The 51,060-nt window shown below is 37.2% G+C and carries 49 protein-coding genes and 2 riboswitches; of the genes, 36 read left to right on the plus strand and 13 right to left on the minus strand.

Features of this window, described 5'->3' with window-relative positions; genetic code table 11:
* Window positions 1-208: 208 nt before the first annotated feature.
* The 4 genes from RST01_RS15260 to RST01_RS15275 all read left to right on the plus strand — a co-directional run bounded on the left by RST01_RS15260 (window position 209) and on the right by RST01_RS15275 (window position 4,853).
* On the plus strand, window positions 209-886 hold the full coding sequence (locus RST01_RS15260) for a response regulator transcription factor (protein WP_147198147.1): 678 nt from the start codon (window positions 209-211) through the stop codon (window positions 884-886).
* The gene (locus RST01_RS15265; RefSeq protein ID WP_147198149.1) at window positions 883-2,256 is read left to right on the plus strand and encodes a sensor histidine kinase; all 1,374 of its coding nucleotides are present in this window, start codon (window positions 883-885) and stop codon (window positions 2,254-2,256) included. The genes RST01_RS15260 and RST01_RS15265 overlap by 4 nt, the downstream gene beginning before the upstream one ends.
* A 70-nt stretch (window positions 2,257-2,326) precedes the next feature.
* Window positions 2,327-2,728, plus strand: a complete 402-nt coding sequence (locus RST01_RS15270; protein ID WP_147198151.1) for a hypothetical protein — start codon at window positions 2,327-2,329, stop codon at window positions 2,726-2,728.
* Between the two features lie 4 nt (window positions 2,729-2,732).
* On the plus strand, window positions 2,733-4,853 hold the full coding sequence (locus RST01_RS15275; RefSeq protein WP_147198153.1) for an MMPL family transporter: 2,121 nt from the start codon (window positions 2,733-2,735) through the stop codon (window positions 4,851-4,853).
* A 65-nt stretch (window positions 4,854-4,918) separates the two neighbouring features.
* Here RST01_RS15275 and RST01_RS15280 read toward each other — a convergent pair whose 3' ends face one another.
* The gene (locus RST01_RS15280; protein ID WP_147198155.1) at window positions 4,919-5,707 is read right to left on the minus strand and encodes a FixH family protein; all 789 of its coding nucleotides are present in this window, start codon (window positions 5,705-5,707) and stop codon (window positions 4,919-4,921) included.
* Between the two features lie 64 nt (window positions 5,708-5,771).
* Window positions 5,772-6,671 carry an EamA family transporter gene (locus RST01_RS15285; RefSeq protein ID WP_147198157.1) on the minus strand — a complete coding sequence of 300 codons (900 nt, stop codon included), beginning with the start codon at window positions 6,669-6,671 and terminating at the stop codon, window positions 5,772-5,774.
* Between the two features lie 121 nt (window positions 6,672-6,792).
* Between RST01_RS15285 and RST01_RS15290 the strand changes: the two genes are divergently transcribed.
* Window positions 6,793-7,485 (plus strand): Crp/Fnr family transcriptional regulator, encoded by a 693-nt coding sequence (locus RST01_RS15290; protein ID WP_147198160.1) that lies wholly within the window; start codon window positions 6,793-6,795, stop codon window positions 7,483-7,485.
* 55 nt (window positions 7,486-7,540) lie between these two features.
* Here RST01_RS15290 and RST01_RS15295 read toward each other — a convergent pair whose 3' ends face one another.
* On the minus strand, window positions 7,541-8,098 hold the full coding sequence (locus tag RST01_RS15295; protein WP_147198162.1) for a GNAT family N-acetyltransferase: 558 nt from the start codon (window positions 8,096-8,098) through the stop codon (window positions 7,541-7,543).
* A gap of 183 nt (window positions 8,099-8,281) precedes the next feature.
* Between RST01_RS15295 and RST01_RS15300 the strand changes: the two genes are divergently transcribed.
* Together RST01_RS15300 and RST01_RS15305 are read left to right on the plus strand one after the other, a co-directional pair.
* The gene (locus RST01_RS15300) at window positions 8,282-9,241 is read left to right on the plus strand and encodes a carbohydrate kinase family protein (protein WP_147198164.1); all 960 of its coding nucleotides are present in this window, start codon (window positions 8,282-8,284) and stop codon (window positions 9,239-9,241) included.
* Window positions 9,238-9,666, plus strand: a complete 429-nt coding sequence (locus RST01_RS15305) for a protein-tyrosine phosphatase family protein (RefSeq protein WP_147198167.1) — start codon at window positions 9,238-9,240, stop codon at window positions 9,664-9,666. Before RST01_RS15300 ends, RST01_RS15305 begins: the two co-directional genes overlap by 4 nt.
* Before the next feature lie 65 nt (window positions 9,667-9,731).
* On the opposite strand, the gene RST01_RS15310 is transcribed toward RST01_RS15305, so the two are convergent.
* Complete coding sequence (locus tag RST01_RS15310; RefSeq protein ID WP_244946737.1) at window positions 9,732-10,493, minus strand: DUF421 domain-containing protein; 762 nt, start codon at window positions 10,491-10,493, stop codon at window positions 9,732-9,734.
* A gap of 206 nt (window positions 10,494-10,699) precedes the next feature.
* On the opposite strand from RST01_RS15310, the gene RST01_RS15315 reads away from it, so the two are divergent.
* The 7 genes from RST01_RS15315 to RST01_RS15345 all read left to right on the plus strand — a co-directional run bounded on the left by RST01_RS15315 (window position 10,700) and on the right by RST01_RS15345 (window position 17,695).
* Complete coding sequence (locus tag RST01_RS15315) at window positions 10,700-11,908, plus strand: MFS transporter (protein WP_147198169.1); 1,209 nt, start codon at window positions 10,700-10,702, stop codon at window positions 11,906-11,908.
* 173 nt (window positions 11,909-12,081) lie between these two features.
* Complete coding sequence (locus RST01_RS15320; RefSeq protein ID WP_147198171.1) at window positions 12,082-12,726, plus strand: SIMPL domain-containing protein; 645 nt, start codon at window positions 12,082-12,084, stop codon at window positions 12,724-12,726.
* Window positions 12,727-12,838: 112 nt separating this feature from the next.
* Complete coding sequence (locus RST01_RS15325; protein WP_147198173.1) at window positions 12,839-14,119, plus strand: M48 family metallopeptidase; 1,281 nt, start codon at window positions 12,839-12,841, stop codon at window positions 14,117-14,119.
* Between the two features lie 122 nt (window positions 14,120-14,241).
* Entirely contained in the window at window positions 14,242-14,862 is a 621-nt protein-coding gene (locus tag RST01_RS15330; RefSeq protein WP_147198175.1) for an NAD(P)-dependent oxidoreductase, read from the plus strand.
* 23 nt (window positions 14,863-14,885) lie between these two features.
* On the plus strand, window positions 14,886-15,620 hold the full coding sequence (locus RST01_RS15335) for a hypothetical protein (protein ID WP_147198177.1): 735 nt from the start codon (window positions 14,886-14,888) through the stop codon (window positions 15,618-15,620).
* On the plus strand, window positions 15,620-16,315 hold the full coding sequence (locus RST01_RS15340; protein WP_147198179.1) for a hypothetical protein: 696 nt from the start codon (window positions 15,620-15,622) through the stop codon (window positions 16,313-16,315). The genes RST01_RS15335 and RST01_RS15340 overlap by 1 nt, the downstream gene beginning before the upstream one ends.
* A gap of 93 nt (window positions 16,316-16,408) precedes the next feature.
* Window positions 16,409-17,695: a hypothetical protein gene (locus RST01_RS15345; protein WP_147198180.1), complete on the plus strand. Its 1,287-nt coding sequence runs from the start codon at window positions 16,409-16,411 to the stop codon at window positions 17,693-17,695.
* Between the two features lie 26 nt (window positions 17,696-17,721).
* On the opposite strand, the gene RST01_RS15350 is transcribed toward RST01_RS15345, so the two are convergent.
* Window positions 17,722-18,918, minus strand: coding sequence for an alanyl-tRNA editing protein (locus RST01_RS15350; RefSeq protein ID WP_147198182.1), 1,197 nt, complete (start codon window positions 18,916-18,918; stop codon window positions 17,722-17,724).
* 80 nt (window positions 18,919-18,998) lie between these two features.
* Here RST01_RS15350 and RST01_RS15355 point away from each other — a divergent pair, with 80 nt between their 5' ends.
* From RST01_RS15355 to RST01_RS15365, 3 genes are all read left to right on the plus strand, one after another.
* On the plus strand, window positions 18,999-19,289 hold the full coding sequence (locus tag RST01_RS15355) for a DUF6509 family protein (RefSeq protein WP_184117619.1): 291 nt from the start codon (window positions 18,999-19,001) through the stop codon (window positions 19,287-19,289).
* Window positions 19,290-19,558: 269 nt separating this feature from the next.
* Window positions 19,559-20,206, plus strand: a complete 648-nt coding sequence (locus tag RST01_RS15360; protein ID WP_147198184.1) for a FusB/FusC family EF-G-binding protein — start codon at window positions 19,559-19,561, stop codon at window positions 20,204-20,206.
* A 36-nt stretch (window positions 20,207-20,242) separates the two neighbouring features.
* Complete coding sequence (locus tag RST01_RS15365) at window positions 20,243-20,857, plus strand: PH domain-containing protein (protein ID WP_147198186.1); 615 nt, start codon at window positions 20,243-20,245, stop codon at window positions 20,855-20,857.
* Window positions 20,858-21,045: 188 nt separating this feature from the next.
* Here the strand turns inward: RST01_RS15365 and RST01_RS15370 are convergent, their stop codons facing one another.
* Complete coding sequence (locus tag RST01_RS15370; protein WP_066791376.1) at window positions 21,046-21,528, minus strand: SepA family multidrug efflux transporter; 483 nt, start codon at window positions 21,526-21,528, stop codon at window positions 21,046-21,048.
* Window positions 21,529-21,942: 414 nt separating this feature from the next.
* Here RST01_RS15370 and RST01_RS15375 point away from each other — a divergent pair, with 414 nt between their 5' ends.
* The gene (locus RST01_RS15375) at window positions 21,943-22,212 is read left to right on the plus strand and encodes a hypothetical protein (RefSeq protein ID WP_147198188.1); all 270 of its coding nucleotides are present in this window, start codon (window positions 21,943-21,945) and stop codon (window positions 22,210-22,212) included.
* Window positions 22,213-22,305: 93 nt separating this feature from the next.
* Complete coding sequence (locus RST01_RS15380) at window positions 22,306-22,884, plus strand: biotin transporter BioY (protein WP_147198190.1); 579 nt, start codon at window positions 22,306-22,308, stop codon at window positions 22,882-22,884.
* Window positions 22,885-22,925: 41 nt separating this feature from the next.
* Here RST01_RS15380 and RST01_RS15385 read toward each other — a convergent pair whose 3' ends face one another.
* The gene (locus RST01_RS15385) at window positions 22,926-24,125 is read right to left on the minus strand and encodes a class I SAM-dependent rRNA methyltransferase (RefSeq protein ID WP_147198192.1); all 1,200 of its coding nucleotides are present in this window, start codon (window positions 24,123-24,125) and stop codon (window positions 22,926-22,928) included.
* A gap of 373 nt (window positions 24,126-24,498) precedes the next feature.
* On the opposite strand from RST01_RS15385, the gene RST01_RS15390 reads away from it, so the two are divergent.
* Window positions 24,499-25,254, plus strand: a complete 756-nt coding sequence (locus RST01_RS15390) for a C40 family peptidase (RefSeq protein ID WP_184117618.1) — start codon at window positions 24,499-24,501, stop codon at window positions 25,252-25,254.
* A 148-nt stretch (window positions 25,255-25,402) separates the two neighbouring features.
* Window positions 25,403-26,269: an SDR family oxidoreductase gene (locus RST01_RS15395; protein ID WP_147198196.1), complete on the plus strand. Its 867-nt coding sequence runs from the start codon at window positions 25,403-25,405 to the stop codon at window positions 26,267-26,269.
* Window positions 26,270-26,325: 56 nt separating this feature from the next.
* Here RST01_RS15395 and RST01_RS15400 read toward each other — a convergent pair whose 3' ends face one another.
* Window positions 26,326-26,664 carry a heme oxygenase gene (locus tag RST01_RS15400; protein WP_147198198.1) on the minus strand — a complete coding sequence of 113 codons (339 nt, stop codon included), beginning with the start codon at window positions 26,662-26,664 and terminating at the stop codon, window positions 26,326-26,328.
* A gap of 311 nt (window positions 26,665-26,975) precedes the next feature.
* Between RST01_RS15400 and RST01_RS15405 the strand changes: the two genes are divergently transcribed.
* The 7 genes from RST01_RS15405 (at window position 26,976) to RST01_RS15435 (ending at window position 34,328) form a co-directional block, all read left to right on the plus strand.
* On the plus strand, window positions 26,976-28,538 hold the full coding sequence (locus RST01_RS15405) for a sensor domain-containing diguanylate cyclase (protein ID WP_147198200.1): 1,563 nt from the start codon (window positions 26,976-26,978) through the stop codon (window positions 28,536-28,538).
* Between the two features lie 179 nt (window positions 28,539-28,717).
* On the plus strand, window positions 28,718-28,888 hold the full coding sequence (locus RST01_RS15410) for an asparagine synthase (RefSeq protein ID WP_066792051.1): 171 nt from the start codon (window positions 28,718-28,720) through the stop codon (window positions 28,886-28,888).
* Window positions 28,889-28,959: 71 nt separating this feature from the next.
* Entirely contained in the window at window positions 28,960-29,283 is a 324-nt protein-coding gene (locus RST01_RS15415; protein ID WP_066791389.1) for a DUF378 domain-containing protein, read from the plus strand.
* A gap of 144 nt (window positions 29,284-29,427) precedes the next feature.
* Window positions 29,428-30,123, plus strand: a complete 696-nt coding sequence (locus RST01_RS15420) for an ABC transporter ATP-binding protein (RefSeq protein ID WP_147198202.1) — start codon at window positions 29,428-29,430, stop codon at window positions 30,121-30,123.
* Window positions 30,113-31,417 (plus strand): ABC transporter permease, encoded by a 1,305-nt coding sequence (locus tag RST01_RS15425; protein WP_147198204.1) that lies wholly within the window; start codon window positions 30,113-30,115, stop codon window positions 31,415-31,417. Before RST01_RS15420 ends, RST01_RS15425 begins: the two co-directional genes overlap by 11 nt.
* A 322-nt stretch (window positions 31,418-31,739) precedes the next feature.
* A complete protein-coding gene (locus RST01_RS15430) occupies window positions 31,740-33,158 on the plus strand; it encodes a spore germination protein (RefSeq protein WP_147198205.1) in 1,419 nt (472 codons plus the stop codon).
* 78 nt (window positions 33,159-33,236) lie between these two features.
* Window positions 33,237-34,328, plus strand: a complete 1,092-nt coding sequence (locus RST01_RS15435) for a Ger(x)C family spore germination protein (RefSeq protein WP_147198207.1) — start codon at window positions 33,237-33,239, stop codon at window positions 34,326-34,328.
* Between the two features lie 47 nt (window positions 34,329-34,375).
* Here the strand turns inward: RST01_RS15435 and RST01_RS15440 are convergent, their stop codons facing one another.
* The gene (locus RST01_RS15440) at window positions 34,376-35,407 is read right to left on the minus strand and encodes an NAD(P)/FAD-dependent oxidoreductase (RefSeq protein WP_147198208.1); all 1,032 of its coding nucleotides are present in this window, start codon (window positions 35,405-35,407) and stop codon (window positions 34,376-34,378) included.
* 221 nt (window positions 35,408-35,628) lie between these two features.
* Between RST01_RS15440 and RST01_RS15445 the strand changes: the two genes are divergently transcribed.
* The 4 genes from RST01_RS15445 to RST01_RS15460 are packed head-to-tail and all read left to right on the plus strand — an operon-like array spanning window position 35,629 to window position 39,531.
* On the plus strand, window positions 35,629-36,672 hold the full coding sequence (locus RST01_RS15445) for an iron-siderophore ABC transporter substrate-binding protein (protein WP_147198210.1): 1,044 nt from the start codon (window positions 35,629-35,631) through the stop codon (window positions 36,670-36,672).
* Between the two features lie 2 nt (window positions 36,673-36,674).
* The gene (locus RST01_RS15450) at window positions 36,675-37,709 is read left to right on the plus strand and encodes a FecCD family ABC transporter permease (RefSeq protein ID WP_147198212.1); all 1,035 of its coding nucleotides are present in this window, start codon (window positions 36,675-36,677) and stop codon (window positions 37,707-37,709) included.
* Window positions 37,706-38,737 carry a FecCD family ABC transporter permease gene (locus RST01_RS15455; RefSeq protein WP_147198214.1) on the plus strand — a complete coding sequence of 344 codons (1,032 nt, stop codon included), beginning with the start codon at window positions 37,706-37,708 and terminating at the stop codon, window positions 38,735-38,737. The genes RST01_RS15450 and RST01_RS15455 overlap by 4 nt, the downstream gene beginning before the upstream one ends.
* Complete coding sequence (locus tag RST01_RS15460) at window positions 38,737-39,531, plus strand: ABC transporter ATP-binding protein (RefSeq protein ID WP_066791407.1); 795 nt, start codon at window positions 38,737-38,739, stop codon at window positions 39,529-39,531. The genes RST01_RS15455 and RST01_RS15460 overlap by 1 nt, the downstream gene beginning before the upstream one ends.
* Window positions 39,532-39,661: 130 nt before the next feature.
* On the opposite strand, the gene RST01_RS15465 is transcribed toward RST01_RS15460, so the two are convergent.
* Together RST01_RS15465 and RST01_RS15470 are read right to left on the minus strand one after the other, a co-directional pair.
* Window positions 39,662-40,528, minus strand: coding sequence for a helix-turn-helix domain-containing protein (locus RST01_RS15465; RefSeq protein ID WP_147198215.1), 867 nt, complete (start codon window positions 40,526-40,528; stop codon window positions 39,662-39,664).
* Window positions 40,529-41,127: 599 nt separating this feature from the next.
* Window positions 41,128-42,612, minus strand: coding sequence for a catalase (locus RST01_RS15470; RefSeq protein WP_147198217.1), 1,485 nt, complete (start codon window positions 42,610-42,612; stop codon window positions 41,128-41,130).
* A gap of 519 nt (window positions 42,613-43,131) precedes the next feature.
* Between RST01_RS15470 and RST01_RS15475 the strand changes: the two genes are divergently transcribed.
* Entirely contained in the window at window positions 43,132-44,229 is a 1,098-nt protein-coding gene (locus RST01_RS15475) for a nitric oxide synthase oxygenase (RefSeq protein WP_147198219.1), read from the plus strand.
* Window positions 44,230-44,272: 43 nt separating this feature from the next.
* Here the strand turns inward: RST01_RS15475 and RST01_RS15480 are convergent, their stop codons facing one another.
* Entirely contained in the window at window positions 44,273-45,487 is a 1,215-nt protein-coding gene (locus RST01_RS15480) for a CynX/NimT family MFS transporter (protein ID WP_244946738.1), read from the minus strand.
* A gap of 194 nt (window positions 45,488-45,681) precedes the next feature.
* A riboswitch (Lysine riboswitch) is annotated at window positions 45,682-45,861 on the plus strand.
* 140 nt (window positions 45,862-46,001) lie between these two features.
* Here RST01_RS15480 and RST01_RS15485 point away from each other — a divergent pair.
* The 3 genes from RST01_RS15485 to RST01_RS15495 all read left to right on the plus strand — a co-directional run bounded on the left by RST01_RS15485 (window position 46,002) and on the right by RST01_RS15495 (window position 49,925).
* Complete coding sequence (locus tag RST01_RS15485) at window positions 46,002-47,513, plus strand: amino acid permease (protein ID WP_147198223.1); 1,512 nt, start codon at window positions 46,002-46,004, stop codon at window positions 47,511-47,513.
* Window positions 47,514-47,717: 204 nt separating this feature from the next.
* Window positions 47,718-47,819, plus strand: a riboswitch (purine riboswitch).
* Window positions 47,820-47,947: 128 nt separating this feature from the next.
* Window positions 47,948-48,541 (plus strand): xanthine phosphoribosyltransferase, encoded by a 594-nt coding sequence (locus RST01_RS15490; RefSeq protein WP_370454704.1) that lies wholly within the window; start codon window positions 47,948-47,950, stop codon window positions 48,539-48,541.
* A 13-nt stretch (window positions 48,542-48,554) separates the two neighbouring features.
* A complete protein-coding gene (locus RST01_RS15495) occupies window positions 48,555-49,925 on the plus strand; it encodes a nucleobase:cation symporter-2 family protein (protein ID WP_147198225.1) in 1,371 nt (456 codons plus the stop codon).
* Between the two features lie 92 nt (window positions 49,926-50,017).
* Here RST01_RS15495 and RST01_RS15500 read toward each other — a convergent pair whose 3' ends face one another.
* On the minus strand, window positions 50,018-50,578 hold the full coding sequence (locus tag RST01_RS15500; protein ID WP_147198227.1) for an SLOG family protein: 561 nt from the start codon (window positions 50,576-50,578) through the stop codon (window positions 50,018-50,020).
* Window positions 50,579-51,060 lie beyond the last annotated feature (482 nt).

The following is a 51,060-nucleotide window of genomic DNA, read 5'->3' on the forward strand; positions in this document are numbered from 1 at the left end:
GGACGTTGCTAGGCAATCTAAACACAGCTGATTAATCAGTTGTGTTTTTTTGTATTTGAATAAAATAGAGAAATACCCATACTTAGAGATAATAAATACATTATATAAATTCTAATAACTTTTCAAAGGACAATAAATGAATCAACGGGGTACATCTTTCGATAATTAGCTATAATGAAAGAAAAATGATGAAATGGAGCACGCGAAGTTGGTAAAAATATTAGTTGTAGATGATGATCCATTTATTTTAGATCTTGTAAGCATTCATTTAGCACAGGCCCACTATACAACTTTAAAAGCGAGCGATGGTGTACAAGCGCTTGCTATATTAGAAAAAGAGACGCCAGATCTAGTTGTAGCTGATGTCATGATGCCTCAAATGGACGGTTACGAACTGACCAGAATCATAAGAGAACAATGGGATATCCCTGTTCTTTTGCTTACAGCAAGGGGAGAATTGAATGATAAAGAACATGGCTTTAATGCGGGCTCTGATGATTACTTGGTAAAGCCTTTCGAACCAAGAGAATTATTATTTCGGATTGCGGCTATATTGCGCCGTTATGATAAGCCTAATAATTCCATCAATCAAGTAGGTTCGTTAACGATTAACCGAAAGAGTTATGAGGTAACAGCAAACCATACCACGCTCCTATTGCCATTAAAGGAATTTGAAGTACTTGCGTTACTAGGTTCTCGGCAAAATCAAGTCTTTCAGCGCTCAGAGATTATGGAGAAAGTATGGGGGTTTGATTATGAAGGAGATGAACAAACGTTAAATACGCATATTAAGCGCATACGGGAACGATTGGCCAATATTGCACCAGATGTGCATATTAAGACGGTGCGGGGGATTGGCTATAAGCTAGAGGTGATTAAAGAATGAAGTCTTTATACAGCAAATTCTTGCTCGTCACTATACTTACTATGATTGCCAGTTCATTAATTGCCTTTTTACTTACGAACACATATTATCACCAAGTCACTAAGCCTAAAAATGATGCTAAGAATATTACGATTGCGAAGTCTATTGTGAAACCTATTAGCGAATCTACTTCCTTTAAGTTAAAGCAATACCTTCAAACAATGGGGAACGTAGGCTATCAAATCTATTTAGTGGATGAAGACTATAAGGAGTCTTTTTTTGGTGGTAAATATCGATTGAAAAATTTATCGCACAAACAAGTCGATCAAGTCTTAAATGGAGAAGTGTATCACGGCATGCGGAATCTTCCGCAAGAAACCTTTGTCACTGGCTTCTTTGCGAACGAATTATCAAATACGGTAGGTGTTCCGTTCCATTATCAAGGCAAAGCGTATGCGCTGTTTTTACGGCCAGACATTAAATTGCTATTTAGTGAAGTACATACGATTATGGGGGGCTGGTTTTTGTTTATGGTTATCATCAGCTTAATCGCTATGCTATTTTTTGCGAAGTTACTCATTAAGCCTATTACTGAATTGACTTTTGCTACAGGCCGTATTGCGGACGAACGATTTGATACTCCTTTATCAATTGAACGGCGAGACGAAATTGGTCAGCTTGCGGCAAGTTTCAATACTATGATGCAGCGCTTAGAAGAAAATAATCAGATGAGGAGAGAGTTTATCAGCAATGTTTCACATGATTTTCAATCACCATTGCTGAATATTCAAGGTTATGCGGGATTATTAGAGAATAAGAGCCTATCTCCCGAAGACCAGCAGAAATATCTTGAAATAATTCAATCAGAAACACATCGTTTATCGAATTTAACAAAGCAGTTACTATTACTTACTTCTTTAGATCAAACAAGCCAAAGGGCTAAGCGCGAAAATTATTTACTCGATCAGCAATTGAAGCGAGTGATTCAGAAATACAGATGGTTGCTTGATGAAAGACAGATTAACTTGTCTATGGCGTTAGAACCGGTTTCTTATAGAGGAGATGAAAGTCTGCTTGAAAATGTATGGGAAAACTTGCTGACAAATGCGATTAAATACAATCAGCCCAGTGGAGAAATTGATATTTCATTGGTTTCTTCTGAAAAAGGAATCACCATTATGATAAAAGATACAGGTATTGGAATGGATACTCAAACAATAAAGAAAGCATTTGACCGTTTTTATCGCGGGAATGAATCTCGCGGAAAGGATGGAACAGGGTTAGGGTTATCAATTGTTGAAAAGATAGTACATCTTCATAGCGGTCAGATTGAAATAGAGAGCAAATTAGCTAAAGGGACAGCCTTTAAGATATTTCTTCCCCATTTGTAATATGGAGTTCATATCACGTTCATTTACCTCCTTTATAGTAAAGGAAACAAAAAAGTTGGAGGTTATTGGAATGGAAAGAAAATGGGGCATGCGGCTTATACGGGTTGCCGCTATATTCGGTTTAATCGGTGCTATCCTAGGTTCACATATGGCTGGCTCTATGAGCTATCAATTTAAACCAATCCACGCTCATATACTTGTTGTAGGCTGGTTGTCTGTGTTTGCGTGGGGAATATTTTATAGTGTATTTACGCTGAAAAAGAAAGCGCTAGTCGCAATTCACGGGTGGACAGCAATGATTGGTTCAATTGGACTGACAATTGGAATGTGGTTGAATACATTAAAACCTTTTAATATAAACAGTACGGTTGCTTTGCTTATATATATAATCGGTGGTACTGTCCTTTTAATGAGCTTCGGGTTATTTATTCTCTCTACCTTTATGGTAGAAACCAAAAAGGAGAGAGAATAAAAATATGCATGTTTTAAAAGATAAAAAAAGATGGTTTACTATTCTGTTGGCGTGGGTGATTGTGGCCGCTCTTTTTACTTCATTCGCACCTCATGCAAAAGAAGTGACGTCACCTGGCAAAAACTCAGGGCTGCCGGAGACGGACGCATCGATCCAAGCAGAAAAGGCGCTGAAAAAGTACTTTCCCTCCTCAAAAGGGGTTCCACTTTTTGTCGTTGTTCACGATAAAAGCGGTTTGAAGGAAAAGGATGTTAACAAAGCCATGAAGAGTATCGAGCATGGCGTCCCAAATGTCGATAAAGAGTTTACCGTCGTTGCTTTATCTAAAATGCCAAAACAAGCGAGAGCTTCTTTCTTCTCTGAAGATGAAAAGACATTCTTTATGCCTGTTCTTTTACCGAATGGAATGGAAATTAAAGAAGTTAAGATGGCAATGGATAAATTAAAGAAAGAAATATTGAAAGAACAGCCAAGTAACTTGAAAATACATTTCACTGGCCCTGCTGGTATTGAAGCAGATACCTATGAAATGTTCTCGCGAGCAGATATAGTATTAATTTTAGGTACGGTTAGTTTAATCTTTGTGCTACTCATCATTATTTACAGATCACCCTTACTAGCTTTTATACCTCTTATTGGAGCAGGTATTGCCTACACGGTGGTGGATGGTTTGCTTGGATTAATGGGCGATGCCAAGTGGTTTGCAATTGACAGCCAATCATTGTCAATTATGATGATTTTACTGTTTGCTGTTATTACAGATTATTCTTTACTTCTTTTCTCTCGTTTCCGCGAAGAGCTTGAGAAGGGACTGGACATAAATGAGGCGATGAGGAATGCTTTACGCTATGTACGGGAACCTATAATATTCAGTGGTGGTACGGTGCTATTAAGTATGCTTACATTATTTGCGGCGGTATTTGAGACATATCGTGCGTTTGCACCTGTCTTTGCAGTGGCTGTAGCAGTGATGTTAATAGCAGGGCTAACCTTAATGCCCGCCTTATTTGCCATTGCTGGAAAAAAATCTTTTTGGCCTTCTAATCCGAGAAAACGAGCTGAAAAAAGGGTGGGCAAAAAAGGCTTTTGGCATAGACTAGGGCGATTTGTTACAGAGAAGCCATGGATTGCGTTGGCACCTATTGTCCTAGTGCTTGTATTCTTTGCATCTATGGTACAAAGAGTGCATTATACGTTTAATTTGCTGGATTCTTTTCCTAAAGAGATGTCATCTATCCAAGGCTATAATGTGCTTAATAAATCTTTTTCTGCTGGGGAAATTGCACCGAGCACAGTGATGGTCAAATCAAAGGATCCACTTACCTATAAGCAATTAACAGATCTGACAAAGGAATTGAATCAAAAAAGTAGCATTGACCAAGCAGAAATCCAAGGGAACCCTTTCCCGGAAGGGCATCAAAATGTCGCTAAAATTAATCTAGTATTAAAAGAAAATCCTTATTCTGAAAAAGCTTTTGATGATATTGAAAAGCTACGTGATAATTCTTCTAAGCTTTTAGAAAAAAGCCAAATAAAAGGAAAGCTACTAATTGCAGGCGAGTCGGCAAAAAATGCAGATATTCGAAGTGCCAGCAAGGGTGATGAAATCCGGATTATTTCGATTATGACGATTCTCATCATGATTATGCTAGGCATACAAACGCGTTCATTACTTGCTCCAGTCTATATGATGGCGACTATTTTGCTATCATTCGGAGCAGCATTAGGATTTACGGTGTTCTTCTTCCAAGATGTATTAGACTACAAGGGAATCAGTTACCGTATACCACTGTACACTTTTGTTTTTCTCGTAGCATTGGGTATTGATTATTCCATTATGTTGATTTCCCGCATTAGGGAAGAGAAAGAGCATATGCCAATAAAAGAGGCTGTCCTCGAGGGAGTAGCAAAAACAGGTGGTGTTATTTCTTCAGCTGGATTAATACTAGCAGCTACATTTGCCGTACTTATTACACAGCCAGTTATGGAATTGCGTGTCTTTGGTTTTGCTGTAGCTATTGGTGTATTGGTTGATACATTTATAGTAAGGCCAATTGTCATTCCAGCGCTTATTGTTATTTTAGGCAAATACAGCTTCTGGCCTAAAAAGCTGAAACATAATTAATTGGTTTCTTTTAAGTACATGTATAAAGAAAACCTGTATGGTCATCGCCATACAGGTTTTTTGTTTTATTTTACAATAAATCTTTTTGCATCATTAATATGAAGGTCTTCACCATTTCCATTTTCAGCATGAAGCTTTAATAAATAGGGACCAGCTTGTGTAAATGTATGCTTCGCTTCATATGTCCCTGATGATGTTTCCTGTAAATTTATCCAAATCGGTTTACTGCCATTAAACTGGGTAATTACCTGATAACGGACAGAGGCATTTGACAGTGCTTCACCTTTATATTTTAAAGAAACGCTTAAATTCACCTTATCATCTTTTTTAAACGAATTAGGGTTGTTATATATAATTGTTACGTTACCGTGTGTACGCTCATCGTGTTTTGTTACCTGTTTAGCTGATTTGGTAGCTGTGTTATCAGTCGCTTTTTCATTCTTTTGAGAGTTATTACCTGTTACAGCCATCTCTCTGCTCGGCATCACATGGCTTCCGTCTTCGGCAGTTACATGTGCTTTAATCACATAGTTACCTTCATCCTTTATTTTTAGCTTTGCCACATAGGTATCGTCTTTTAAAGTGGCAATCATCATTTGGTGCGTGTTGGCTTCTTCATTTTCCGCTTCAAATGCTACATCTTTTGCCTTTGTATAATTTTTGCCGTCTCTAGTGACAGTAACTTTCAATTCTACCTCATCGCCAACTGTTGCTTGTTTAGGAACAGTGAGGGCAGCGCTTAAATCGGTAGTTTTCTTTTTTGTTTCCGTTCTTTCCCCTTCTTTGCTATTATTGCAGGCAGCTAGAACGGCTATGGAAACCAAAGCAATAATAAGTAGTCCAAATCTTTTCATATAAAAAACTCCCTTCCATTTGCATTGTAGCAAATCGACTAAGGGAGTTTCAAAGTATGCATAGCTATTTAGTTTGTAGTCGCGTCTTTTTTTGTAAAAGGGTTGGAATCATCATGCCTGCGAGTACTAATAAAATGCCGCCGACTTGTAAGATAGAAAGCTTTTCATGGATGACTATTACAGAGGCAAGAATTGCTACGGGCAATTCCATCGCACTCAAAATAGAAGCTAAACCACCACCAACTTTTGGCACTGCTATAGTGAAGAGTAAGATTGGCAGAATAATACCAAAGAAACCTAGCAATAAACCAAAGATAAATAATTCACTACCGAAAAGTTTGCCATTTACGAGAACTTCTGGTGCTTGGAAAAGAAGAACAATAATCATAGCAAACAATGACATGATAGTCATACGGCCAATAGTGGAAATTCCTTCAACTGGGCGAGAGTTGAACTGCATAAAGCAAGCAAAGCTAAATGCAGCTGCAAAGCCAAATGCCCAACCACGCCAATCAAGGCCGCTTAAGTCTACATCTAAAATGCCAGCTGCCAAAATGGTACCGATCACTAAAAATACGAGTGAGAATAATTCAATACGTGATGGGCGTCTTCGATGGATAATACAATCTAAAAATAAACCAATCCACGTGAATTGGAACAACATAACGACCGCTAAAGAAGCAGGTAAATAATGAACGGCTTTTCCGTAAACTATACCTGTAGTGCCTGTCAGTAAGCCAGAAATCATAATAATTAAGAAACCCTTGCCTGTAATCTTTGGCAATGTACGCTGAGTAGCGACAAAAAGAATGAGGGCAAGCAAAAAGCCGACAACATATTGGCTAGTTACAGCTTCAGACGTCTCAAAACCGTGTTGCATCGCAACTTTAATCATGGTTGATAAAATGCCGTAGCAGCTGGAGCCAACAACAATCATTAATGGAAATATTAAATTTTTGTTCATTTTCGACACTCCTGTATATATTCAAACCTATATAGTATAAGACATTAACTGTTTTTGCTTATAATATCTTATCAAAACAGCTTATAATGAAATAGGACATATGTCTATAAAGGAGGCTTTTATGAAAGTAATACATGATTCCTGTAAGCTTCATGAAAAGATACATCAATATAAGCTTCAAGAAATCTTTCCTACTTTTTCTAGCAAGCCCTTTGCCCTTTACCATTATGCTGCTGGCGAAGTATTGCTTCATGAGGGAGAAGAAATGACAATGCTTCTTTATTTAGTAGAGGGAAAGATTAAAACGACATCGAGCGTAGGTACAGGAAAGTCATTGCTTTTGCGCTTTAGCCAGCCACTATCAATTATTGGAGATTTAGAATTGGTACGTCATGTACCCGTACAATCCCAAATCACATCTGTCACCGAGTGTTTATGTATTGCCCTGCCTTTTGATTATATTAACCAGCATGAAAAAAATAATCCTTTATTTTTACAGCATCTCATCAAACATCTTAGCTATAAGCTTCAAACTTGCACGACTGCGGCACGAGTCAATTTGCTGGCTTCTGTAGAGAATCGTTTTGCAAGCTATTTATTAAGCATTACTACACCTGATAATGAATTTGGCGTGGAACTACAAACCCAGAATATAGGTGAAATTGCCGATTTATTAGGTACGACCAGACGCCATTTGGATAGAGTTATCCATAAGTTAAGCGAGCAGGGGATCATCGAGAGAGGAAATAAATTCTTTCGAATATTATCGCATGATGCGCTAGAGGATTTATCGCAAGGCATACGTTATGAATAAGTAATGTTGAAATATAGAAAAACCGGCGAAGCGTAGGTTTCGCCGGTCGTATGCATTAAACTTTTTTAACCATGTGATCAAATTCTTCTCCAATGATTATCCAAGGTTCTGCATATACATAGCCCATTTTTTCATACAGTTTTCGTGCGCGTTCTTTTTCTTTTTCAACACTTAGAGAAAGTTTACTGTAGCCTTTTTCTTTGGCTAGGGTATCCACGTATTCTAAAAGTGCTGTACCAATGCCTTTTCCTCTAAATTTTGGCGAAGTACAAATGGTGTCAATGTAAAACTCATCAGGCCTTGCCTCTACCTCAATAGTCTGGATTTCAGCTCCCTTATCAGCTAGCCACTTTTCGAGGTTATGATCTAGCTCCTGTGCTTGATCACCTCCATAGACCACCATCATCCCCGCAACATTCCCATCAATCTCTGCAACATATGTATTTAGATAGGAATGGCGGTTGTCTTTACGTTTAAATAAAGCCTGCAATTCATTTAAAACAGTTTGAGGTTCTGTTTCTCCGGTTAGCCTATTAGCAATATCACCTATAGCATCTACAATAAGTGGTGCAATATAAGGTGCGTCTGCAATTTGTGCATGTCGTATATTCATTCTATCCCTCCTCTATTTAGTATACCAAAAATGACTAAACTTAATTTTAATAATTCTGTACCTTTAGGATACAATTATGTTGAAAAAAGAATGAGATTTTACCTAATTTTTTTCGTCAAATGCTTTTGTAGTATAAGTCTTCATGGTAGGATAGAAGGAAGATATGTGTGAAGGGGTTTCGAAATGATTGATTCAAAAAAAGAATTAATCCTCGTCTATGGGGATGCATTCGTTGATTTTATAGCAAACGATACGACAAATACATCTTTTACAAAGTATTTAGGCGGTGCAACTGTCAATGTAGCGGCAGGCATAAGCCGAATTGGAGCACCAGCAGCATTAATTACCGTTACAGGCGATGATGAGACATCTCAGTTTGTACGCCAAGAACTAGATCTAGAAGGCGTAATTATGAATTATGCAAAAGTTATTCCAGAAAAACGAGTAAGTGGTGTGCATGTTCATTTAACAGAAGAACATGAACGCATTTTTACAAATTATATAGATGATACACCGGATCTACAAGTCGAGGTACAGCATTTACGTGAGGAAGCATTTGAACGTGCCTCTATATTCAATCTTTGCTCGAATACAATGTTCCACCCTATAGCCCTTGAAACTACGAAGGCTGCTGTGGCATTAGCAAAGAAACATCGTGCACTTGTTGCAATGGACGCGAATATACGTCCACTTCGCTGGGAAAGTCCACAAGTTTGTCAAGAAACGATCTCCGCCTTTTTACAGAAAGCTGATTTATTAAAGCTAGCAGAAGAAGAACTGTTCTTTTTAACTCAAACGAAAACACTTCATGAGGGTGTTGAGGCGCTTAAAGAATATGAAATTCCATTAGTGATGGTTACCGCAGGAGAAAATGGCGCTTATGTAGTATTTGAAGGTGAAATAAAACACGTCCCATCGATTTCTGTTGAATGTGTAGATACGACTGGTGCAGGTGATGCCTTTATGGCGGGAATTCTCAGACAAGTCCATGTATATGGAATGCCTAAAAGTATAGAAGAAGCTTACCAGTTTGTATACTTTGCGAACCAGTTAGGCGCATACGCAGCTACAAAGCCAGGCGCTATTACTGCATTACCTCATTATGAAGAAATCAAAGAATTACTTGATGAGGATTCTAAATGAAAAAAGAATACAACGAATTAATCGAAAATCAACTCTTTTTTGGTGGAGCAAGGGATGTAGAGGGTGCTATTACTAATGAAGGCATAGATCTAGTAGTAGATTTGCGGCAAGAGGAAACCAAAGAAGTGGGTTATACACGAATCCATACACCGATCTCAGATGAACCAAATGAATTAAAGCTATCTATTAGGAATGCAGTAGATGAAGTATTGAACGCTTATCATGATGGTAAAAAGGTTTATTTTCATTGTGGAAGCGGCAGTGGAAAAGCTGGAACGGTTGCATCAGCTGTCCTATTTGAATTAAATAAAGTGAAGACGATCGACGAAGCTATGCAAAAGACGAAAGAAATCCGTCATCAGGCCGTCATCCAGCCATTACGTCAAAAAGCCTTGCAAGAAATGTTTAATGAGTCAAAAGAGTAGCACATTGTGCTACTCTTTTATATTTCCCGGGAAATCTCTTTATTTCTTATACATTCGCCATTATTCTACCCAGTCTTGTCGTTTTTTTGGGCTTTGTCGGGTGTTCGTGTACAAATATATAACGAGCCATTTGGCTGTATCTGTGCGTAAAATACTTCATTTAAATCAGTTATATTCTTTTTCTTTAGTTTCTTCCTTAGACTTTCTTCGGTTAAATTCAGCTCTTCCATTGTAGTCCATACTATTTTTCCATCTACTACAACCTCAGTTGGTATATGTTCAGGAATAGAGACGTCTGCATTTACATCTTGTTTTGTAGCGGATTGTTCTGCTGGTTTTTTAAGGATACTCAGCTGCCCATTGGTTTCTAGGATTGCATAATGAACATCTTGGATAGAATAAACCGATTGTTCCCTGAGCATCATCATTAAATCACTCATATGAAGCTTCACGGACTTTAAGGCTTGCACTGAGATTTCGCCGTTCTTAATAATTACGGTTGGACTGCCGTCTATTATATTTCGCCACTTTGGAGATTTCATGGCAATGTAACTAGCGAGTAATGTGAGTACTGACCACCACACAAGCGAGACTAGACCATCTGGAAAGGATGTTTCTTTCTGAGCCGCTATTTCTGCTGCAGTAGAGCCGATGGTAATACCGGTTATATAATGGAAAAACGTCAGTTGGCTAAGCTGTTTTTTTCCAAGCAATCTTGCTAATATGAGCAAAACGACAAAAGAAATAGTCGTTCGAAATAGCATTTCCCATAAATTTGTTTCCCAAAATTTTGATTCCAAGAAATTAGAATCCCAGAAATTCTCCATATATAGTCACTCCTCTATTCATTCGCGCTTAGTATGAACGTAAAAAAATAGGTTATTCTCTTAATAGAAAGAAAAATGGAATTAAATAATTGCTATAATAAGGTGTAACTTCACTCGTACTCAATTGTTGAAAAGGGCAATACTGTTCTTTTAAGTGAAATTAAAAGTGATAAATAAAATGAAGATAGAAAGAAGTGAATAAGTATATGGCTACAACAATGGCGAAATCCACTTTAGGGAATCCTATCTATCCTATTATTGTTGTGATTGGGATTTGCCATTTGTTTAATGATACATTGCAGGCAGTCATTCCTGCTATGTTCCCTGTATTAGAAAAGGAGATTGGACTGACCTTTACACAATTAGGGTTCATTACTTTTGTATTGAATATGGTTTCCTCTGTTTTACAGCCTGTAGTAGGCTTTTTCAGTGATAAAAAACCGAAGCCGTATGCATTGCCTTTAGGTATGGGATGCACAATGCTTGGTTTAGCAGGCATTGCGTTTTCACCGAATTATTGGATGATTCTGCTCTCTGTTATTTTCTTAGGTTTAGGCTCCGCCGTCTTCCATCCAGAAGGATCACGCGTTAGCTTCATGGCTGCTGGTTTTAAAAGAGGCCTTTCTCAATCGATTTATCAGGTGGGCGGCAATACTGGACAAGCGCTTGCACCATTAATTAGCGCTTTTGTGCTTGTACCTTTTGGACAAATAGGGGCTGCTTGGTTTTTAATCATTGCTGCTATCGGCATTTTTCTTCTTTCACGTATTTCTATATGGTATAAAGAGCAGCTTGAGAAAGAACAAAGCCAAAAGAAGAAAAAAACAATCATATCAAATCTGCCTGTATTGACTAAAAAGCAAATTGGTATTGCACTAGGTTTGCTGATGGCAGTCATTTTTGTTCGCTCTTTTTATGTTACAAACATGACTAACTTTTATGTCTTTTATTTGATGGACCGTTATCATCTTACCATTCAAAAAGGCCAGTTATTTATTTTCATTTTCTTAGCAGTAGGGGCAATCGGCACATTATTCGGAGGACCAATGGCAGACAAGATGGGTCGAAAAAAAGTCATTCTGCTGTCCTTCCTTGTTCCAATCCCACTTGCGCTTTTACTTCCATATATACCTTTATGGCTAGTCGTGGTTTTTCTTTCATTGATCGGCTTCTTCATTATGCTGAGCTTTTCAGTGACAGTCTTGTATGCACAAGAATTAGTGCCAACCAAAGTGGGGACGATGTCAGGCTTAACAGTCGGGCTTGCATTTGGTATGGGAGCAATCGGCTCAGTTGTTATTGGTATAATGATGGACCATTATGGCGTCTTTGATACGATGATATTTATCTCTATATTGCCTGTTTTAGCACTTGTGGCTTTCTGGTTGCCATCAGACCATAAAATGGCTGAATAGTACGGAGAAGGATTATATAACTATAAAGGCAACTTATCGATACATCGAAGGATAAGTTGCCTTTTTGGCCTTTCAAATTTAATTGAAATATCTAGACATGCAGTGACAAGTTAGTGAAGAAAAAAGCATAAGATGAATTATAATCGGATAAACATGATGAAAGGTGGAATCCCTTGTATTATCAAAATATGTATCATATGCCTACTTCACCACGCTTAATTACAGTAACTGGGTTTGGCGAGGTAGCAGCAGCCCCTAATTATGTGAAACTGCAGGTGGAAGTGATTACAAAAGCGCAGGAAGCAAGAAAAGCCCAAAGAGAAAATGCGGTGCTGATGAATCAAGTGATTCAATCATTGCTGTCTTTAGGTATCCAGCAAGAAGATATGCAAACAGCTTCTTATCGTATCTCTCCCAATTATGATTTTATTGATGGAAATCAGCTATTTAGAGGCTTTGAGGTATCCAATGCGTTATCTGTAAATGTAAGAGAGATGGAAAAAGTAGCGCTTGTCATTGATACTGCAGTAAAAAATGGAGCAAATAGTGTTTCTGGCATTGTTTTTAAACTAGATGATGCAGAGAAATACAATCATCAAGCCCTACAACTGGCTCTTCTGAATGCTCGGCGAAAGGCAAAAGCCATTGCGGCGACGATGAATGTACATATATCTTCTGAACCTATAGAAATAGAAGAAATACAAGCGTTTGAGCAGCCTCTATATAGTAGAGCAACCTTAGCTAATGAGACAAACACACCGATAGAAGCAGGCCTTATTTCTGTTAGTGCAGCTTTGAAAGTCACATTTCTTTATTAATATCAGTGGAGGCCAATTCTAGATGAATTTCTCCAATTATATTCAAGATTTTATATGATCATCTCCCGCCTAGCGCGGGGAAATTAACCAAGGTGAGATTGGCGGCGATTAAATGAGGAAGAAATTTTTGTTTTTCACCCTTTTGTTTTATGGCATATATGCAGCTTGTATGTATGTTTATATTTTTCACATGGGCACTGGCCAAATTCCCGCAAGTTTAAAGGGTTCTGTAGCGGATCCCGCAGTATTTATGTCGAAGCATGAACTTTTACTAAGCGAAGAGTACTCAAAGATTCGAAATTACCTCTTCTTTGTCGTAACACCATTTGAGTGGATTATCTATTTATTTATTTTGATTGCAGGGTTATCTCGTCTATTCGAAAAGTGGGCTATTTCCAAGGCAAAATCAACTGTTTTTCGAACAGCTATTTATGTATTCTGGCTAAATTTCATTTCGTATGTGCTCCTTCTGCCTATCCGGTATTATAGCTATCATCTAAGCATGGAATACGGCATTAGCAATCAAAAATTGTTTTCATGGCTTAAAGAAGGTTGGATTGATTTTGGGGTCAACTATATTATGTCTGCGATTGTGATGGCAACCATTTATTGGCTCATGCAAAAAAGCTTAAAAAACTGGTGGCTGTATACATGGCTGCTCTCTATACCTTTCACCATTTTCATTATGTTCGTTCAGCCGGTTGTCATTGATCCGCTCTACAATGATTTTTACCCGCTACAAAATAAAGAGTTAGAAACCAAAATATTAACATTAGCCGAAAAAGCAAATATTCCAGCAGACCATGTGTATGAAGTGAATATGGCAGAAAAAACAAATGCGATGAATGCGTATGTGACTGGGATAGGCAATAACTCTCGAATTGTTTTATGGGATACGACATTAAATAATTTAACGGACCGTGAGATTCTCTTCATTATGGCGCATGAAATGGGACATTATGTGGAGAAGCATATCTACTATGGCGTGGCAGGCTATATTCTTTTGATGCTGATTGGGCTCTTTTTAACTGCCAAAATAATGAACTGGTCAGTTAGACATTACGGCTCTGTTTTACGAGTGAAAAAAGTTAGCAATATCAGCTCTATGCCTCTGTTTTTATTGATTACATCCTTCTTGTTATTTGTTTCGAGTCCAGTATCGAATATTGTATCGAGGTATCAAGAAGAAAGAGCAGACCAATATGCGATTGCCTTAACGGGTGACCATGAAGCAGCTGTATCATCATTCCAGAAACTGACGAAAGCAGGCTTAAGTGAAGTAAATCCGCCTCGTTTAATCAAGTGGTTCCGTTATACGCATCCGCCTATGCTTGAACGAATTTATACTGTATACGACAAAAGCCAAAATTCAAATGAAGGAAATAATAAATAATCCATTGAATAAGCTGCAAATTGAGCAAAAGCTTCATGCTCGTTTGCAGCTTATTTTTGGAAGAATTTATAAAATAATCATGTTAGAATAGTGGGAGAATAGAGGAAGGAGAATTACCCAATATGAAATTAGCAATTTTTGGAGCTACCGGCCGAGTGGGCAGTGAAGTAACAAGTCTTGCACTAAAAGATGGACATGAAGTCATTGCTCTTGTTCGCGAACCGGAGAATATAAAAGAAACAAAGGGTCTAACTGTTATAAAAGGAAATGTATTTGAAAAAGAAGATATAGAAAAAGTTTTTACACATAAAATTGATGGAGTTATCAGTGCTCTTGGGACAGACCGTACGACTACCCTTACAGCAGGAATAGCCAATATCATATTGGCGATGGAAAAGGCGGCTGTAAAAAGGATTGTTACCATCGGGACAGCGGGCATTTTAGATAGCCGGGTAGTGCCTGGACAGTATCGCTTTCAATCAGGCGAGTCAAGACAAAAAGCCACTTTTGCAGCAGAAGAACATCTAAAGGTATACCAAATGTTAAAAGAGACCACTCTTGCTTGGACAATCGCTTGCCCCACTTATTTACCAGACGGCATTGCAGAAGGGCATTACCGAGTAGAAAAAAATGTATTACCGATAGATGGTATGAAGATATCTGTGGGGGATACAGCCCAATTTGCATATGAAGAATGTTTGAACGAACATTTTATTCAAGCTCGGGTAGGACTTGCTTATTAAATGTATAGAAACGGGGGGATTGGATGTTAACTGATGATATAGCACATCGAGGGGAAGTAAAAGAACTATTTACTATAAAAGTAGAATCGCATATCCGTGCTTTCTTTCACCTTATTTTAATTGAGTTGGTATTTATATGTTTAACAATAGGTAATGGAACGATTGCGGATAGCGATTCAGTAGGCAATCTAAATATCACATTTATTTTTTCTATGCCAGTTATTGCTTATGTCTTCAGCCTGTTTTGGATTTTTGCTATTTCTTTAAAGATGCCTAGTAATGAAGTAATAAATACATCAGCGAAAGGTTTTAGTGTTCGTGCTCATTTATTGGCTGACTTTTTATTGCTGTTGGTGATCAGCCTGACAATCGGTCTTACCATGCTGTTGTCCAATTATCTAGAGATCATGCTAGTAGATTTACTTAAACAAGATTCTATTGTTATGGGCTATACCATTTGGAACGCGCCGTCAGTATTTCTTGCTAACTTTCTTACTATGTCAATTGTAGCCTTTTCTGTAGGGTGCTTGGGTTACGCTCTACATGCACTCTATCATGCATCTCTCCCGTTATTCATTCTTTTGGTGGCTATAGTTCTTTTACCAATCAATTATTATATAGATTCACTTTATGGATTTCTTAGAAACGGCATTTTTTCACAGGAAGCATTATTATTTAATCTACCCTTTTTAGGCTTATCACTTCTTTGTATAGGGCTTGTTTATTTGATGAGAAATAAGCAGGAGGTGAAAGGATAATGGGGCTAATTGTCGCGTGTATCTTTATACTAATAGGAATTCTGCTTATTACTTTGATGCGTAGGCTAATTAATATTGAAAGCATTCGGAAGATTAAACTGATTATAGCTATATATGCTATTTTATTGCTGGTTGCTACAATTTATGTTGGTGTGTTTAAGCCAGATGTAGTGCCAATGACTAAACAAGAAAAAAATACAATTGTGAAAGAGAATACGGATTTTCTAGAGCGTGCAGAGAATGGACAATTGAAAGGTAAAGAAGAAACTTTCTTTGTAAAGACATTCACAACTGATGTGCCCAATAATAAACTGTTTATCACATCTAATACAGTTAGTGATATAGGTCAAATCATTATTTATATGAATAAAGTTAATACAGAAAAACGTGTAGTAGAAGGCACAGTCTATCATACAAATGCGTATTATTTATCATTACAATTAAATGAAAGTCAGCCATTTGTAAAAGTGGATGGAAAAACACCAAGCACAATTACGATTCACGGGGCGAGAGAAATAGATAAGAGATTTAGAGTTGCAACAGATACTATGCCACTCTTCCCATTTAATCCACCTTATTTCAAAGGTTACAGCAAGAGTTATAGTTTGATTCTTCCAGGGTATACAATAATAGATTTAAAGGTACCTAGAGGAGTAAAAGTAAAAGATTTCAATAAATTAATTGTTCAAAAATGACTGCCAATTGTAAAAGTACATTTTCCGTAAGCCTATGATAGAATAGGTGTAACATTATTGGCTATTATATGGCTTAAAGGAGTTTGATCGGCAATGAGAGAACTAGATGATAGGCCTTTACCGCTCAACATCTCTCAAGAAGAGATCACAACTGAGAGGATCAAGAATTTAAGAAAACAGTATATAGATGATGGATACAAGCGTTGGCCGAACCATTTCTCAGCAAATAAGCGCATGCACTTGCAAGCACTTACAAAGGAAGAAATTGAATCAGTTGGATTACCAAAAGAGATCTTTTGGAAAATGGTAGAGTTCAATGTCAGTGCTAAAGGTGGCTTAAGCTTTGAGAGAATTGCAGCTATTGGCGAGCGTATAGACTTTTTGGCATCCGAATATTGTACATATAGAGAACGTATTGCAAGAGATTTTTCGGGTGAGGAAGAAATAAAGCAGTTAGAGTTGCTTGAAGATATTTGGAGCAGGGGATTAGAGCGGCTAATTAATGCTTATACAGAAACAGTGGGAGATTTCTTCGAACGAAATGGAGCTGTGGGCGAAAAAGAATATATGCGCCATTCCATCATGGTTATCTACCAGCAGAAAGTGGATCAGTATAAGGAGTTTCTAGAACAAAATCCTGATTATGCTCAGCTGAAAGGCTCGCAGGATGCATGGCTTGAAAGAGATTCCTATTTTATGGGGGATTTGCTGCGTCTTCTTTTCACGGGGGTTAAAATGCAAGCGCAATTGGCTATTTCAGCTAATGGTTACCAAGTAATCGACTTAGCTGCGGCAGGAGCCTTTTATCAATCTGCAAAGAAATGGCTGATTAATCAAAAATCGACTGCTGTCAGTGAAGAGCAATTAGGGGTAGAGCTAGGTTTCTTAGCAATGAAGCTAGTGGTGTTGCTTCAAACAGAAGAGATATCTGCATCCTTAAAGGAGAAATTAAAAGGGGTGTATGATTCATTTGTAGATTATAAAATTGAAGATCTCAATAAGCGGCAAGAAGAGGCAAAACACGGCCCTTATTCTATACAATCACATAGCTATAGCAAATTAGATGCAGAGATTATTCATTATTGGCTAAGACAAATGCGCTTCTCTATTCAACAGGGGAACGTGGAAAAGATTTTTCTAGAAATTATACCGCTTGCATACGAGGAATTCCAAAAGAAAACAGTGGAAAAAAGTGAGCTTGAACGGTACCAGCAGCCAAATGATTGGGATGATTTCTTTTCTGATGCAGAGCATATCACTTATCCAGCAGGTAAGCCGGATGACTTCCATTACAATACTATGATGATAGATTGGAATATATTTATTGAAAAAATCGCCAATCAGCCATCCTTCATGGTGATGAATGACAAAAGACTGTAGAAGATTGTTCTACAGTCTTTTTTGTCTTATTTATTTAAAGCCTCTACCATTTTACTTAGTAACTCATTAGGAGAAAGACCTGTTTTGCCCCCGCCTTGCACAAATGTATCATTGCCTCCGCCATTGCCATCGATTACAGAGAAAACGGCATTGGATACATCCTTCATGCTGACTTGGTCAGTATCTTTTCCCTTTGCTGCAACAAATTGGACCTGCTCTCTATCCTTTGAAACAAATAGTATAGTGGTTGCTGGAGTCAGTTTTACAATGGAACGCGCTAGTTGCTGTAATTCCTGTATGGAACGGTTAACGAATGCTTTTTTGATTATGGAATCTGTAGGGGTTTCCATAGCCAATTCTTTTGCTTCATATGAAAGAAGCTGTTTCTCCGCCTGGGTACACTTTTTCTCTAAAGATTTTTGAGTATCAAGCAACTTTTGTACAGCACCAGCTGTTTCCTTTTCGGGAGCATTGGCCAATTTCGCTGCCTTCGATAACTCCTTTTTTCTCCAACCTAGTTCGTGTACAACGCGCATACCGCAAACAAAATGGACACGGGTCTTATTTTTTTGTTTCTCAGTTGATAGAATTTTGATAGCTTGTACACCGCCAGTTGTGATAGGGTGAGTACCACCGCAGCCATTATAATCAAACTCCGGTATGATGACGAGTCGGATTTCACCCGTTACCTGAATTGCTTTACGTAAAGGATATTTAGAAAGCTCTTCTTCTGTGATCCACTTTGTCTCAATTTGGCGATTATCTAGGATTATGTCATTTGCCCTTTTTTCAACGGCTTGGAGCTCTTCTTCCGTTAGTTCTGAGGTATCAAGGTCAATCGTTACAGTCTCCTGTCCAAGATGGAAGCTGACTGTTTGATAATTAAATAACTCTACAAAGGATGCGGTGAGAATGTGTTGACCCGCATGTTGCTGCATATGATCAAATCGGCGTTCCCAATCTAACTTGCCGTGCACTGTTTTTGTATCTTCCGGCAAGAAAGAAAGAACATAATGCCGAATATCTCCATCTACTTTTTCTACATCCACCACTTCTACATCATTTAAATAACCTGTATCATGCGGCTGGCCGCCACCTGTAGGGTAGAAAGCAGTATTGTCTAAGACAATATATTTTCTCCCGTCTTCGGCTATTGCTTGTTTAAGTATACTTGCTTCAAATTCCTTCATCATCACATCTTGATAATAAATTAGCTCTTTCATGATGTACGCGCCCCTTTGCTTTACATATTTTCGATTTCCTATATTATAAAATAATGAAAGCTTTAAAAGGAGCGATATGATTGGACATATTAGCATACACAATGGAAGAAATCGTGGACCCTACACACATTATTGAAGGTGAACGATACGAGTTTTTGCTGGATATAGAGATAGATGAAGAAGACGAACTCTATAGAGAGGGCGGGCTTGAGATACGAGTAATTATCTCCAAAAAAAATGATGAGATTGCCATTGCCAATTACTTCTTAATTGCAAAAGCAGATGCTTCAGTATTAGACTTTGCTTTAGAAGAAGATGAAGAAGCGATGATTTTAGCATTTTGTAAAGAGCGTATTCTTTTAGGAGAATAAGGGATTACATTCACTCTTCATTACACCAGATTAGCACTCAAGGAATTCTGAGTGCTTTTTTTGTTTGCGTTTGATAGCAAATTGTTTTTCCAAAATGTAGATGTTAGTATAGAGATAACTTGATTTTTAGGAGGCATCCAAAATGTCTGCATTCAACTGTAATGCATGCTCTATACTATTCTTTTGCTAAAGAAATGGAGCACTGTTAATGCAATGAATCATTTCTTTAGGTAGCTCATTTAAAAACCTATTTAATGGAGTGATTTCGAATGGAAAAAACAATAAAATCTTTCTTATCAGTAGCAAATTTTCATCTAATTGAGCAGCAACTGAATAAACTATTAAACGCCTATACAACAACAAAAGATAAAAATGTACTTCAAGCTGTAAAAGGACTCGTGGAAAATGAAATTTTCAATGCAATTGATCCATCTGAAGAACAAACAAAGCTAATTGAACCGTTATACACAATTACAGAACGCCAACAAGGCGATTCGTTTTTGCAAAGCCTAAAGCCTTATGTCATTCCTTTTTACCAAATCTCAACAGCAGAGCTAAAAAAACTTTTTAGAAAAGAGAAGAAACTAAAGCTACCAAACCTAGAAGATTTGGACTTTCAGCATATTTGCTATTTGAATTGGGATGATACCCAAACGCATCGCAAATATATTGTTATAGAAGATGAAGGTAATCTGAAAGCTTTAAAAGGGACGATGAGCACCAAAGTAACAAAAGGGGTTTGTTCTATCTGCAACCATCATGGTGAGGTGAGTCTGTTTACTACCAAAACGAAGGGGCAGACAGCTGAGACGTTCACTAAATATAGCAATTATATTTGTATAAATGGGGAGCAGTGCAATCACAATATATCGGATCACGCTAAATTGCTTGAATTTTTCACACGCATTTCAGAGTAGTCTATCTAACGGAATAGAGAATAGGAGGGGTTCAAGATGTTCAAAAAACTAGCATCAGATGCATTAGGATTATCAGATATTGGCATGGTGATAGCAAAAGAAGATTTTGATAAAACGGAATCCGATGATTTTGTCTTGCATGAAGCTGGAGAAGTTATCTATTATTTAATCAAAACGAAGGCAGATGAGTACTGCTTCACTAATTATAGTTTGATCCATGTAGATGGCGATTCAGCAATCAGCAAAAAGCGGCTCTTAAAGAGATATGATTATGAACACTCACATATCTCAAATGTAATGTTAGAAACAGCAGGAACAATAGATTTAGATATAGAGATTAAATTTACTATGAACAACGAGCCATTTTCGATTGATATTCACAAAAAGTTCGATACAGAGATTAAAGATCTTTATAAGGCATTACATGCTATTTCCCAAGAAATGATTCATAATCAAAAAAAATATGAAATAGCAGAAAGTAGCTTATCACTGGCAGCACAGGCAATCGGTAAGATGAACACGCAAGAAGGTACGCCTGCACAGGCCTTTGAACAAATCACACAATTCGCGAATGACTGGATGCTTAAAAGCAAGAAACAATTCGTCAAGAAGGATTATAGCGAAGTCTTTGAAATGTATATTAACAATTAATAAAACAAGCCCTTTTCTTTTGAAAAGGGCTTGTTTTTTGAGAAATAAAAAAAGGGTCAAGGTTTTCACCAAGACCCAAAACTAGGTTTATACTCACACGAAAGTTCAACTCTTCAAAAAAGAACTGAACTTAAAGGATTTTATCATACTATTATATATATATCAAGGTTTATTTGAGGGTGAAGTTGCTAGCTATTTACCTTTTTTTCTTTAGGCGTCTCATGATTAAATACACTCGTCACAAGGTAGATGAGAAGAAAGAGAATTAACGAACCCTTCCATGTAATCTGTACATGTTGAAAGCTAGGTATGATTACCTTTTTGAAAATAGTTAAACTCAACAAGAATTGAATGATTGTGCTCATAGTACTAATAGGAAATGCCAGCTTCAGGTTGCTACCGGCAATGATCATTAGACTTATTAAATCTAGAATAATAACCATCGCAATAATCAAAATTAGTAACCATTCAAAGTAAAAGAAATTTTGATAACCTTTTTCGAATAACTCCATGCTTGCCAAGTTAAACTTAGCCAATATATTAAATAAACCAAAAAACCCAAAGTATGGTAGAGTAATGGCCAATAGTAGCAGTACGGCCATGATGGCAATTAATAGACATAACGCAGGCCAACCAGAGACATGGATTTTAATTTTCTTATTTCTAAACATAAAAATCCTTTCTTTAACTCAATCATTTCTTTTATTACCTATCTCTATTATAAAACAGTAGTACCTACATTGCACATGAACAGTCTAAGGAATAAAAATTGAAAGAATAAATATTAGCAATAGATAGTAATCATTAGATGGAAGTAAAATTGGATAATTTAGAAAGTAACTACATTTAGAAACTTTATATTTTCTCAAAGGAAAATTTATTCAAGAGATAGAAATCTAGATATAACGGAAAGTATTTTCGTTTCAAAGCACAGCCATTTTATAGAGTAGTGGAAGATGGCGACTCCTGCGGGAATAGCTTGAGCTGAAAGCACCGCAAGAACGAAGTGATGAGGAGATTGAAGCCAAGCCCGCGGAAAGCGCCATCTGGAGCGGAGCTATAATTGTCAAAAGGAGCTATGACGCATGATAGAAAAATATGAAGTGGAAGTAATACTTGATGTTTACAGAGGTGAGCAAGAGGATCTAGAAAATATAGTCGTTGAGATGAAAGCCTATCAAAAAGAATATGAGAATGATTTGGTTACTGTTCTTGAAATAAAAGAGTTACCCATTATCCAAACGGATAAAAGGCAATATATCATTATTCTTCAGGTTGAAAGGGATACAAATAATTTGGGTCGAATATATGAAAGTGAAGAAGAGAAGTTATTTGGTTTTGATGAGGAAGAATAAAAAATTGTCGAATTCCTAAAAAAATAGTTTTATTTCTCTTGATTTATGTTAACCTATAAATATATTTGGTTAACAAAGGGGAGAAAGAACAAAATGACAACAAATGTTACAAATGTAAAAGGTAGATTTTCGGCACGAGAGATCGCTTATTGTGGCTTATTTGCAACTTTAATGATGATTGGCGCAAACGTGTCTTCCTTCCTCGTAATAGGAGGCGTACCCATCACAATGCAAACCTTCTTTGCTATTTTAGCAGGTTTAGTATTAGGTAGCCGTTTGGGTACTGTTTCTATGCTGGTTTATACGTTGCTAGGTTTAGTAGGGGCACCAGTGTTTGCAAAGTTTAGTGGTGGTTTTTCGGTTATTTTGAGCCCAACGTTTGGATTTATCGTAACATTTATAATGGTTGCTTACATAATAGGAAAGATGGTAGAACATAGCCGGACAAAGACAATGTATTTGGCAGCTGCTTTAGTAGGACTAGTAATCAATTATGTATTTGGTACAACATGGATGTACTATGCCTACAAATTGTGGGCACAAGCCCCAGAAGGATTTACTTATAAAATGGCATGGCTTTGGATGCTGCCGCCGTTGCCAAAGGATATTATCCTTTCCATTTTTGCAGGCCTCTTTGCTTTAAGACTACGCAAAGTCATTAAAATTGATTAATATAAGAAAAAAGCTGCTGTATAAAAAACAGCAGCTTTTTTTTATTTGCTTAATTTTTTTATAAAGACAACCTTTAAATAATTGAATTCGGGGAATTCACGAGTTGCTCTGAAGTCTTTTGGTAGACCATATTGTTCAACAATCTTGTACTTAGTGTTTGTATCTTTAAATGCTTGGTCGATAAATGTTTTAAACTTTTTCATACCGAAACTTGCATTATTTGTGGATGCCACAATAATACCGTTTTTTTCTGTGATTTGGATGGCGTCAGCCAATAATTTGGGATAGTCCTTAGCTGTTGAGAAGGTCATCTTTTTATTACGCGCGAAGCTTGGAGGATCTAGTACTACTAAATCAAACTTTAATTCGTGACGCGCTGCATATTTAAAGTATTGGAAAACATCCATTACCTTCATGTCCTGTGCTTCATAATCAATACCATTTACGCTAAATTGTTCAATCGTTTTTGGTAGGCTACGTTTAGCAAGGTCAACACTTGTTGTTTTCACTGCACCACCTAAAGCAGCCGCCACTGAAAATGCGCCAGTATAAGAGAATGTATTGAGCATATTTGTATCTTGTGCATAATGATCACGTATAGCTTCTCGCACATCTCGTTGATCCAAGAAAATACCCGTCATTGCTCCATCATTCAAGTCCACGGCAAAGTTCATGCCATTTTCTTTAATAATAATAGGGAAATCACCTTCAGTCCCCATCACAAAATCGTCTTGTTCCATGTACTGGCCTTTTGTATCAAATCGTTTTTTCTCGTAAACACCTTTAAAGTCCACTAATTCCTTTAGCGCATTATAGATAGATTCTTTAAATGAATAAATTCCTTCGCTATACCAGCTCGCTACATAGTAGCCATCGTAATAGTCAATCGTTAAGCCACCAATGCCGTCTCCTTCACCATTTACCACGCGGAAAGCTGTTGTATTTGAATCATTGTAAAAGTTTTCGCGTAGCGAAAGAGCCTTTTCCAGTCTTTTTTTGAAGAATTCGTCGTCAATCGTTTCGTGTTCTTTTGTTGTGAATACCCAGCCAATCCCTTTATTTTGGTTGCCATAATAGCCTGTTCCGACATAGCGGTTATGCTGATCAACTAGGCGTATTAAATCACCTTCATCTTGTAGTACATCTTTATTTAGGATTGCGTCTTTTAGAATAAGGGGATAGCCCTTTTTTAAATCGTTTACATATTTGGGGTCTACTCGCAATGTTTGTATTGTAGTCATTTCGTCATCCTTCAACATTATTTTATCTCAAGCCAGCGCTATAGTAACAAGCATGAAAATAGCAACTGCTTTTACAGTATGAGGTTACACCCATTATCTCATGTTATGCACTAAAAGCGAAATTCTTTATAAAATTGGATGTTAAAAATAACTCGGTACCGTTTATGTCAGCAGCTTTTAAAGTATTAAAAAAATATCAAAAACCTCCCCTTTTGTATTATTTGTAATAAAAAGTAATCACCTTGTAACTGGAATGTAGTTGTTTATCCGTTTGAAATTGCCTAATATGGAGAACGTGAGCTAACAAGAAAACAACATGAACCGTTTAAATAGATCAAATAATAATCAAAAGAACGATGGAGGAATAACATACATGAATAAAAAAGTATTTAAAGTGATTACAGCTGGCACATTAACTTTATCATTAGGCATTGGTGCATTATTCGGAACATCCTCTGATGAAATGGCACAAGCCAAGACTGTTGCAACTAATCACACTTCAGGCATTACAGCTGTTTCAAGTGCTAAAGCTGTTAAAGTTTCTACAACATTCAAAGCAAAAGCTAAACTTAATATGAGAAAAGATACATCTGCAAAAGCAAAAAGAATTATTACATTGAAAAAAGGCGCAGTAGTAAAAGCATCTTATAGAAAAACTGTTAAGAAGAAAAAATGGTACAAAGTAACATACAAAGGCAAAAAAGGCTGGATTGCTGAAACATATATTAAAAAATATACAAAAACTAAAAAGGTATCAAATGCTGTAAAAGGTAATAAACTTATTAGCGTGGGAAGCCAGTATCTTGGTGTTCCGTATGTATGGGGCGGCTCAACACCATCAGGCTTTGATTGCTCAGGTTTTACATCTTATGTATATAAAAAAGCAGGATATGGCAGCTTACCGCATAACACAGGTTCACAACGCGCTGCCACTAAAAAAGTAAGTACCCCAGATGTAGGAGATTTAATCTTCTTTGGTGCAACACCAGGAAGTACAAAGATTACACATGTTGGTATCTATGCAGGCAATAAACGTGTATTGCATGCTGCAGGAAATAAAGTTCAATATCAAAGTGTAGCAAGCGGAAGCTATTGGGCTCCACGCATCATTGGATACGGATCTTTATAAGAAGAAGATAATAATAATACGGCCAAACACTTCTAGTTTAGAAGCGTTTGGCCGTTTTTATATTTATTGAGTGTATATTTTCTTATGTTTATTTTTAAACAGAGATGGCTATGGTTTGAATGTAAAAACGATAAGGAGGAGATATAAAATGAACATTAATGAACAACAAAAAGGCGGACAACCAGGTCAAACACAAGAACATCAACCTGGCGTTGAATCAAAAATGAATCCTCTACCAATTCAACCAATGGATTATGTAGGAAGCGGTAAGTTGAAAGATCGTGTGGCAATTATTACAGGTGGAGATTCAGGAATCGGCCGAGCTGTAGCAGTTGCTTATGCTAAAGAAGGTGCCAATATCGTCATTAATTATTTAGATGAAGATGGTGATGCTGAAGAAACGAAAAAAATGATAGAAGACGAAAATGTAAAATGTCTATTAATCCAAGGTGATATTTCACAAGAGGAAACCTGTAAAAAACTGATCAATGACACATTAAAAGAGTTTAACAAAATTGATATTGTCGTAAGCAATGCAGCTGTTCAATATCCGGTGGACAGCATTACAGATATCACAACAGAACAATGGAAAAAAACATTTGCTGTCAATATGGATCCATTATTCTATTTAAGCAAATTTGCAGTGCCTCATTTAAAAGAAGGAAGCTCTATTATCGCAACCACTTCTATTAATCCTTACAAAGGCAACAAACAATTAATCGACTATACATCAACTAAGGGTGCAATAGTGGGCTTTGTACGAAGCCTTGCACAAAATGTCGTTGGCCAAGGGATCCGTGTAAATATGGTTGCACCAGGACCAATCTGGACTCCTCTTATTCCATCATCCTTTGATGAAAAAGCAGTAGAGCAATTTGGTACTGAATCACTGATGAAGCGTCCAGGTCAACCACGTGAACTTGTAGGTGCATATGTGTTACTTGCATCAGATGATGCTTCCTACATGACTGGCCAGTGCATCCATGTAAATGGCGGAGAAATTATGCATTCTTAAACCTTAATAGAAAAAAGCTCTTGCGAACAGTATTTCTGTACGCAAGAGCTTTTTTATTAGGCTTGTGTTGAAGCTTCAATGCGAGAAACGATTTCCGCTACAACAATTTGGCTTCCAAGCATTGGTGATTCTTTTGGACCTTCATTTGAATCAGCAGCTGGGCGTTTATGTGCTTGTTTAAATGCATCGCTTTCACGCCATTTTTTAAAGCCATCAAGGTTTTCCCAGTACATGTTGACGCTCATTTCATCATAATCTTCAAAGTCTTTGCTAACAGCTACTTCCACTTTTATAAAGCCTTCAAATGATTGTAATGCTCCAGGGCGAGTAAAGTTCGGCGCCATTTTCTCTGCAAATCCTTTTTTCACTTTGATACGGTTTGTTACTACGTACATCGTTCCATCGCTCCTTTGGATAAAATTTCTTTTCTTTAAAAGCGTATATCACTAGAGGTTCGAATGCAAATAAGAGACTTTATTTCTCCTAGTAGGATTGTCTCAAAATATTTCAACAGCTATGACGAAGAGCAAATTTGATATTTGTAAAAAAGGTTAACAAATCATTTTAATTCCCAAAATACCTATTTACTGACAGTGATATTTCCTATTCTTCGTTCTTAATAAGCATATAAAGCAATCCAATATTCATGTATAATCTGCTAATGGTATAACCTTTCAAATTTTTAAAAAATGAGTGAGTAAATCATATGAGAAAAAAATATTTGAAGCTGCAGCATTTAATTATAGGTGTTGCAATATTAGCATTCGCCTTAACAATCGGCAGCAGTCTTTTTAGTAGCTATCGAATGAATAAACAAACGCTAATGGATAATACGCTAGAAACGAATAGAGTATATGCAGAGAAGTTGGCAACGACTGCTAATAACTACTTAAATGAAACATTACAAACGTTAACATATAATACTAATATTCTCGCAACCTATATAAATGATGAAAAGCGTCTATTAGAAGAGGCAGACCGGCTTAAAATGCAAACCAATACATTTAACTCTGTTTCTATTATTGATAAGAAGGGGGAAATTATTGCTACATCTCCCCAATCTCTCAACTTGAAGGGCAGAATGGCTGATTTACCTGCAGTAAAAAAGGCTTTAAAAGAACAAGAGCCAATGGTTTCTGACCCTTTCAAGGGCCTAACCCAAAAGGAACTGATATTTATATCAGCCCCTATATTCTCTAATAACGGAAAATATCTGGGATTAGTAGGTGGCACTATCTATCTTGAGGAAAGTAATATTCTATATGAATTACTGGGCAATCATTTTTATAACGATGGTTCATATGTCTATGTAGTAGACCGTGGTGGTCGGATTATTTATCATCAAGATCACTCTCGTATTAATGAAGTTATAAAAAATAATTCAGTCATACAAAAAATTATGAGTCGGGAACCAAATGGAGCGCAACGTGTCATCAATTCAAAGGGTAAAGATATGCTGGCAGGCTATGCAATTGTCGGAAATGCGGGCTGGGGAGTCGTGGCACAAAGGCCGACGGACATATCCTTGGAGCCAGCAGTAACGATGGTTAAACAAATGTTGTACGTCGCATTTCCACTTCTTATTGTGACATTGGTTATTATCATTTGGGCAGCACTCAAAATATCTAAACCACTACAGCGCCTAGCAGAGCTAGCAGAGAACAGTATGCAAAAGGATGAGTCTAAGAACTTGTCTGATGTGAAAGCATGGTATTACGAGGTAAGGCAATTAAAGACGGCCTTAATTCAAAGTCTGAGCTTTTTACATCAACAAGTGACGTTCTTTATGGATCAATCAACAACAGATCCACTGACAGGGCTGACAAATCGCAGGACGCTTGATGTGAAGTTAAAGGAATTTACTACCGAGAAGATTCCATTTTCTCTCGTCATTATGGATATTGACCATTTTAAAGCTGTAAACGATACCTATGGACACAATGTAGGTGATGAAGTAATACAATTCTTAGCATCTCAAATCCGATCAGTTGCACGGCCATCAGATATTTGCTGTAGATACGGGGGCGAAGAATTTATCATGGTTTTGCCATACACCAATAATCAACAAGCCTTTGATATAGCAGAAAACTTGCGCAGAGAATTAGAAGCAACCAATAGTCCAACAGGAGAGCCAATTACCATTTCAGCGGGCATTGCTGAATATAATCATGCAGACATGTCTCCTTCCATGTTAATTGGGAAAGCAGACGAATGTTTATACCAGGCGAAAAAACAAGGAAGAAATCAGATAGTCATTGCTTCAAGCTAAGAATATTACTTAAAAAAACTGTATTTGAACTCCATTTATTTGGCGTTCATTTGCAGTTTTTTTATTAGGTTGGACATTGTCTTGTAAAAAAATACTTCTCTTCAGTTGTAGTATTAAATATGTCTGAATGCAAAAGATAACAAGGAATCTTAATCATTTGGGGAGGCGTTTTTATGGCGATGGATCGAGAAGGATTAATTCCTACCGTGCTTGGAACGGCAGTTACGATTACAGGTATGTCACTTCGCAATAATAAAGCTTTAAAGCCGATTTATAGAGGGTCGATCATTGGCTTTGGCCTTGCGCATGTGGTCTTAGGCGCCATAGACTTAGTCGAACATAGACGATAAAGATTCAATGGTGGGGTGGCTTTTTTGTCATCCCACTCGCTTTTCATTCTACAGCAGGGGAGGTGTTCAGGATGAAGACGATTTTGCGTATTGCCTTAGTACTAACAATTGTCGGTGCTATCAACTGGGGACTTATTGGTTTCTTTAGATTCGATTTGGTTGCTTCCTTATTTGGCGGGCAATTAGCGCCTATTTCTCGAGTAGTTTATGCACTTGTTGGCTTAAGTGGATTAGCATGTCTTACGCTTTTATTCATGCCTATCGGTGATGAAGCGGAAGAGACAATGGGAAGCGGACAAAGGAACTTCGACTATTCAACTGAGTTTGGGGAAGAAGAAGACTTTTCTAGATATCGGAATAAAGATGACGACAGAGATAAAGAAAATAAAGAATAACTCCTTATTAGAAGCCATTTTTATGGCTTCTTTTTTCATACATTCTAAATAAACTTAAGAAAATCTTCATTTTCTTCCTACCTTTTTATTAAGAAAGTGGATATATACTGGAAAATAGAGTGAAAGGATAGGGAGGACGCGATTTTGATTCAATTACAGCATATTAGTCACACTTTTAAAATTGGAAAGAAAGGAAATGAAAGAGGGGTTCCTGTATTAAAGGATATCTCATTTAATATTAATGATGGAGAGATTATCTCTATTGTGGGCAAAAGTGGCTCAGGGAAATCCACATTATTAAATGTCATAGCAGGTTTTTTAAAACCAGAAACAGGCTCTATTCATATGAATGGAAAGGAAACAACCAATTTTACCGAAGCGGAACACGCAAAATTCCGTATGGTGAATACAGGATTCATCTTTCAAAACTTTCAGCTGATGCCAGGATTGACGGCTAAGGAGAATATAGAGCTTCCACTCAAAATCAAAGGAGTTCCTAAGCAATCAAGAAAGCAACATGTACAAGAAATTTTACAGAAGGTAGAGCTAGAAAAAGTAGCAGACCACTACCCAAATGAACTTTCAGGTGGTCAACAGCAAAGAGTTTGTATAGCGCGTGCCCTGGTGACAAATCCACCGATTATACTCGCGGACGAACCTACAGGCAGCCTTGACTCAGAGACGGAACAAGAAATTTTACAGCTAATTAAACAATTAAACGTACAAATGGGCATCACCTTTGTCATTATTACTCATGACGAAGAAGTGGCTACGATTGCCAATAGAACATTCCGCATGCACGACGGAGTATTAAAGGAGGTAGAGACCGTTGCTATTTAAAGACCAAATAGATTTTGTTAGGCAGCATGTCAAGAAAAACCGGATGCGCATTTTTACAACCGTATTAGCAACTACAATGGGCTGTGCATTTTTGATTGTACTCGCTTCGATTGCTTTTGGTTTACAGGGAACCATGAAGGAAGAGATTCTATCCGATAGCGCTGTTACAAAAATTGAAGTGTATTCAAATGATGAAGAAAAGTTAGATGAAAAAGCGATTAGGAGCATACCTAATGTACAAGCAATTGTGAATAAATCAAATATCCAAGCCTCTGCATTTCCTACTGTAAAGTTTGAGAACAGGAGTGGCAACAGCGAGATTAGCTTCAGTAATTTTGAACAAGCCAAGAAAGCAAAATTAAAATTGTCTCAAGGTACATATCCTTCAAAAAAGAATGAAGTTATTGTAGGGTACAACTTAGGGCAAAATTTATTAACGAAACAAGAATTAAAAGCGATGGAAAAAGAAGATGACACCACAAAAGAAAAGGAAAATAAGAGAGGGCTACAACAATCACTGTTAGGAAAAGAAATTACAGTTGCATTCCAAACAGAGGATGACAAAAAAACCAAAACACGTAACTATAAAGTAGTAGGTATTGGCGAAAAGCCAGTGAAAGAATGGTTAACAGATTCAACTATCCAAATGGATGAAGCAATGAAGCCAATCGTTCTCCGTGATTATAATAAGGTGGCTGATCAGAAGTTGAAAGAAAAAGACTTCTATTACGTAAGCCATGCAGTCTATGCAACAGATCTTGAAGCGGTAAAAGGTATTCTTAAAAAACTTAAATCTATGCACTTATCTGTTTACTCTGTCACAGAGCAATTAGATCAACTCAACGTATTTTTCTTAGCCTTAAAAATAGGTCTCATTTTTGTAGGAACAATTGCAGTATTGATTGCTTCCATTGGAATATATAATACGATGACAATGGCTGTAACCGAACGTATAAGAGAAATCGGTGTAATGAAAGCTATTGGAGCGGGACCAAGGCTAGTTCAGCGATTGTTTGTGATGGAAAGTGCCTATATAGGGATCTTAGGGACGGTGCTTGCCATTTTGATATCTTATATAATTAGTTTTGCCTCCAATCTTCTCTTACCAAAGATTTTAGAAGCTGTGATGCCTGAAAGTGGTATTGGCGAGTTAGGTATTCGCTTTTCAACAATACCATGGGAATTGGTACTAATTGCATCTGCAATTAGCATTGGGGTAGCAATTCTGAGTGGCTGGCGCCCAGCTCGAAAGGCAACTAAAATTGATGTTATTCAAGCACTTCGACAAGATTAAAGTCAAGTTCTGTTTTATCGAAAAATTAGTATGGCATTATTATGTTGGCCATATCTAAGTATATTACACAAATAGAAGAAGGCTCTCAGAAGGATACTCCATCTGTTAGCCTTTTTCTTATGCTTTTCTTAGCTTTACAAAAAGATTAAAATCGAAGCTCTTGGATAAAACAGTGAAAATGAAAGTGCGTTTATAAACTAGCAATGAGTTATTTTGTTTGAAATATAATTTTACGTTCCATACTAATTAAAGTAGGAATGTTAAGGAAATCGTAAGTTTTTTCAGACTCATAAAAAGAAAAGAAAAATAACGGAGGAATGAAATGCTCCAGCTAGAATCAATGGTTGAAAAATTGAAAGCCACTTTTTATAATTCGGTTGATTTTGTAGCAAGAGAGATCTCGTTCCCGACTGATCAATATGCTATTCTCTGCTACTATAGCTCGATGGTCAATGCAAAAGATGTACAAGACATAGTGAACGTGTTGAAAGTGCAAACAACTTTTAATGAAAAAGATTGGGATGCAACGACAGCCAGCCAAAAAGAAAATTATAACCTTGAAAAATTGGTTGAATATGTATGCCAAGGATATACGGTGCTACTTTTATTAAATTCTCAACAAATGATTAGATTCACCATGCCAAATTTGCCTCACCGTTCTCCGGATGAACCGACAAATGAAGCCATCTTACGAGGTGCCCATGAAGGGTTTGTAGAAGATATAGACGTGAATTTGGGGCTCATTCGAAAAAGAATGCGAGTACCTGATTTAATTGTAAAAAAAATAACCGTTGGAACGGAAAACAAAGCAGAGGTATATTATTTCTATTTAGCACGTTTTGCAAATCAGAATAACCTCGCTGATTTAGAGCGAAAGCTTGAAAAAATGAAAGAGAAAGCGAATGGTTTATATGCATCAGGGCAATTGAATGATTTCATTGAGGATTCCCCGTATTCACCGTTCCCCCAAATTATGAATACCGAAAGACCAGACAGAATATTTGCTAATCTCACCGAGGGAAAAATTGTTCTAATGACTGATTATTCACCAACCGCTTTTGTAGCACCTGTTACATTATTTTCATTTTACCAATCACCTGATGATTTTAATAGTCGAGTCATAGTAGGGTCATTTTATAGAATGGTGCGGGTCGTTAGCTTCCTTACAGCTGTATATTTGCCTGCCTTTTATATTGCGATAGTTAGCTTTCATTATGAGATCCTACCCATCGAATTAAGCAAGAAACTTCAATTAGATATTAGTGAAATCCCCTTTCATCCGCTAGTTGAGGCATTAATAGTTGAAATCATTATTGAGCTGATTCGAGAGGCTAGTGTCCGGTTACCAAAGTCTTTAGTTCAGACTATTGGCATTGTCGGCGGTTTAGTTGTAGGAGATGTCATTGTTAGTGCAGGCTTAGTATCCAATATGGTGGTAATCGTAGTAGCATTAACGGCAATTTCTAGCTATGTTGTACCATCAGTTGAACTAAATACGTCAATACGCGTATTGCGTTTTCCTTTTATGTTTGCAGCTTCATTATTTGGCTTTTTCGGTATAGTGATTGGACTACTGCTGTTAAATATACATTTATGTAACTTGAATTCTTTAAAATCCCCTTATTTCTTCCCGCTTGTTCCATTTACACCTAATAAAATGGGGCAAATTTTATTCCGTGGAAAGCATACGAAGTCGACTGCGCAACCAAGCAGTTTTGATCCTGAAGGAAAGAAGATATAAATTTTCTTGCAATTTAATTATATATTTTGAAATTATTGCCCATGCCACAGTAGTTATTATTAAAGGAGGGAAAACAAAATGCATAAAATGATTTTTTTTCTCCTTATCGGCTCTTTATTCCTTAGCGGATGTTGGGATCAACGATTGTATAAAGAACTCTCTGTTATTTCTGTAGTAGGTATAGATGGATACATCGGAGATATAAGAGGATACTATGCGTACCCTAGTTCAAGTAGTGACCCTACTAAATATATAGTGCTTGAGGGCGTAGGTAAAACACTGAGAGAAGCAAGAATTAATGCCAATAAAAAAACCGAGCAAACGATGGATACTGCTGAGCTGACTACTGTATTAGTTAGTGAAGAATCAGCAAAGAAAGATTTATATGATCTGTTAGATGTTTATTATCGATCAGCTCAAAATCCCATGACCGCTAAGGTTGTGATAACAGAGGGCTCGACAAAAGACTTTTTGGAGTTAAAAGAAAGTTTTCCGAAAGAGATTGGAGAGTACTATTTAGACTTTATAGAGAGCTTTGAACAAGCGACAATATATCCTACAACTAGTTTACAACTTGCTGCTACGGGCATGTTTAGCGAAGGAAGGGACCTCGGCTTACCATATCTAAAAACCAGTGGTGAAAAAAAGCTTCCTGAAGCTGAAGGAATGGCCTTGTTTAATGAAAAAAAATACACTGGTGTGCATCTTTCATTAAGAGAATCCACTTTTGCTACATTATTAGGTTTTGGAAAATCAAAAATCGTTGAATTAGCTTACTTAGTGGATAAAAATGAAAGAAAAACTTCGGTTGGATTTAATGTCATCAACTTTAAGAAAAAAATGAAAATAACACAGAATGGAGATCAAATAAAGGTTCAGTATAAGGTGGACATGCCAATAATCATGACGGAATATCCGCCAGACAACTTAGATCGAAGAAAGAGAAGAGAAAAAGTAGAGAAGTTTATTGAAGGCAGAGTAGAAAAAGACATAGCTAGGATGTTTAAAAAATGCCAAGAAGTATCTTCTGATGTAGTCGGAATCGGAGAAGAAATTAGAGCCTATCATCCGCAGTTATGGAAAGAGGGCAAATGGAAAGAAGTTTATAAAGATATTAAAATAGAAGCAAAGGTAAATGTGGATATTGTTCGTAGTGGGAGTATTCGATAATTTGAATAAGGAGTTGCCATTATGGTGAATGGAACTCCTTGTGAATTTTAGGCATGAATTTCTGCTAGTAGTTGTTGATTTTTTTCATGGAATTTTTCATTGTGAGAAGAAACCATTGCATAGCTGTTAGCTTCAGGCTCGATATATTTTTTAACGCTATTAACAGCTAGTACCGCATCATTGAACGTACCAACGAGCAAATACACTTTATCGTCGTAGGAAACAATATCGCCCACAGCAAAAATTCCCGGTGTCGTTGTTTTGCATTGACCGATGCTTTCAAATAGCTGATTATCATTACGTTTTGGAGCAATCTTATTCTCGAAATCAAGTGAAACTTCATGATTATAGCCATGGCAAATTAATATATCGTCCATCATAATAGTTTGGATTTTCCCATTTTTCTTAATATCAACTGTTTCGATGGCAGTCTTTTGTGCATTCGCATTTAATGTTTGAATTTCAGTATTAAGTAAAATATCAACGCCATGATCTTTTAATTTTTTTATCTGTGATTCATGAGCCTTTAAATCATTACTCCGATAAATAACCGTCAATTTTTTAGCGATAGGGAGTAATTCGCAAGCCCAGTCGATAGCAGCATTTCCCCCACCAGAGATTAATAATTCTTTGTTGCGAAAGCGCTCCATGCCATTAATGGTATAGTGCAGATTAGTCATTTCATATTTTTCGGCACCATCAATCTCTAATTTAATCGGTTGGAATATTCCACCGCCAATCGCAATAATGACTGTTTTTGAATAATGTACTTCTCCTGAGTCTGTCATGATTGTAAAGATGTCATCTTTCTTTTCAATCCATTTCACTTTGGAATTCAGACATACAGTTGGCTCGAAAGTCATTGCTTGTTGAATTAAATTTTTTAAGAAGGCCTCACCTTGGATTGGTTGTTGCCCGCCAACATCCCAAAGCATCTTTTCTAAAAAAATATTCACTTTCCCGCCAAGCTGAGGATGGAATTCAATGATTTTCGTTTTTAAATCACGCATACCACTATAAAAGGCGCTATATAAACCTGCAGGGCCACCACCGACAATTGTTACATCATATAAATCCATGTTGTACACTCCTACTCGTTTAATCCGTACTTGTATAGTGATAATGATAATCCTTATCATTTATAAAAGCAAAAATAAATTTGCTTATCGGTGATTTTTATTTTATAAAGGGGTTTTTTAAAATGATCCTACCCATTTTTTATTGACAATTTAGAAATTGAAAGTTATATTTTAGTAGTGATAAAGATTCTCATTATCAATTATAAATAGGAGTGTAACTAATGAAAAAAATAACAAAAGTGATGCTATTCGCAATTATGTCCGTTTTAGTACTTGCATTAGCCGCTTGTTCAGGTGATTCTTCTAAAGATAAAACATCGAGTGATAAAAAGACTGAATCAGCAGGTAGTGGTTATCCGATTAAAATTCAACATGCATTCGGAACAACAACAATTGATAAAAAGCCTAAACGTGTTGCAACGATTGCATGGGCAAACCATGATGTCGCATTAGCATTAGGTGTTGTACCTGTTGGTTTTTCAGCAGCCAATTACGGTATTAAGGATAACAAAACAGGAATCTTACCTTGGACAAAAGAAAAATTGGACGAGCTAGGTGCTAAGAGCCCGAACGTTTATCAAGATACAGATGGTTTAGATTACGAAGCAATCGCTGATTCTAAACCAGATGTGATTTTAGCTGCATACTCAGGTATTACAAAAGAAGAGTATAATAAACTAAGCGAAATTGCTCCTGTAGTCGCTTATAAAGATCAACCATGGGTAACTTCATGGCGCGATCAAGTGAAATACGATTCAATGGGTATGGGAATGAAAAAAGAAGGCGAACAATTAGTTAAAGATACTGAAAAGTTAATTGCTGATACTGCTGCAAAATATCCGGATATTAAAGGTAAAAAAGCAGCTTTTGGTATGTTCAATACAACTGATTTATCAAAATTCTACATTTACACACCATCAGATCCACGTGGTGAGATGTTAGAAGAAGTAGGGATGGAGTATCCTGAAGGCTTGAAAAAACAAATGAAAGACAATAAGAGCTTCTATCTTGAATTAAGTGCTGAAAATGCGGATGTATTGAATGATACAGAATTACTAGTTATATACGGTAATAGTACAACATTAAAAACACTTCAAAAAGATCCTATTCTAGGTAAAGTTCCAGCCATTAAAAAAGGTAATGTTGTAGTAATTGAAGATAATACACCTTTAGCAGCAGCTGGCACACCAAGCCCATTATCAATTAAATATACAATTGATGACTATCTATCTAAAATCTCAGAAGTGGCAAAAAACATTAAATAGTAATGGGAAACATTATTGAAAAAGGACATAAGCAAAGGTTACTACCAAAGCATTTAGCAAAAGTAGTAGCTCTTTTGCTTATTTTGCTCATTGTTAGTATTTTAATGTCCCTTGCGTTTGGTTCTCGTACGATCGGTCTAGAAGGGCTTATAGATGGCTTATTTCATCCTTCTGTAGAAGGTCATGAGGCAAGCGTTGTGCGACAACGTATCGCAAGGACGATTTTTGGTTTGATTTGTGGGGCAGCTCTCGGTGTATCTGGGGCACTGATGCAATCTGTCACACGTAATCCTATTGCTGATCCAAGTATTTTAGGTGTTAATACAGGTGCATCCTTATTTGTCGTTTGTGGCATTGCTTTTTTAAGCATTCAATCACCAAGTGGATACATATGGTTAGCTATTATCGGTGCAATGTTGACAGCTGTTTTTGTCTTTGGCATTGGCTCGATGGGCGCAAGTGGTGCTACACCTTTAAAACTGATATTGGCGGGAGCGGCGACGACAGCTATTTTGTCTTCACTCGTAACAGCTATTTTAATCCCACGTACGAATGTCATGGATCAATTTCGCTTTTGGCAAGTAGGGAGTGTAGGCGCTGCCAATTGGGATTCAGTGCATATCTTTATTCCCTTCTTCATTGTCGGTTTGTTGATTGCCATTATAGTAGCCCCTGGCTTGAATGCATTAGCTCTCGGTGACGAAGTAGCGACAGGCTTAGGTGTTCGCACAGGTGTTATTCGTATGTTAGCGGCTTTTGCTGGAGTTTTACTTTGTGGGGCAGCGACGGCTTTAGCTGGTCCAATAGGCTTTATTGGTTTACTCGCTACCCATTTAGTACGGTTAGTAGTAGGACCGGATGTACGTTTCCTTATTCCTTTAGCAGCATTAGCTGGAGCAATCATTTTATTGATTTCAGACGTATGTGGACGCTTCCTAGGTAGTCCAGGCGAATTAGAAGTAGGAATATTAACAGCCTTTATTGGTGCGCCAATCTTAATATTAATTACAATGAAAGCGAAAATGCGTACAATATGATGAATGAGACTCTGAATACAATTATAAAAGCAAGAAGAAAACGTCGAAATCGGTATGTTAGTGTTACGATTATCTTAGCGATTATTACCATTGGTTTGTGCTGTACGATGATGATGCTCGGAAATACCATTTATCCTGTAACAGATGTCATCCACGTTTTGCTTGGTGAGACAATACCAGGTGCTTCTTTCGCCATTAATGAAATTCGTTTGCCACGTACTGTAGCAGGTTTATTCGCAGGTTTTGCTTTTGGTGCTGGAGGCTACATTTTCCAAACGATGCTGCGTAATCCATTAGCAAATCCCAATGTTATAGGGATTACAACAGGCTCTAGTGCGGCAGCAGTTTTTTGTATTATCGTGCTACATACAAGTAGTACGGTTGTTTCACTGGCTGCAGTTATCGGAGGGCTCGTCACAGTTGGGATTATTTATGGATTATCGAGAGGAACCTCTTTTGCTATTGGCCGATTAATTTTGATTGGTATCGGTATTCAAGCAATGTTAAATGCGGTAATTTCGTATTTAATGCTAATTGGTAAAACGAATGACTTATCAAACGCTTTGCGCTGGTTAAGCGGGAGTTTAAACGGGGCAGAGTTAGAGATGACATATCCGTTAATCATTGCAGTCGTAATTGTGACACCGGTGCTTATTTATTTTGCGAAACAACTTGAAATGCTAGAACTAGGTGAACAAGCGGCGACCTCTTTAGGCGTCAATACAAATAAAACGCGCGTCATCTTAATGATTAGTGCGGTATTAATTATCGCTTTAGCTACAGCCACAACAGGCCCCATTGCGTTCGTCGCCTTTTTAGCAGGGCCTATTGCCCAACGTCTTGTTGGGGTTGGATTTTCAAATATTCTTCCAGCAGGTTTAATTGGGGTTATTTTAGTCTTAGGCGGAGATCTAATTGGTCAGTTTGCCTTTGAAACCCGTTTTCCAGTAGGTGTTATTACAGGGATTATTGGTGCACCATATTTAATTTACTTGCTAATTCGTATTAATCGAAAGGGAGATATTTAATGACAACTCATACATTTGAAACGAAGAATATTCAATCAGGATATGATAATAAAACCATTTTAAACGACGTCAACTTATCGATTCCGAGTAATCAAATTAGCATCATTATTGGGGCTAACGGGTGTGGGAAATCAACACTTCTAAAAACAATGGCACGTTTAATTAAGCCAACGGGTGGAGATGTGCTATTAGATGGTAAATCCATTCATAAAATGGCACCAAAACAATTAGCGAAAGTATTAGGACTGCTTCCTCAGTCACCAATCGTACCGGAAGGCATTACAGTAGCAGATCTTGTTGGTCGTGGTCGCTTTCCTCATCAAAGCGTCATGAAGGGCTGGTCGAAAAAGGATTATGAAGCTGTAGCAGAAGCATTAGAAATGATGAACATTACCGAATTTGCTGATCGAAATATCGATGAATTATCAGGTGGACAAAGACAGCGTGTTTGGATTGCGATGGCATTGGCACAGCAAACTGACATTTTATTTTTAGATGAGCCAACGACATATTTGGATATTACATACCAAGTAGAGATATTAGATTTATTAACAGATTTAAATAAAAAGTATGGAACGACGATTGTGATGGTGCTGCATGATATTAACTTGTCTGCACGCTATGCAGATTATTTGTTCACAGTAAAAAATGGCCAACTCATTGCAGAGGGGGCGCCTACTGAAATTATAACGGCAGATTTAATTAAAGAAACCTTTCAGTTGGATTGCCAAGTTATTAACGATCCAGTATCTAATACGCCACTTATCGTTCCGATTGGTCGTCATCACGCATGAATTTTAGGCTAGAGCCGAATAAATAAGACACCTCACTTTTGCATTAGTAAAAGCGGGGTGCCTTTTTAATATGTAATAGCCCGATCATAAATACGTTTGGTAAAACCAATTCATTAATAGCTGAGGGATTTTATTTAATAACGGCCAGTTTTTCCTCTAAGTATAATTCATGATTGTTAGCTAAATTGATATCACCTAAAAAACGCATTGTTTGAATAGCATTTTGTGCCATTTCGGTACCGATTGTTTGATTGCCAGAAGCGATGTTATAGATTCCTTTTAAAAACATTAGCTTTGTTTTTTCAAAGTAAAAATCTGTGCCTTCGGAGATTTTCTCAACATATTGTATGAACTGATGCGTTTCTTTCCCCTTATTTGCTTCTACGCAAAAGACTATAGTGTTTAATAGTACCTTAATAACTTCTTCGTTAAATTTCTTTATATTTTTATAAACTTCCGTTTTTTGGGTTAACTCTTTAGAAAGTGTTATCACTAAATCTTTATTTAATATATGCATTGTATTGCCAAATAGCATGATTTCGTAAAATCCCCAATTATCTACACTAAACAGGTAGTCACTTATATTAATTAAATCATCTTTCTGAAAGATGATGGTTGGATTTAAATTATGTGCTAATGCTTTGATCATAATTGAATTATATAGGTAACTGGTTATATTATACTTTAACCACTTTCCATGTTCTTCTTCTTCTATCTTGAGCAATAACGCTAGATCATTATTTTCATATGCACGTTTAATGTTATTCAATATGTTTTCCAGGTGAGTCGGTTTATAGTCGTTCGAAATAAACATAAATTCTTCTAAAGTTAAATTTAATCTATCGAGCAATAAGGAGAACTTTGATAAAGAGATATCTGAATTTCCACGTTCAAATTTTGATAGAAAAGATACACTGATAATTCCTTTAGATACTTCTTTTAATGAATAGTTTTTGCTTAATCTAATATCCCTGAAAACATATCCTAAGTAATTCATTTTTCTCACTTGCCCCTTTATATTTTACTATATGACAATTTTAAGTTTTTTGATAAATTAAGTATATAATATCTATGATGAGATAAAAAATAGAGAAAAGGTCTTATTGTATCTAAGTCTATTTACATTTCTTATCAGAAAGAAAATATAAAGGAATAAGGGGGATATAACAATGAAGAAAATGAATTTAAAACACCTATTAAATGTAGGATTAGGTATTCTAATTATCATTGGAGCTGGAAAAGCGAGTTTTCTAGCTGAAACTCTAATTAAATAAAATTCAATTTTAAAACAATGCGATAAGAAGTTCTTACTTTCTTTTATTTGTTCCCTTAAAGATAGTAGAATCTCATGGTTGTCATATTGCTATTTATTTTATTGAATTAATTTGTTAATCAAGTTATCCTTTGTTATTTTCGTCAACCTTATTTATTCTCCATTGGCTGTTTCTTTCCTACATTCACAAATCGTAATAAATGGCAGCCAAGATTAAAACTTTTTTCTCGAAAGGGATAACTACATATATGAAAGTGTTAAAAAAGCTGTATCACTCAGAGGAGTGATACAGCTTTTTTGGATATGTTGTCGAGTTGTTTAGATTAGTGATATTGAATTTCTTTGTTGACATCAATGTTATTGATATCGATGCCCATTGCTTTTGCAACGCCTGCACCATAAGCAGGGTCTGCTTTATAGCAGTGGATAATGTGGCGTTCTTTAATGAAGTCTTCCACGCCTTCCATATTGCGAGCTGTATTTTCAAATAAGCGTTGTTGTTCTTCAGCAGTCATGATATTAAATAATTTTCCTGGTTGTTCGAAGTAGTTAGAGTCATCTTCGCGGAAATCATAAATATCTGCTGGACCTGCTTCTTCAGCTGGGTTTTTGAATTCAGGTTGTTCTTTCCATTCACCATAGCTATTTGGCTCATAGTGAAGTGTGCTACCTAAGTTGCCGTCAACACGCATAGCGCCATCGCGATGGAAGTTATGCACTGGGCATTTTGGTGCGTTTACTGGAATTTGGAAATTATTCACACCTAGGCGGTAGCGTTGTGCATCTGCATAGGAGAATAAACGAGCTTGCAACATGCGGTCTGGTGAGAAGCTAATACCAGGCACTACATTTGATGGTTGGAATGCAGCTTGTTCTACATCAGCAAAGTAGTTTTCTGCATTGCGATTTAATTCAAATTCTCCTACTGGAATTAGTGGGTATTCAGATTTATACCATACTTTTGTTAAATCGAATGGATTGTCGCGGTGGTTACGCGCTTGTTCATCTGTCATCACTTGGATAGACATTTTCCATTTAGGGAATTCGCCGCGTTCGATTGCTTCGTATAAATCACGTTGTGAAGACTCACGGTCATTTGCAACTACTTCTGCTGCTTCTTGGTCAGTGTAGTTTTTGATTCCTTGTTGTGTTTCAAAGTGGAATTTAACATACACGCGCTCATTATTAGCGTTAATCATTGAATACGTATGAGAACCAAAACCATGCATATGGCGGTAGTCAGTAGGAATTCCACGGTCGCCCATTACATATGTGATTTGGTGTAATGCTTCGGGAAGATTTGTCCAGAAGTCCCAGTTGTTATTCGCGGAACGCATATTTGTACGAGGGTCGCGTTTAACAGCATGGTTTAAATCAGGGAAATGCATGGCATCACGGAAGAAGAATACAGGTGTATTATTTCCGACTAAGTCCCAGTTACCTTGTTCTGTGTAGAATTTTAATGCAAAACCACGGATGTCACGTTCTGCATCAGCAGCACCACGTTCGCCGGCTACTGTTGAGAATCGAGCGAACATGTCTGTTTTCTTGCCAATTTCAGAGAAGATAGCCGCTTTTGTATATTTTGTAATATCGTGCGTTACAGTAAATGTTCCGAATGCACCTGATCCTTTTGCGTGCATACGGCGTTCAGGAATCACTTCACGGTTAAAGTTTGCTAGTTTTTCAATTAAATAAACATCTTGCAATAGAACTGGACCACGTTTGCCTGCTGTCATTGAATTTGTATTGCTTACGACAGGTGCACCAGCCGCAGTTGTTAGTTTTTTATTTTGGTCGTTTGCCATTCATAATTCCCCCTTAAATCTATAGAATTATCTCTTCGAAAATAACTATAACAGAGTCATAGCTAAATGTAAATTATAATAATTATTTTTAAGGAATTTCTATCTTAAAGAATAGAATATAAATAATACGGTGTTTGTCAATTAATTTGCTTCCTTAAATTGTGAAAAATAAAAGTTGATAATTCAACGTTAAACGTTGCCAGTATTACAGTTTAGATGTAATTTAAATGGTTTGGAAAACATATTTTATTTGACTTCTTTTATTATATTAACTGTATTAATAACTTATTTATAATAATTACTATTATCATTGGGAGGTTATGGACAGGTATAAATGAAAATATATAACTTATCTATTACTATACGCTATGAATACATAACCAAATCTATTCCTTTTATCAACATTGAATAAGCTGATGCTATTTCTCCAACTCTTTATAAATGAATATATAATCTACATATTTTTTCACTGATTTTTTTGATTTATCATAGGGGTAATGACAGGTCGAGGAGGACATAATGGCCATAATAGATGAAGCAGTCGCTTTTTTGACTTTATATTATAAAGAGAATCATTTGCCGGACGAGCAATTAGATCATCGTTTGAAAGAGGTAGGTCAAGAAATAGAGGAAAATGGAAGTTATAAGCATACTCCTGAAGAATTGAGCTACGGTGCTCAGGTAGCTTGGAGGAACAGCAATAAGTGTATAGGCAGATTGTTTTGGAAAACCCTTCAGGTGAAGGATGAACGGGGTGTATTAGAAGAAGAAACTATTTTTCAAAAATTGATCAATCATATTGAATATGCCTTCAATAATGGGAAGATCAAGCCTGTTATCACAATTTTTGAGCCTGGCCGTGTCCGTATTTGGAATCATCAATTGATACGCTATGCGGGTTATGAATGTGAAGATCAAACCATTGTGGGTGACGCGGATTCGGTTGCTTTTACAAATGAGTGCTTAAAACTTGGATGGAAAGGGAAGGGAGGGCAATTTGACGTGTTGCCTTTAGTTATTCAAGTTGATAATCAGCCACCTAAGTTCTTTGAGATTCCTTCTATATACATAAATGAAGTGGAAATCAGGCATCCGGAATATAGCTGGTTTTCTGAGTTGCATTTAAAGTGGTATGCAGTTCCTATCATTTCAAGTATGCCTCTTGAGATAGGGGGAGTCGTCTATACTGCTGCTCCTTTTAACGGTTGGTATATGGGAACGGAAATTGGTGCAAGAAATCTTGCAGACGAAAATCGTTATAATCAGCTTCCTTTCATTGCGAAGAAGATGGGTTTAGATATGCGATCAAACACAAACTTGTGGCAAGATCGTGCACTAATTGAATTAAATGAAGCCGTTTTGTATTCCTTCCGGGAAGATGGTGTCAGCATTGTGGATCATCACACTGCAGCACAGCAATTTAAACGTTTTGAAATGAATGAAGAAGCGGAAAATAGAGATGTGACAGGCAATTGGACTTGGCTTATTCCGCCTCTATCGCCGGCTTTAACGCATATCTTCCATAAACCGTATAAAAATAAAAAGAACACTCCATCTTATATGTATCGGCCATCACCTTTCAAAGGGTTGGGAGACAGAAAAAGCAGAGAAGAATAAGAATGAAAAAGCGCTCATTAGCTACAAGCTAATGGCGCTTTTGCTATTGTTCTTTCGTTACAAATCGGTCTTTAGCAGAAATGAATGCAAAGACGAACAAAAGGACTGTGACAATAAGATATAAGCTGTTCGCAGCATGCCAACTATTAAAGCTATCATGGATAAAACCATATAGTACAGGTCCTATTGCAGCGAGCAAATACCCGATGGATTGTGCGGTGCCTGAAAGTTCAGCTGCTTCTTGAGCGTTGCGTGAACGAAGAGAGAAAAGCATCATAGAAAGACTAAAGGATGCCCCTCCAGCGAATCCAATCATTAACATCCATAACAATGTAAGCTCTGTCCAATTCATAAATATACCTGCGAAGCCTGCAAAGTAAAACAGTGACAATAATGCAACGAGCGGTCTTTGGTCAGCTTTTTTACCTGCAAGAATCGGGGTTAAAAAAGTCATTGGCAATTGTGCTATCTGTAGAATAGAAAACATCCATCCCGCTTTGCTCGGGCTCATGCCTTGGGTTTCAAGCAGCCCTGGAATCCAAGTAGCCGTCGTATAAAACAACAGGGATTGTAGCCCCATCGTGAAGGTGATAGCCCAAGTAAGAGGATACTTCCACATAGGTTTAGTGCGTTGAGAAGATTCATTGTTGTTTGTCACCTTCACATGATTCCGCAGCTGCGGTAACCATACTATGATAGCGAGAATGGCCAGAATACCCCAACAGGCAAGAGCTCCCTTCCATCCGATTGTTGTTTCTGCTATTGGATTGCTCACGCCCGCTGCTATACTGGCGGATAGGTTCATGGAAACAGAATAAAGTGCTGTTAATAATCCTACTTGAAGAGGAAACTTTAATTTAATAAGAGCAGGCAAGAGGACATTGCCAAATGAAATAGCAACTCCGATGATAATCGTTCCAAAGAACAAGAAAAAGATACTGCCCGCTGAACGCATTAAGATACCTATAGCCAAAAGTATTAAGGCTGATAACAATGTTCTTTCAAATCCAACACGCTGTGAAATTTTAGGGACAAATGGTGAAATAACTGCAAATGCAAGCAAGGGGATAGTTGTAATCAATCCCGCCCACACATTTGATATAGTGAGCCCTTCTTTAATATCTGCAATAATAGGGCCAACAGCAGTGAGAGGGGATCGCAAAGTTGTGGCGATAAAGATAATACCGAGCACTAAAAGCCATGTTTTTTTGTCCCATGACAGCTTCTTGTTTCGGTTCGTAGCTTGTTCTGAAGCCAAAGGAAATCCTCCTTTTGAATTTTTAATAGATATTAAAAACGTACAGGAATCATTTTGCTTTATCAATATTTGTTTTACAAAACATGTCCCCTTCTTTCTAAAATATAGTAATTTTCTATTTACCCTTGTAGTCATGTGCTTAATATATTACAATGTAGGTAACTTAAAACTATATATTGCATGCCTCATCCAATAGATGAGGTAGAGGTCGCGGTATTCATGAGTATAATCGACGAGGCGAGAAAGCGTTTAGGACTCGATTAAAAAGGGAATATTGCCGAAGTACAAGCAAGCTTTTTATTGCTAGTGCTGGGGCTGCTATCGAAAGGTGCAGAACTGTCACGCCAATGTCGGCGTGTTGAGCTATCTTGATCAAGGTTGATGGGGAATTCGGACGCCATCTCAGTTATATATGTGATGGCTTTTTTATTTAAATTTTAGCTGTTATAGACAGCTGCGAAGAATACCTTCAGCTCGACCTTTTCTTGCAATGAAAAACGGAAAGAGGAGAGTTATGAATAGAGTAGAAACACATACAAATGCAGGAATACGAACAAACATTAAACATGATTCTCATTCAAATACACAACAGAAACTGAAACGCAGCTTAAAAAGCCGCCATATTTCCATGATTTCACTTGGCGGTACAATCGGTACAGGCCTACTTCTAGCAAGCGGCAACTCGGTTGCAGCAGCAGGGCCCGGAGGAGCACTGTTAGCTTATGGACTAATTGGTGTAATGGTATTTTTCCTTATGACAAGTTTAGGGGAAATGGCCGCTTATATGCCTGTATCAGGATCATTCAGCACGTATGCTTCCAAATTTGTTGATCCTTCATTAGGATTCGCGCTTGGTTGGAATTATTGGTACAACTGGGCAGTAACGATTGCAGCTGAAATTTCAGCTGTAGCGATTGTTATGAAATATTGGTTCCCACACACTCCTTCATTTATTTGGAGTGCTGCATTTCTTATAATTATCTTTACTTTAAACTTTTTGTCAGTGAAAAGTTTTGGCGAAAGCGAATATTGGTTTGCGCTTATTAAAGTGGCAACAATTATTATATTTATCATCATTAGTTTCTTAATGATTTTTGGTATTCTCGGCGGACATGCTCCGGTTGGATTTACTAATTTCTTTAAAGGTGACGCGCCTTTCCATGGTGGATTTTTTGCTACATTAGGCATTTTCTTAGCTGCAGGCTTCTCCTTCCAAGGGACAGAATTGCTTGGGATTACAGCTGGTGAAACGGAAAATCCTGAAAAAACAATCCCACAGGCTGTGCGCTCGGTCTTTTGGCGAATTCTATTGTTTTATGTTTTAGCTATCTTAGCGATTGGCTTATTAATTCCTTATACGGATGCACGTTTAGCAAATAGCGATGACGTGGCAGTAAGTCCTTTTACATTAATATTTGAAAATGCAGGCATTGCCTTTGCTGCTTCTGTGATGAACGCAGTTATTCTTACGGCGATTCTTTCAGCCGGCAACTCAGGGTTATATGCAGCATCTCGTACATTACGTGAATTAGCAGTGGAAGGTAATGCACCGAAGATTTTCAAAAAGCTAAACAACCGAGGTGTTCCTGTTGCAGCACTTGTTTTAACAGTAGCAGTGGCTTGTTTATCCTTTTTGGCATCATTTTTTGGATCTGGAACAGTGTATATCTGGCTTTTAAACGCTTCTGGTATGTGCGGTTTCATTGCATGGCTTGGTATAGCGACCAGCCATTATCGTTTCCGAAAAGCATTTGTAGCACAGGGCCGTGATCTCTCAGAGTTGCCTTATCGCTCTAAATTTTTCCCGTTTGGTCCGATTTTTGCCTTTGTCCTTTGTGCGATTGTTATCTTAGGACAAAACTACACAGCGTTTACAGGCGACCATATTGATTGGTATGGCATCCTAGTATCCTATATTGGCTTGCCAATCTTCCTTATTATCTGGTTTGGCCATAAACTGAAATGCAAAACAAAGGTTGTACGTCTAGAAGAGGCAGATCTGACAACGAAACGCCAAGTACAATAATTTAAATCTTGAAGGCTAATCTATCAACGTTGGTAGATTAGCTTTTTTGTTGTGAATTGAGCCGTTTCGTTTGACATAATGTTCGCTTTTTAAATGTTTCTATCAGAATAATTAATCTGTTTATTCGGTTTTGGGTTATTTACCAACACTTACAAAGAGAATTTATATTGAATTTTACGTTTTACATGCTATAATAAAGATAATCAAAATTACATAACATTCACTCATATAATAGCAGGGATATGGCCTGCAAGTTTCTACCAGATTACCGTAAATGATCTGACTATGAGAAGCAATCTAGTAAATAGTAGTTTGTTCATTACATTCTATTTGCTATTACTTTCGACAATAAGTCGAAGGACTTTGCTCCACTCGTAGATGATTGGATGTATTAGTTCTTCGGCTTTTTTGTACGTAAAAAAGCCGAAGTGCTAATGAAAAGAAGGGAGTTCCTCGTGTTGAAAGCACTTCAGGATAAAATCGTAAACGAAGGTAAAGTAATATCAGAGGGAGTTTTAAAAGTAGATTCTTTCTTAAATCATCAGATTGATCCACAATTGATGAAAAAAATTGGTCAAGAATTCGCGGAGCTTTATAAAAATGAAGGAATTACAAAAATATTAACAATCGAATCATCCGGCATAGCACCAGCTGTGATGGCTGGCCTTCTATTAGAAGTGCCTGTAGTCTTTGCACGTAAAAGCAAATCGGTGACGTTGATTGATAACCTATATACAACTGAAGTATATTCATTCACTAAGAAAGTAACTAGCACGCTGACAGTGTCAAAAGATTACTTAACAGAAGATGATGTAGTACTTGTCATTGATGATTTTTTAGCTAATGGCGAAGCAGCTAAAGGCTTAATTCATCTTATCGAACAAGCAGGGGCAACTATTAGCGGTATCGGTATTGTTATCGAAAAGGGATTCCAACAAGGTGGTCAGGTTTTACGCGACAAAGGATATCGAGTGGATTCACTGGCAATTGTTTCATCATTAGAAAACAAAGAAATCCAATTTTCTTAGGAGGCGGCAAAGAATGAACAAAGCAAAACTTGCAACACTGGGCATTCAACACTTATTGGCGATGTATGCAGGTGCTATATTAGTGCCGCTTATAATTGGTGGGGCGTTAAAGTTTAATACAACACAACTAACGTACTTAGTTTCGATTGATATCATGATGTGTGGGATTGCTACATTATTGCAAGTTGCACGAGGCAAAGTATTTGGTATTGGCCTTCCTTTAGTGCTCGGGTGTACGTTTACAGCCGTTACACCTATTATTGGCATTGGCGACAAATATGGCCTTGGTTCAATTTATGGTGCGGTCATCACTTCAGGCTTAATTATTGTTTTGATTTCAGGTTTCTTTGGTAAACTGGTTAAATTCTTCCCTCCGGTTGTGACAGGTAGTGTTGTAACAATCATCGGAATTACATTAATTCCAGTAGCTATCAACAATGCGGGCGGTGGACAAGGAGCAGCTGATTTCGGATCTGCTTCTAACATTACACTTGCGTTTGGCACGCTTCTTGCGATTATCTTGTTATACCGATTCACAAATGGATTCTTTCGTTCGATTGCGATACTGATCGGCCTAGTACTTGGCACAATTGCGGCAGGTTTTATGGGTAAAGTTGACTTTACTCCTGTAAAAGAAGCAGCATGGGGCCAAATCGTAACGCCATTTTACTTCGCAACACCAGAGTTTCACGTTGTACCTATTATTACTATGACGCTGGTGGCTCTAGTATCTTTGGTTGAATCAACAGGTTCTTATTTTGCATTAAGTGATATGACTAATACGCCAATTGATGATAAAGCACTTGCAAGAGGATATCGTTCAGAGGGCTTAGCTTCTATTATCGGTGGAATCTTTAACTCATTCCCATATACCGCTTTTTCACAGAATGTAGGCCTTATGCAATTGACTGGCGTTAAAAATCGTGCAGTTATCTTTATTACTGGTATCTTTCTTGTAACATTAGGATTCTTACCTAAAATTGCGGCATTAACGACAGTTATTCCAACCGCTGTGCTTGGTGGGGCTATGATTGCTATGTTTGGCATGGTGGTTTCACAAGGTATCAAAATGTTGGGCTCTGTTATTGGTGAAACAGAAGGTAACCCTATGATCGTTGCATGTGCGGTAGGAATGGGGCTTGGCGTGACTGTAGTTCCCCAAATTTTCGACATCTTACCTGAAAGTGTACGTATATTAACAAGTAATGGCATAGTGGCAGGAAGTGTAACAGCAATTGCAATGAATATAGTCTTTAATATGCTTCCTTGGGGCCGTAGTGAAAAGGTAAAATCAAGTTCTTTGGATAGTTCAATGAAAAGAGAAGCCGTTTCAACTAAAGGCAAAGAGCTTCCGAAAAATAAGAGTTATGGTCAGGCTCATTAGTACAAATCAGTTTCCTTCTATTAATGAAGGAGGAATTTAAAGAATAAAACGGTGCCCTTCTTCAACATCTAGAAAGTGTTGAGGAGGGGCATTTACATTTCCCACTTTTTCATTTGTTCTTCCTCAGCGATTAACTGCAAGTCATACGCATTTATTAAAAGAATTTCATAGTCAAACTTGTCGGCATACTGCGCGGCAAGTTTTTTTATATACTTTGGCGAGCCTTCATTTTCTTCATCGTATACGATTAAAATGCCATCCGAATGCTGAATAAGAAATTTATTGCTCTCAACAAACTGCCAAGGTGCTTCATAAGGACGATTCGTTAGACTTGTGGTGTAATCAGCGAGAGAGAGTATCATTTCGTATTTCTCTTGCTTTGCTTCATTCCATCTCTTCTCTTGATCCAAAAAAGGTGTCATAATGGCATATTTCAGTTCGGGATATTCTAATTGAAGGTCCATCACGATTTCCGCGGCCCATGTTTCTACTCCTAGCGCACCGGTCATTATTATCCACTCAAGACCTTCTTCAATTAATGGTACCAACCTCTCTTTGATAGCTTGCTTGATTATAGGAATCCCAGCATGCTTATCGTCAAAGATGCCAAGTTCGTGTGCCTTGTAACCAGTAATGACGAGTCTTTTTATCATTAGAACACTCCTTTGGTGAGAAATATAAAAACCGATTTCCCATTAGCCTAAAAGAAACCGGTTGACTGATATAAATATAGAAATAGTTTATAGGTTAAGCAGAACTGTGCTACAAAACCTACATTTAATTTTACAATAGTTGGCTTTTGATGGCAACGAGGGTGTATGGGGATCTAATTAGTTCTTATTTATAGAAGAAACTCTTATTAACTACTCAAAGGTGTAGCATCTGTTATTACGACTTCATTGATATTGGAAGAGAAATTAGTGCGTGTGATGAGGCGATTATAATAGAAGCCGTTTTGTATAAAACAATAATTGAATTATGTGTTGACATACCTTCTAGAAGTTGTTATTATATAAAAGTTGCTGATAGCGACTTACCAAGTTAGCGAACTTCAAATAAAAAACTTTTGAAAGTTGTTGACAAGTCGATACAGAAATGATATTATATAAAAGTTCGCTAAAACAAACGAACGACA

The sequence above is a fragment of the Rummeliibacillus stabekisii genome, from assembly GCF_007988965.1.
Classification (GTDB): domain Bacteria; phylum Bacillota; class Bacilli; order Bacillales_A; family Planococcaceae; genus Rummeliibacillus; species Rummeliibacillus stabekisii.

Bases quoted from the DNA above. Each gene is read 5' to 3' on its own strand.
- RST01_RS15400 (WP_147198198.1), bottom strand. From the start codon at position 26,664: ATGTACGTAGTAACAAACCGTATCAAAGTGAAAAAAGGATTTGCAGAG.
- RST01_RS15500 (WP_147198227.1), bottom strand. From the start codon at position 50,578: ATGATAAAAAGACTCGTCATTACTGGTTACAAGGCACACGAACTTGGC.
- RST01_RS15380 (WP_147198190.1), top strand. From the start codon at position 22,306: ATGACAACAAATGTTACAAATGTAAAAGGTAGATTTTCGGCACGAGAG.
- RST01_RS15495 (WP_147198225.1), top strand. From the start codon at position 48,555: ATGAACAAAGCAAAACTTGCAACACTGGGCATTCAACACTTATTGGCG.
- RST01_RS15375 (WP_147198188.1), top strand. From the start codon at position 21,943: ATGATAGAAAAATATGAAGTGGAAGTAATACTTGATGTTTACAGAGGT.
- RST01_RS15430 (WP_147198205.1), top strand. From the start codon at position 31,740: ATGCTCCAGCTAGAATCAATGGTTGAAAAATTGAAAGCCACTTTTTAT.
- RST01_RS15345 (WP_147198180.1), top strand. From the start codon at position 16,409: ATGAGAGAACTAGATGATAGGCCTTTACCGCTCAACATCTCTCAAGAA.
- RST01_RS15475 (WP_147198219.1), top strand. From the start codon at position 43,132: ATGGCCATAATAGATGAAGCAGTCGCTTTTTTGACTTTATATTATAAA.
- RST01_RS15445 (WP_147198210.1), top strand. From the start codon at position 35,629: ATGAAAAAAATAACAAAAGTGATGCTATTCGCAATTATGTCCGTTTTA.
- RST01_RS15485 (WP_147198223.1), top strand. From the start codon at position 46,002: ATGAATAGAGTAGAAACACATACAAATGCAGGAATACGAACAAACATT.
- RST01_RS15300 (WP_147198164.1), top strand. From the start codon at position 8,282: ATGATTGATTCAAAAAAAGAATTAATCCTCGTCTATGGGGATGCATTC.
- RST01_RS15450 (WP_147198212.1), top strand. From the start codon at position 36,675: ATGGGAAACATTATTGAAAAAGGACATAAGCAAAGGTTACTACCAAAG.
- RST01_RS15340 (WP_147198179.1), top strand. From the start codon at position 15,620: ATGGGGCTAATTGTCGCGTGTATCTTTATACTAATAGGAATTCTGCTT.
- RST01_RS15435 (WP_147198207.1), top strand. From the start codon at position 33,237: ATGCATAAAATGATTTTTTTTCTCCTTATCGGCTCTTTATTCCTTAGC.
- RST01_RS15470 (WP_147198217.1), bottom strand. From the start codon at position 42,612: ATGGCAAACGACCAAAATAAAAAACTAACAACTGCGGCTGGTGCACCT.
- RST01_RS15395 (WP_147198196.1), top strand. From the start codon at position 25,403: ATGAACATTAATGAACAACAAAAAGGCGGACAACCAGGTCAAACACAA.
- RST01_RS15270 (WP_147198151.1), top strand. From the start codon at position 2,327: ATGGAAAGAAAATGGGGCATGCGGCTTATACGGGTTGCCGCTATATTC.
- RST01_RS15305 (WP_147198167.1), top strand. From the start codon at position 9,238: ATGAAAAAAGAATACAACGAATTAATCGAAAATCAACTCTTTTTTGGT.
- RST01_RS15415 (WP_066791389.1), top strand. From the start codon at position 28,960: ATGAAGACGATTTTGCGTATTGCCTTAGTACTAACAATTGTCGGTGCT.
- RST01_RS15295 (WP_147198162.1), bottom strand. From the start codon at position 8,098: ATGAATATACGACATGCACAAATTGCAGACGCACCTTATATTGCACCA.
- RST01_RS15360 (WP_147198184.1), top strand. From the start codon at position 19,559: ATGGAAAAAACAATAAAATCTTTCTTATCAGTAGCAAATTTTCATCTA.
- RST01_RS15370 (WP_066791376.1), bottom strand. From the start codon at position 21,528: ATGTTTAGAAATAAGAAAATTAAAATCCATGTCTCTGGTTGGCCTGCG.
- RST01_RS15315 (WP_147198169.1), top strand. From the start codon at position 10,700: ATGGCTACAACAATGGCGAAATCCACTTTAGGGAATCCTATCTATCCT.
- RST01_RS15365 (WP_147198186.1), top strand. From the start codon at position 20,243: ATGTTCAAAAAACTAGCATCAGATGCATTAGGATTATCAGATATTGGC.
- RST01_RS15455 (WP_147198214.1), top strand. From the start codon at position 37,706: ATGATGAATGAGACTCTGAATACAATTATAAAAGCAAGAAGAAAACGT.
- RST01_RS15335 (WP_147198177.1), top strand. From the start codon at position 14,886: ATGTTAACTGATGATATAGCACATCGAGGGGAAGTAAAAGAACTATTT.
- RST01_RS15490 (WP_370454704.1), top strand. From the start codon at position 47,948: ATGAAAAGAAGGGAGTTCCTCGTGTTGAAAGCACTTCAGGATAAAATC.
- RST01_RS15405 (WP_147198200.1), top strand. From the start codon at position 26,976: ATGAGAAAAAAATATTTGAAGCTGCAGCATTTAATTATAGGTGTTGCA.
- RST01_RS15440 (WP_147198208.1), bottom strand. From the start codon at position 35,407: ATGGATTTATATGATGTAACAATTGTCGGTGGTGGCCCTGCAGGTTTA.
- RST01_RS15325 (WP_147198173.1), top strand. From the start codon at position 12,839: ATGAGGAAGAAATTTTTGTTTTTCACCCTTTTGTTTTATGGCATATAT.
- RST01_RS15350 (WP_147198182.1), bottom strand. From the start codon at position 18,918: ATGAAAGAGCTAATTTATTATCAAGATGTGATGATGAAGGAATTTGAA.
- RST01_RS15330 (WP_147198175.1), top strand. From the start codon at position 14,242: ATGAAATTAGCAATTTTTGGAGCTACCGGCCGAGTGGGCAGTGAAGTA.
- RST01_RS15310 (WP_244946737.1), bottom strand. From the start codon at position 10,493: ATGGAGAATTTCTGGGATTCTAATTTCTTGGAATCAAAATTTTGGGAA.
- RST01_RS15465 (WP_147198215.1), bottom strand. From the start codon at position 40,528: ATGAATTACTTAGGATATGTTTTCAGGGATATTAGATTAAGCAAAAAC.
- RST01_RS15280 (WP_147198155.1), bottom strand. From the start codon at position 5,707: ATGAAAAGATTTGGACTACTTATTATTGCTTTGGTTTCCATAGCCGTT.
- RST01_RS15290 (WP_147198160.1), top strand. From the start codon at position 6,793: ATGAAAGTAATACATGATTCCTGTAAGCTTCATGAAAAGATACATCAA.
- RST01_RS15410 (WP_066792051.1), top strand. From the start codon at position 28,718: ATGGATCGAGAAGGATTAATTCCTACCGTGCTTGGAACGGCAGTTACG.
- RST01_RS15265 (WP_147198149.1), top strand. From the start codon at position 883: ATGAAGTCTTTATACAGCAAATTCTTGCTCGTCACTATACTTACTATG.
- RST01_RS15460 (WP_066791407.1), top strand. From the start codon at position 38,737: ATGACAACTCATACATTTGAAACGAAGAATATTCAATCAGGATATGAT.
- RST01_RS15385 (WP_147198192.1), bottom strand. From the start codon at position 24,125: ATGACTACAATACAAACATTGCGAGTAGACCCCAAATATGTAAACGAT.
- RST01_RS15390 (WP_184117618.1), top strand. From the start codon at position 24,499: ATGAATAAAAAAGTATTTAAAGTGATTACAGCTGGCACATTAACTTTA.
- RST01_RS15275 (WP_147198153.1), top strand. From the start codon at position 2,733: ATGCATGTTTTAAAAGATAAAAAAAGATGGTTTACTATTCTGTTGGCG.
- RST01_RS15285 (WP_147198157.1), bottom strand. From the start codon at position 6,671: ATGAACAAAAATTTAATATTTCCATTAATGATTGTTGTTGGCTCCAGC.